Source organism: Campylobacter showae CSUNSWCD (genome assembly GCF_000313615.1).
Lineage (GTDB): Bacteria > Campylobacterota > Campylobacteria > Campylobacterales > Campylobacteraceae > Campylobacter_A > Campylobacter_A showae_A.
On record NZ_AMZQ01000021.1, the window covers coordinates 1 to 41,921 of the forward strand.

At 43.5% G+C, this 41,921-nt stretch carries 67 protein-coding genes and 1 tRNA gene; 38 read left to right on the forward strand and 30 right to left on the reverse strand.

Annotation, left to right across the window (positions count from 1 at the left end; all coding sequences use genetic code 11):
• Window positions 1-193 precede the first annotated feature (193 nt).
• On the forward strand, window positions 194-1,384 hold the full coding sequence (locus CSUNSWCD_RS10460; RefSeq protein WP_009497202.1) for a tyrosine-type recombinase/integrase: 1,191 nt from the start codon (window positions 194-196) through the stop codon (window positions 1,382-1,384).
• Here CSUNSWCD_RS10460 and CSUNSWCD_RS10465 read toward each other — a convergent pair whose 3' ends face one another.
• The 22 genes from CSUNSWCD_RS10465 to CSUNSWCD_RS11355 all read right to left on the reverse strand — a co-directional run bounded on the left by CSUNSWCD_RS10465 (window position 1,385) and on the right by CSUNSWCD_RS11355 (window position 12,137).
• Entirely contained in the window at window positions 1,385-1,594 is a 210-nt protein-coding gene (locus tag CSUNSWCD_RS10465; RefSeq protein ID WP_009497205.1) for a hypothetical protein, read from the reverse strand.
• A 2-nt stretch (window positions 1,595-1,596) separates the two neighbouring features.
• Window positions 1,597-1,797 (reverse strand): hypothetical protein, encoded by a 201-nt coding sequence (locus CSUNSWCD_RS10470; protein WP_244263927.1) that lies wholly within the window; start codon window positions 1,795-1,797, stop codon window positions 1,597-1,599.
• Complete coding sequence (locus CSUNSWCD_RS10475; RefSeq protein WP_009497209.1) at window positions 1,784-2,092, reverse strand: hypothetical protein; 309 nt, start codon at window positions 2,090-2,092, stop codon at window positions 1,784-1,786. Before CSUNSWCD_RS10475 ends, CSUNSWCD_RS10470 begins: the two co-directional genes overlap by 14 nt.
• A complete protein-coding gene (locus tag CSUNSWCD_RS10480; RefSeq protein WP_034964904.1) occupies window positions 2,089-2,268 on the reverse strand; it encodes a hypothetical protein in 180 nt (59 codons plus the stop codon). Before CSUNSWCD_RS10480 ends, CSUNSWCD_RS10475 begins: the two co-directional genes overlap by 4 nt.
• Window positions 2,268-2,717 (reverse strand): hypothetical protein, encoded by a 450-nt coding sequence (locus CSUNSWCD_RS10485; protein WP_009497213.1) that lies wholly within the window; start codon window positions 2,715-2,717, stop codon window positions 2,268-2,270. The genes CSUNSWCD_RS10480 and CSUNSWCD_RS10485 overlap by 1 nt, the downstream gene beginning before the upstream one ends.
• A 98-nt stretch (window positions 2,718-2,815) precedes the next feature.
• Window positions 2,816-3,112, reverse strand: a complete 297-nt coding sequence (locus CSUNSWCD_RS10490; protein WP_009497215.1) for a hypothetical protein — start codon at window positions 3,110-3,112, stop codon at window positions 2,816-2,818.
• The gene (locus tag CSUNSWCD_RS10935) at window positions 3,099-3,824 is read right to left on the reverse strand and encodes a BRO-N domain-containing protein (RefSeq protein ID WP_009497217.1); all 726 of its coding nucleotides are present in this window, start codon (window positions 3,822-3,824) and stop codon (window positions 3,099-3,101) included. Before CSUNSWCD_RS10935 ends, CSUNSWCD_RS10490 begins: the two co-directional genes overlap by 14 nt.
• A complete protein-coding gene (locus CSUNSWCD_RS10500) occupies window positions 3,821-4,024 on the reverse strand; it encodes a hypothetical protein (RefSeq protein WP_009497219.1) in 204 nt (67 codons plus the stop codon). The genes CSUNSWCD_RS10935 and CSUNSWCD_RS10500 overlap by 4 nt, the downstream gene beginning before the upstream one ends.
• A 380-nt stretch (window positions 4,025-4,404) precedes the next feature.
• Window positions 4,405-4,641, reverse strand: coding sequence for a hypothetical protein (locus CSUNSWCD_RS10505; protein WP_009497221.1), 237 nt, complete (start codon window positions 4,639-4,641; stop codon window positions 4,405-4,407).
• Complete coding sequence (locus CSUNSWCD_RS10510; RefSeq protein WP_009497223.1) at window positions 4,638-5,564, reverse strand: P63C domain-containing protein; 927 nt, start codon at window positions 5,562-5,564, stop codon at window positions 4,638-4,640. The genes CSUNSWCD_RS10505 and CSUNSWCD_RS10510 overlap by 4 nt, the downstream gene beginning before the upstream one ends.
• Before the next feature lie 165 nt (window positions 5,565-5,729).
• Window positions 5,730-6,149 (reverse strand): type II toxin-antitoxin system PemK/MazF family toxin, encoded by a 420-nt coding sequence (locus tag CSUNSWCD_RS10515; protein WP_009497225.1) that lies wholly within the window; start codon window positions 6,147-6,149, stop codon window positions 5,730-5,732.
• Window positions 6,150-6,200: 51 nt separating this feature from the next.
• Entirely contained in the window at window positions 6,201-6,689 is a 489-nt protein-coding gene (ssb, locus tag CSUNSWCD_RS10520; protein ID WP_009497227.1) for a single-stranded DNA-binding protein, read from the reverse strand.
• Window positions 6,682-6,999, reverse strand: coding sequence for a hypothetical protein (locus tag CSUNSWCD_RS10525; RefSeq protein WP_009497229.1), 318 nt, complete (start codon window positions 6,997-6,999; stop codon window positions 6,682-6,684). The genes ssb and CSUNSWCD_RS10525 overlap by 8 nt, the downstream gene beginning before the upstream one ends.
• Complete coding sequence (locus CSUNSWCD_RS10530; protein WP_009497231.1) at window positions 6,996-7,826, reverse strand: lambda-exonuclease family protein; 831 nt, start codon at window positions 7,824-7,826, stop codon at window positions 6,996-6,998. Before CSUNSWCD_RS10530 ends, CSUNSWCD_RS10525 begins: the two co-directional genes overlap by 4 nt.
• Window positions 7,827-7,836: 10 nt before the next feature.
• On the reverse strand, window positions 7,837-8,457 hold the full coding sequence (locus tag CSUNSWCD_RS10535) for an ERF family protein (protein WP_009497233.1): 621 nt from the start codon (window positions 8,455-8,457) through the stop codon (window positions 7,837-7,839).
• 126 nt (window positions 8,458-8,583) lie between these two features.
• The gene (locus CSUNSWCD_RS10540) at window positions 8,584-8,805 is read right to left on the reverse strand and encodes a hypothetical protein (RefSeq protein ID WP_009497236.1); all 222 of its coding nucleotides are present in this window, start codon (window positions 8,803-8,805) and stop codon (window positions 8,584-8,586) included.
• 3 nt (window positions 8,806-8,808) lie between these two features.
• Window positions 8,809-9,573: a hypothetical protein gene (locus CSUNSWCD_RS10940; RefSeq protein WP_009497238.1), complete on the reverse strand. Its 765-nt coding sequence runs from the start codon at window positions 9,571-9,573 to the stop codon at window positions 8,809-8,811.
• A 148-nt stretch (window positions 9,574-9,721) separates the two neighbouring features.
• Window positions 9,722-9,958, reverse strand: coding sequence for a helix-turn-helix domain-containing protein (locus CSUNSWCD_RS10550; RefSeq protein ID WP_009497240.1), 237 nt, complete (start codon window positions 9,956-9,958; stop codon window positions 9,722-9,724).
• Window positions 9,955-10,863 carry a hypothetical protein gene (locus CSUNSWCD_RS10555; RefSeq protein WP_009497242.1) on the reverse strand — a complete coding sequence of 303 codons (909 nt, stop codon included), beginning with the start codon at window positions 10,861-10,863 and terminating at the stop codon, window positions 9,955-9,957. Before CSUNSWCD_RS10555 ends, CSUNSWCD_RS10550 begins: the two co-directional genes overlap by 4 nt.
• Window positions 10,864-10,908: 45 nt before the next feature.
• Window positions 10,909-11,151, reverse strand: coding sequence for a hypothetical protein (locus tag CSUNSWCD_RS10560; RefSeq protein WP_009497244.1), 243 nt, complete (start codon window positions 11,149-11,151; stop codon window positions 10,909-10,911).
• 155 nt (window positions 11,152-11,306) lie between these two features.
• On the reverse strand, window positions 11,307-11,936 hold the full coding sequence (locus tag CSUNSWCD_RS10565) for a DUF3560 domain-containing protein (protein ID WP_009497248.1): 630 nt from the start codon (window positions 11,934-11,936) through the stop codon (window positions 11,307-11,309).
• A 120-nt stretch (window positions 11,937-12,056) separates the two neighbouring features.
• A tRNA-OTHER gene (locus CSUNSWCD_RS11355) sits at window positions 12,057-12,137 on the reverse strand.
• Window positions 12,138-12,406: 269 nt separating this feature from the next.
• On the opposite strand from CSUNSWCD_RS11355, the gene CSUNSWCD_RS10570 reads away from it, so the two are divergent.
• Both CSUNSWCD_RS10570 and CSUNSWCD_RS10575 read left to right on the forward strand, forming a co-directional pair.
• Window positions 12,407-12,631 carry a hypothetical protein gene (locus tag CSUNSWCD_RS10570; RefSeq protein ID WP_009497250.1) on the forward strand — a complete coding sequence of 75 codons (225 nt, stop codon included), beginning with the start codon at window positions 12,407-12,409 and terminating at the stop codon, window positions 12,629-12,631.
• Between the two features lie 9 nt (window positions 12,632-12,640).
• Window positions 12,641-13,156 (forward strand): SHOCT domain-containing protein, encoded by a 516-nt coding sequence (locus tag CSUNSWCD_RS10575; RefSeq protein ID WP_100223858.1) that lies wholly within the window; start codon window positions 12,641-12,643, stop codon window positions 13,154-13,156.
• On the opposite strand, the gene CSUNSWCD_RS10580 is transcribed toward CSUNSWCD_RS10575, so the two are convergent.
• Entirely contained in the window at window positions 13,153-13,590 is a 438-nt protein-coding gene (locus CSUNSWCD_RS10580; protein ID WP_034964907.1) for a thermonuclease family protein, read from the reverse strand. The two genes, CSUNSWCD_RS10575 and CSUNSWCD_RS10580, sit on opposite strands and share 4 nt — an antisense overlap.
• 73 nt (window positions 13,591-13,663) lie before the next feature.
• Between CSUNSWCD_RS10580 and CSUNSWCD_RS10585 the strand changes: the two genes are divergently transcribed.
• Complete coding sequence (locus CSUNSWCD_RS10585) at window positions 13,664-14,350, forward strand: sce7726 family protein (RefSeq protein WP_009497256.1); 687 nt, start codon at window positions 13,664-13,666, stop codon at window positions 14,348-14,350.
• Here the strand turns inward: CSUNSWCD_RS10585 and CSUNSWCD_RS10590 are convergent.
• From CSUNSWCD_RS10590 to CSUNSWCD_RS10600, 3 genes are all read right to left on the reverse strand, one after another.
• On the reverse strand, window positions 14,342-15,364 hold the full coding sequence (locus CSUNSWCD_RS10590) for a beta family protein (RefSeq protein ID WP_009497258.1): 1,023 nt from the start codon (window positions 15,362-15,364) through the stop codon (window positions 14,342-14,344). The two genes, CSUNSWCD_RS10585 and CSUNSWCD_RS10590, sit on opposite strands and share 9 nt — an antisense overlap.
• Window positions 15,361-15,732: a hypothetical protein gene (locus CSUNSWCD_RS10595; protein WP_009497260.1), complete on the reverse strand. Its 372-nt coding sequence runs from the start codon at window positions 15,730-15,732 to the stop codon at window positions 15,361-15,363. The genes CSUNSWCD_RS10590 and CSUNSWCD_RS10595 overlap by 4 nt, the downstream gene beginning before the upstream one ends.
• Window positions 15,733-15,946: 214 nt before the next feature.
• Window positions 15,947-16,723: a LexA family transcriptional regulator gene (locus tag CSUNSWCD_RS10600; RefSeq protein ID WP_009497262.1), complete on the reverse strand. Its 777-nt coding sequence runs from the start codon at window positions 16,721-16,723 to the stop codon at window positions 15,947-15,949.
• A 96-nt stretch (window positions 16,724-16,819) separates the two neighbouring features.
• On the opposite strand from CSUNSWCD_RS10600, the gene CSUNSWCD_RS10605 reads away from it, so the two are divergent.
• Window positions 16,820-17,068 carry a helix-turn-helix transcriptional regulator gene (locus CSUNSWCD_RS10605; RefSeq protein WP_034964908.1) on the forward strand — a complete coding sequence of 83 codons (249 nt, stop codon included), beginning with the start codon at window positions 16,820-16,822 and terminating at the stop codon, window positions 17,066-17,068.
• Window positions 17,055-17,273 (forward strand): hypothetical protein, encoded by a 219-nt coding sequence (locus CSUNSWCD_RS10610; protein WP_009497264.1) that lies wholly within the window; start codon window positions 17,055-17,057, stop codon window positions 17,271-17,273. The genes CSUNSWCD_RS10605 and CSUNSWCD_RS10610 overlap by 14 nt, the downstream gene beginning before the upstream one ends.
• A 14-nt stretch (window positions 17,274-17,287) precedes the next feature.
• On the opposite strand, the gene CSUNSWCD_RS10615 is transcribed toward CSUNSWCD_RS10610, so the two are convergent.
• Entirely contained in the window at window positions 17,288-17,608 is a 321-nt protein-coding gene (locus CSUNSWCD_RS10615; protein ID WP_009497266.1) for a hypothetical protein, read from the reverse strand.
• A gap of 48 nt (window positions 17,609-17,656) precedes the next feature.
• Here CSUNSWCD_RS10615 and CSUNSWCD_RS10620 point away from each other — a divergent pair, with 48 nt between their 5' ends.
• Window positions 17,657-18,220, forward strand: a complete 564-nt coding sequence (locus tag CSUNSWCD_RS10620; protein ID WP_009497268.1) for a hypothetical protein — start codon at window positions 17,657-17,659, stop codon at window positions 18,218-18,220.
• On the opposite strand, the gene CSUNSWCD_RS10625 is transcribed toward CSUNSWCD_RS10620, so the two are convergent.
• Window positions 18,186-18,386, reverse strand: coding sequence for a hypothetical protein (locus CSUNSWCD_RS10625; protein ID WP_009497270.1), 201 nt, complete (start codon window positions 18,384-18,386; stop codon window positions 18,186-18,188). The genes CSUNSWCD_RS10620 and CSUNSWCD_RS10625 overlap by 35 nt on opposite strands.
• A gap of 87 nt (window positions 18,387-18,473) precedes the next feature.
• Between CSUNSWCD_RS10625 and CSUNSWCD_RS10630 the strand changes: the two genes are divergently transcribed.
• The 11 genes from CSUNSWCD_RS10630 to CSUNSWCD_RS10680 all read left to right on the forward strand — a co-directional run bounded on the left by CSUNSWCD_RS10630 (window position 18,474) and on the right by CSUNSWCD_RS10680 (window position 24,756).
• Window positions 18,474-18,743 (forward strand): hypothetical protein, encoded by a 270-nt coding sequence (locus CSUNSWCD_RS10630; protein ID WP_009497272.1) that lies wholly within the window; start codon window positions 18,474-18,476, stop codon window positions 18,741-18,743.
• A 200-nt stretch (window positions 18,744-18,943) separates the two neighbouring features.
• A complete protein-coding gene (locus CSUNSWCD_RS10635; RefSeq protein WP_009497276.1) occupies window positions 18,944-19,174 on the forward strand; it encodes a hypothetical protein in 231 nt (76 codons plus the stop codon).
• Window positions 19,167-19,415 carry a MarR family transcriptional regulator gene (locus CSUNSWCD_RS10640; protein WP_009497278.1) on the forward strand — a complete coding sequence of 83 codons (249 nt, stop codon included), beginning with the start codon at window positions 19,167-19,169 and terminating at the stop codon, window positions 19,413-19,415. Before CSUNSWCD_RS10635 ends, CSUNSWCD_RS10640 begins: the two co-directional genes overlap by 8 nt.
• Window positions 19,412-20,272: a phage replisome organizer N-terminal domain-containing protein gene (locus CSUNSWCD_RS10945; protein ID WP_009497281.1), complete on the forward strand. Its 861-nt coding sequence runs from the start codon at window positions 19,412-19,414 to the stop codon at window positions 20,270-20,272. The genes CSUNSWCD_RS10640 and CSUNSWCD_RS10945 overlap by 4 nt, the downstream gene beginning before the upstream one ends.
• On the forward strand, window positions 20,259-20,897 hold the full coding sequence (locus CSUNSWCD_RS10650; protein ID WP_009497283.1) for a hypothetical protein: 639 nt from the start codon (window positions 20,259-20,261) through the stop codon (window positions 20,895-20,897). Before CSUNSWCD_RS10945 ends, CSUNSWCD_RS10650 begins: the two co-directional genes overlap by 14 nt.
• Window positions 20,894-21,061, forward strand: a complete 168-nt coding sequence (locus CSUNSWCD_RS11360; RefSeq protein WP_009497285.1) for a hypothetical protein — start codon at window positions 20,894-20,896, stop codon at window positions 21,059-21,061. The genes CSUNSWCD_RS10650 and CSUNSWCD_RS11360 overlap by 4 nt, the downstream gene beginning before the upstream one ends.
• Complete coding sequence (locus CSUNSWCD_RS10655) at window positions 21,058-21,321, forward strand: hypothetical protein (RefSeq protein ID WP_009497287.1); 264 nt, start codon at window positions 21,058-21,060, stop codon at window positions 21,319-21,321. The genes CSUNSWCD_RS11360 and CSUNSWCD_RS10655 overlap by 4 nt, the downstream gene beginning before the upstream one ends.
• Window positions 21,305-21,703 (forward strand): RusA family crossover junction endodeoxyribonuclease, encoded by a 399-nt coding sequence (locus tag CSUNSWCD_RS10660; protein WP_100223859.1) that lies wholly within the window; start codon window positions 21,305-21,307, stop codon window positions 21,701-21,703. Before CSUNSWCD_RS10655 ends, CSUNSWCD_RS10660 begins: the two co-directional genes overlap by 17 nt.
• A 279-nt stretch (window positions 21,704-21,982) precedes the next feature.
• The gene (locus CSUNSWCD_RS10670) at window positions 21,983-22,336 is read left to right on the forward strand and encodes an HNH endonuclease (protein ID WP_009497293.1); all 354 of its coding nucleotides are present in this window, start codon (window positions 21,983-21,985) and stop codon (window positions 22,334-22,336) included.
• Window positions 22,337-22,502: 166 nt separating this feature from the next.
• Window positions 22,503-23,117, forward strand: coding sequence for a P27 family phage terminase small subunit (locus tag CSUNSWCD_RS10675; protein ID WP_034964912.1), 615 nt, complete (start codon window positions 22,503-22,505; stop codon window positions 23,115-23,117).
• On the forward strand, window positions 23,110-24,756 hold the full coding sequence (locus CSUNSWCD_RS10680; RefSeq protein ID WP_009497297.1) for a terminase large subunit: 1,647 nt from the start codon (window positions 23,110-23,112) through the stop codon (window positions 24,754-24,756). The genes CSUNSWCD_RS10675 and CSUNSWCD_RS10680 overlap by 8 nt, the downstream gene beginning before the upstream one ends.
• Here the strand turns inward: CSUNSWCD_RS10680 and CSUNSWCD_RS10685 are convergent.
• Window positions 24,753-24,956: a hypothetical protein gene (locus CSUNSWCD_RS10685; RefSeq protein ID WP_009497299.1), complete on the reverse strand. Its 204-nt coding sequence runs from the start codon at window positions 24,954-24,956 to the stop codon at window positions 24,753-24,755. The genes CSUNSWCD_RS10680 and CSUNSWCD_RS10685 overlap by 4 nt on opposite strands.
• A gap of 417 nt (window positions 24,957-25,373) precedes the next feature.
• On the opposite strand from CSUNSWCD_RS10685, the gene CSUNSWCD_RS10690 reads away from it, so the two are divergent.
• The 10 genes from CSUNSWCD_RS10690 to CSUNSWCD_RS10735 all read left to right on the forward strand — a co-directional run bounded on the left by CSUNSWCD_RS10690 (window position 25,374) and on the right by CSUNSWCD_RS10735 (window position 31,029).
• Window positions 25,374-26,585 carry a phage portal protein gene (locus CSUNSWCD_RS10690; RefSeq protein WP_009497303.1) on the forward strand — a complete coding sequence of 404 codons (1,212 nt, stop codon included), beginning with the start codon at window positions 25,374-25,376 and terminating at the stop codon, window positions 26,583-26,585.
• Window positions 26,578-27,132, forward strand: a complete 555-nt coding sequence (locus CSUNSWCD_RS10695; RefSeq protein WP_009497305.1) for an HK97 family phage prohead protease — start codon at window positions 26,578-26,580, stop codon at window positions 27,130-27,132. The genes CSUNSWCD_RS10690 and CSUNSWCD_RS10695 overlap by 8 nt, the downstream gene beginning before the upstream one ends.
• Window positions 27,129-28,268, forward strand: a complete 1,140-nt coding sequence (locus tag CSUNSWCD_RS10700) for a phage major capsid protein (RefSeq protein WP_009497307.1) — start codon at window positions 27,129-27,131, stop codon at window positions 28,266-28,268. Before CSUNSWCD_RS10695 ends, CSUNSWCD_RS10700 begins: the two co-directional genes overlap by 4 nt.
• Window positions 28,269-28,748 (forward strand): head-tail connector protein, encoded by a 480-nt coding sequence (locus tag CSUNSWCD_RS10705; RefSeq protein ID WP_009497309.1) that lies wholly within the window; start codon window positions 28,269-28,271, stop codon window positions 28,746-28,748.
• Complete coding sequence (locus CSUNSWCD_RS10710) at window positions 28,748-29,068, forward strand: phage head closure protein (protein WP_034964914.1); 321 nt, start codon at window positions 28,748-28,750, stop codon at window positions 29,066-29,068. Before CSUNSWCD_RS10705 ends, CSUNSWCD_RS10710 begins: the two co-directional genes overlap by 1 nt.
• Complete coding sequence (locus CSUNSWCD_RS10715) at window positions 29,058-29,534, forward strand: HK97-gp10 family putative phage morphogenesis protein (protein WP_009497313.1); 477 nt, start codon at window positions 29,058-29,060, stop codon at window positions 29,532-29,534. Before CSUNSWCD_RS10710 ends, CSUNSWCD_RS10715 begins: the two co-directional genes overlap by 11 nt.
• On the forward strand, window positions 29,525-29,857 hold the full coding sequence (locus CSUNSWCD_RS10720; protein WP_009497315.1) for a hypothetical protein: 333 nt from the start codon (window positions 29,525-29,527) through the stop codon (window positions 29,855-29,857). The genes CSUNSWCD_RS10715 and CSUNSWCD_RS10720 overlap by 10 nt, the downstream gene beginning before the upstream one ends.
• A 70-nt stretch (window positions 29,858-29,927) precedes the next feature.
• Window positions 29,928-30,404: a hypothetical protein gene (locus tag CSUNSWCD_RS10725; RefSeq protein ID WP_100223860.1), complete on the forward strand. Its 477-nt coding sequence runs from the start codon at window positions 29,928-29,930 to the stop codon at window positions 30,402-30,404.
• Complete coding sequence (locus CSUNSWCD_RS10730; RefSeq protein WP_009497319.1) at window positions 30,404-30,721, forward strand: hypothetical protein; 318 nt, start codon at window positions 30,404-30,406, stop codon at window positions 30,719-30,721. Before CSUNSWCD_RS10725 ends, CSUNSWCD_RS10730 begins: the two co-directional genes overlap by 1 nt.
• A gap of 2 nt (window positions 30,722-30,723) precedes the next feature.
• Window positions 30,724-31,029: a phage tail assembly protein T gene (locus CSUNSWCD_RS10735; protein WP_009497320.1), complete on the forward strand. Its 306-nt coding sequence runs from the start codon at window positions 30,724-30,726 to the stop codon at window positions 31,027-31,029.
• Here the strand turns inward: CSUNSWCD_RS10735 and CSUNSWCD_RS10740 are convergent.
• Window positions 31,019-31,243, reverse strand: a complete 225-nt coding sequence (locus tag CSUNSWCD_RS10740; protein WP_009497322.1) for a hypothetical protein — start codon at window positions 31,241-31,243, stop codon at window positions 31,019-31,021. The genes CSUNSWCD_RS10735 and CSUNSWCD_RS10740 overlap by 11 nt on opposite strands.
• A gap of 43 nt (window positions 31,244-31,286) precedes the next feature.
• On the opposite strand from CSUNSWCD_RS10740, the gene CSUNSWCD_RS10745 reads away from it, so the two are divergent.
• The 10 genes from CSUNSWCD_RS10745 (at window position 31,287) to CSUNSWCD_RS10790 (ending at window position 41,822) form a co-directional block, all read left to right on the forward strand.
• Window positions 31,287-36,821: a hypothetical protein gene (locus CSUNSWCD_RS10745; protein WP_009497324.1), complete on the forward strand. Its 5,535-nt coding sequence runs from the start codon at window positions 31,287-31,289 to the stop codon at window positions 36,819-36,821.
• Window positions 36,818-37,696 (forward strand): hypothetical protein, encoded by an 879-nt coding sequence (locus tag CSUNSWCD_RS10750; RefSeq protein WP_009497326.1) that lies wholly within the window; start codon window positions 36,818-36,820, stop codon window positions 37,694-37,696. The genes CSUNSWCD_RS10745 and CSUNSWCD_RS10750 overlap by 4 nt, the downstream gene beginning before the upstream one ends.
• Window positions 37,696-38,613 carry a hypothetical protein gene (locus CSUNSWCD_RS10755; protein ID WP_009497328.1) on the forward strand — a complete coding sequence of 306 codons (918 nt, stop codon included), beginning with the start codon at window positions 37,696-37,698 and terminating at the stop codon, window positions 38,611-38,613. The genes CSUNSWCD_RS10750 and CSUNSWCD_RS10755 overlap by 1 nt, the downstream gene beginning before the upstream one ends.
• A complete protein-coding gene (locus tag CSUNSWCD_RS10760; RefSeq protein ID WP_009497330.1) occupies window positions 38,613-39,290 on the forward strand; it encodes a leucine-rich repeat protein in 678 nt (225 codons plus the stop codon). Before CSUNSWCD_RS10755 ends, CSUNSWCD_RS10760 begins: the two co-directional genes overlap by 1 nt.
• 2 nt (window positions 39,291-39,292) lie before the next feature.
• Window positions 39,293-39,895 carry a DUF7338 family protein gene (locus tag CSUNSWCD_RS10765; protein WP_009497332.1) on the forward strand — a complete coding sequence of 201 codons (603 nt, stop codon included), beginning with the start codon at window positions 39,293-39,295 and terminating at the stop codon, window positions 39,893-39,895.
• Between the two features lie 79 nt (window positions 39,896-39,974).
• On the forward strand, window positions 39,975-40,355 hold the full coding sequence (locus CSUNSWCD_RS10770; RefSeq protein ID WP_009497334.1) for a hypothetical protein: 381 nt from the start codon (window positions 39,975-39,977) through the stop codon (window positions 40,353-40,355).
• Window positions 40,339-40,611 (forward strand): hypothetical protein, encoded by a 273-nt coding sequence (locus CSUNSWCD_RS10775; RefSeq protein ID WP_009497336.1) that lies wholly within the window; start codon window positions 40,339-40,341, stop codon window positions 40,609-40,611. Before CSUNSWCD_RS10770 ends, CSUNSWCD_RS10775 begins: the two co-directional genes overlap by 17 nt.
• Window positions 40,612-40,702: 91 nt before the next feature.
• Complete coding sequence (locus CSUNSWCD_RS10780) at window positions 40,703-41,068, forward strand: phage holin family protein (protein WP_009497338.1); 366 nt, start codon at window positions 40,703-40,705, stop codon at window positions 41,066-41,068.
• A complete protein-coding gene (gene nrdD / locus CSUNSWCD_RS10785; RefSeq protein WP_009497339.1) occupies window positions 41,058-41,252 on the forward strand; it encodes an anaerobic ribonucleoside-triphosphate reductase in 195 nt (64 codons plus the stop codon). The genes CSUNSWCD_RS10780 and nrdD overlap by 11 nt, the downstream gene beginning before the upstream one ends.
• Window positions 41,253-41,267: 15 nt before the next feature.
• Window positions 41,268-41,822: a glycoside hydrolase family 108 protein gene (locus CSUNSWCD_RS10790; RefSeq protein WP_009497341.1), complete on the forward strand. Its 555-nt coding sequence runs from the start codon at window positions 41,268-41,270 to the stop codon at window positions 41,820-41,822.
• Window positions 41,823-41,921: the final 99 nt, after the last annotated feature.

The window sequence follows — 41,921 nt, forward strand, 5'->3', positions numbered from 1 at the left end:
TGGTTACCCTGAAATAATCTACCGCAAGTTTTCTTTTTAATTCTTTGGCGTGTATTTACTCACCGATAAGCCCTAAAAATAGGGCTTATTTTTACTTTTTTAATTCTTTTTAATTCTTTTGTATTTATAATAATTCCGTTTCAAAGTGTACAACAAACTGTACAACAACATACAAATTCCAAAAAGGAAACCGATGGCAAAGGTATTAAATGCGGCGCAGGTTAAGGCTCTAAAATATGCAGGCAAAGGCAGATCAAGCGTTTACGGCATAGATAGCACGTGTAGTCTTTATCTAGTATGCTTTGACAACGGGACTAAATTTTACAAATTTCGGGATAAAAAACTAATTACGATCGCAAATTTTGCGGATATAACATTGTCTGAGGCTAGACAAAAAGCAATAGAGCTAAAAACCGCCAAAACGGCCAACGTTTGCGTCAAGAAAGTAAAACTAGCCGAAGCTTTTGACGAGTGGCTAGATATTAAGATAGAGGGCGACGGCAGCGAGGCGGCCTACCAGAAGCGTAGGAAGCTAAAAAATAGGGTCAATAAGTGGATATTAGCGCCGTTGGGTGAGAAATTCTTAAACGAGCTAAATAAAGATGCCGTGATAAAAGCCACAAAGAAAGCACATCTAACGAGCGCAAAAAAAGCCTTGCCGGTGCTAAGGGATGTTTTAAAATATGCGCGCAGCCAAAACGCCGTTTCAGACATCGCTTTTATTTACGAGATTTTAGAGGATATGGACGAAATTTACGTAAAAAAGCCCGTAATCAGGCGCAAAGCGGTAACCAATAAAGCTAGGCTAAGCGAGATAATAGGCATAGTAAAGCACGCCTACATTAACGAAACGATAAAAAACTTGTTCTTTTTTAATCTTATTATGGCGCAGCGGCCGCATCAAATACGCGAGCTTACTTGGGATAGGGTGGATTTAAAAGAGGGGTTTGTATATTTTGGGGAGAGCGACAATAAAACCAAAATAAATGCTCGTTTGCCCTTACCCAAGGCGGCGGTTAAAATCCTGGAGGAGCAGGCGAAAATCAGCGGGGGAGAGGGGATAGTTTTTAAATCTAGTATTTGTTCGGCTCGCGGCGGGTGGAAAATAAGCGAAAATACGTTATTAAAATCCATTAAAAGTTTGGGGATAGACGACCTGCACGCGCACGGCTTCCGCTCGATGCTAGCGACCTTTGCTATACGCGCGGTTGAGATTGTGGACGGGGTAGAGCGGGGGAAATTTGAAAAACGGATAATAGACGAAGTGTTGCTACATACTAGAGGTAGCGAAGTAGATAAAGCATATTTTAGAGATTTTAACTCGCGAGAACATAAAAGGCTTTTAGAGTGGTGGAGCGAGTTTTTAGAGGGGCTAGGGGCATAATTACGCCCCTTTGAGCTTATGCTCTCGCCAAGCTTTTAGGTCGGCTTCGAGCCAATCAAGCGGGTATCTTATGGTACCGTTAAATTCAATGTAGCGCGGAGTAAATTCCCACTTGCCCTTGTATTTTTCCATTCGCATTTTTGCCAAAATGCCGCTTTTAGGGCTATACCCTAGCATTACGGACGCTTCTTTTTGAGTTAATAGTTTCATTTCTAATCCTTTATCTGCTTTACCAAAATCACAATGCGGTTAAGCCGGCCATCGTCAAACTTCTCAATTTCTCGCGCTATCCACGCGATTTTGGCGCGTCGTTTCGCCTGCTCGCTTGCTATCTCGTTTTGTTTTTTGCAGTGCTCGCAAAAGCTATCAATCGCCGCCTGCATTTTTTCTTTTTCGGGACTACTCATTTTCATCCTTTATCCTAAATCCAAGCGCATAAAGCGGAGCGATTTCTACGCTCTGGCCGACAAATGCCTGCGCCTGCGCTCTCGTCATTCTCGTTTGGCTTATGTGCCAACCGTCGGACATTTTGAACTCCCAATACCAAAGAGCTTCAACGGCTTTTGGCTTCACGCGGTATTCAAAACTATTCCAATCCCAAAGCGGGTATTTAATCTCGCTCCAATTGCCCGCGCCTTTGTCGCTTACTTCTATCGCCTCGCCCTGCGTGTAGGCTTGCATTACTTCGATCATTTCGTCCGTATTCATCGTCTTATCCTTTCAATTATTTCTTTTATTTCTTTTACGTCCTCTATCCAGGACTTGTACGGCTCTCTATTTGCCCCGTGTGCCAAATCTATCTTTAGCTTTAGCGCGTCGAGCCGTTTTTCAAGTGCCATCAGCTCGTCGATTATCGCGCGCAAATCGTCTGCTATTTCTTTCATCATATGTTCTCAATGTAGAAATACGCTAGGCGTTGGCTATCCTCCGCCTCTTTGCGATACTTCGTGTCGTAGCTCTTATTTGCGATATACATTATTTTGTCCTTGTTGAGCGCGTAAAACTCGGCTAGTATCGGTGCTAGCTTTTGCCCCTTACGCTCGTTCGGTGCGAAACGCAAATAAAGCAGATCGCAGGCTAGCTGGGGCGCTGTCGTGCCGAAATTTTCTTTTCTAACGGCGGCTTTGTTATCAAGTGCGCTAATTTGGGTATCAATCCGTTTTCTAAATTCGTGGTAGTATTGGACGATAGGAAACATCGCCGCTAAAAGCTCATCAATAAATTTGCTCGCCTTTTTGTTTATGAATAGCCCTAGCTCCTGCGTGCTATCCATTTTTAAAAAACTATACGCCATAACGAAAATAGCGGCGTCCTTTAGTTCGTTGGTAGTCATATTTTGCCTCGTAGTAAGCGGGGATTAATCCCGCTATTTGTATAATTTGGAGTTGTTTTTCTTGTAGCCTTTTTGTAGGAGATTAGGCTACGTCATTTTTAATCATTGATAAAATCTTTCCACAATTCATCAATCCTGTCGCGAGCTTTTTGGCTCATTTTTAAAAGCTTCTTTACCCCTTTGTCAGTAAAGCGCAATTCATGTTTTGCTATGCGCAGCCCATTCTCGTTTCGAATAATATACGGCGATACTTCATAATCGCGTCCCAATTTAAATTTTTTAAAAGATAGCGCAACCTCGTAATCCCTCGTAACATATTCAGGATGAAAAATATCTGCGCCCGTTTCCCTGCCGTAAAGCTCTTTTAGTATCTTGTAGTTTTTATAGTGCAACATTTTGCGCTCCTTTGTTTGTTAGTCCGGCATCTTTAAAGACTTGCTCCAATACGCTAATATCATATAACCCCACCTCGCCCCAATGCGGATCGCGCCAGCGCCCTATCGTTAGGTTTCGCTCTCTGCTTAGTTTCGACGCTTTTCTCCCTAATGACGAGGCTTTGTTTTTATCCAATCTCACTTTATTTAAAATTCCGTAAGCGATAACCGTCAAATTTTCATTACTATTGGTCAAGCGGTTTACGCAATTAGCGATTTTTAGTTGATTTTTGCGGATAGCTTCCGTTTCAGCCTCTAACGCCGCCGTCCGCCTCTCTTGTTCAACTAGCAACGCCGCGCTCTGCGCTAAAATTTCGGCTTGGGTTAGCGGTTTTTGCGTATAGCTTCCCGTTTTTCTAATGCTAGGCAATACCTCTTTATTGACGAACATCCTAAACGGTTTTGCGTTCGGTTTATCGCTTCGCATAAGTACGAAGTAAAGCTGTGGCTCGCTGATAAAAGTCGCGTTTTGCTCCCTGCCTAGACTGTCAAAGATGGGGTAAGTTAAACTTAGGTCATCGTCAAACTCTGACGCGATCGCATTTTTAACGACGCTTGCGTTAGTGAGTTCTAAAACCTTACAAACATCACTTAAGCAAAAAAGCGGTTCGTTATTTTCATCGACCGCAACTCTAACCTCAAAATTTTCGTTCTTGAAAATTTCTAAATTCATTTCGTTTCTCCTTTAGGTTGAAGTATATTTAAAATTTTGGCTCTCATCGCATTATGATTTTTCGATAGCGCGTCTAAAGCGCAGAATAGATCATAAGCGCAGTCAAGCACCTTGTAGCTCACTTCCTCGTCGGTATCGGTCGGCTCTATTTTGTAGTGCTCCAGATACTGGACGAATTTTTGTTTGTTAGGGGCGTTCATTTGCGCCCCCTCGTTAACATTAATGCAATGTATGCCAGAAGTACCACTTGCAAAACTTCTAAAATTTCGCTCATCTTAAGCTCCTTTTGCTAAAATAGGAGTATGCACAATGTTTTGGGTTAGGGGCTTTCGCCCCCTTGCTAAATCCAGATTTTAAGGATTTTGCAGATTAGATAAATCAACATTGCGAGTCGAATTAAAAAATCTAACCTTTGCATTGTGCTACTCCTTTCTATCAAACAAGTATCATTTTGTTGCTTGATAAAAGAATTATAGCATTATTTTGAGACTAAGTCAAGAGTTTTTAGTATTAGAATGAGATTTTTTATAAAAAATTGAGTAATATTTTGAGACTTTTAACCAACGCAAAAGCGCGTCGGTTAATCTAAGAGCGTTTTTAGCGCGGTTTTTAGCGTCTCGGTGTTTGATAGGCGTTCTTTTAGGCTTTTGATTTCAAGCAACATTTCACACGATTTAATAGCTTGCGTGTTTATCTCGTCGCTAGTCGCTAGTCGCTTAATGCTTCCTTCGCTTAGCCCTATCGCCTCGCCTAGCTGTTTATACGTTAGCCCTAGCTCTTTACATACGCGCTTAACGATGTTTTCCTCTGCGGTCATTTGCTCTCCTTGTCAAAATCAAATCGTAGCTGATAGTTTTTAGAATACGATTTGTTAAAAAGATAGATAAAATCGTCCCAATCGTCAGCTACTTTCATAAGCGTAATAACGGATATTAGGTGCTTATCAAGGTGCGGTATGCCCGTGTCTAGCGTTAAGCTCTGATGAAATTTATATAAGTTGTTTCCGCTTTCGCTTTTGGGCGTTTTATTTCTAAGCTCCTCAAGCACGCCCTCGGGGAGCTGCTTGTACACTATTTCGTTTGTTATCTTGCCTACGATTTGCGGCATTTTGTGGTGAGTTTGAAACTCGCCCCACTCTTTGAGCCTAAAAATTTGCTCGTAAAACTCGTCGGGGAAACGCTTCGTCCATTCTAAAAACTCGGCGGAGATGTATTTAGAAAGTATCTTTTGAAGTTCGTCTTCTTCGCGCTCTTTTTGATAGCCCGTTATTTCATCAACGAGGGCGACGATACCGACTTTGGCAAATGCAGACATAATATGGAGCAGTCTTTTTGCTATCGCGCTTTGATTTTCGTTTAAAATACCCCTATTGTCCGCCATAACGTAAGCTTTGCAAACATCAACGAATAGCTCGGCTTCAAACGGGATAAACGCCGGTCCGACGACCCCCGAAATTTTACCCAAACTTTGCGTATCAGCCCCTAAAATCCATATTTTTAGATGGTCCGATAAAAAAGGCTGTATCCAAGCGGCTTTTAAATTTCTAAGCAATGCACCGCTACCTCCGCCTCTTAAATCCATAGCCCGAGCCGTCCCGCGCAGAGATAAAAGACGACGCTTATCGTCGGTGACGTAGCACTCTATCGTGATGTCGTCCGCGATTTTCCAGTCGCCCTTGTGAGTTACTTTGGCGTTTTTCGGCTCTTTACACGTGGCTTTGATTAGATTTTCATCGGTCATATTGTTTCCTTTCAATTCAGTTTAATTAAACTGCGCTATAATTACGTTACTTCTTTAAGGAAGTCGTTAAGTCTTACAAGCTAAGGTTTAGCGACTTCTTTTAAGGAGATTTGTCCCCCGCTCTTTTTGGGCGTGGCTTGGATACCCGTCCTTAGTGGCGGGGTATTACCCTATGATATTACTTTTTAGCTTTTCCTTTATCGCTTCAAAATCAGCATTTAAAATCTTGCCTTTGTAATAATCGCTCACACGCCTAGCGTCAAATATGCGTATTTGCGCCAAAAGCGCGACATTAGCCTTGCCTTTTGTTGTGGTAAATTTATGATACAAGTAGCCTGATTTGTCTTTCGTTTTCGAGCTTAGCGGGATACCGATAAAGGCGTTAATAAACTCGGATATGTAAATTTTATTTACCACCAGCACAGGACGGATAAACTCGTCTCCTTTGCCATAAGTCTCACTGCCCACGTTTTGTCCTACCCTTACCCAGTAGATAGAGCCTACTTTTATTTTGATTTTCTTTGGGCTTTGGGAATTTGTAGTTTTCTTTACTTCGTTCCACTCGTCAAATTTACTCTCGCTCATAAACAACCTTTTTAAAATTTAAAAGGTATTTTACTATCTTGTTGCTAAATTTTAAAATGGTATCGTTTCGTCGCCGTCATCGTATTTGTCGGCGTCCACGTCTATTTCTGGCGCGTCGTAGCTTTCAGGCGGTTTTTGCTGTTGCGGTTTCTTAGACGCGCTTTGTTGTGGGCGCTGATTTGAATACCCGCCTTGCTGATAGCCCTGATTGCTTTGTTGCCCTCCGCCTAGCATTTCCATATTCTCGACGACTACCGTGTGTTTGCTTCTGTTTTGTCCGTTGTTGTCCGTCCATTGGTCAAATTTCAATCGACCTTCTACTAAAAGCTTTGAGCCTTTGGAGAGATACTGATTTGCTATTTCTGCTTGTTTTCCAAAAAACGTTATGTCGATAAAACACGTTTCCTCGCGCTTCTCCCCGTTTAGCGTGTATTTTCGGGTGACGGCTATGCCTGAGCTGCCTATCGCCGCGCCGCTTTGGGTGTAGCGCAACTCAATATCTCGCGTCAAATTTCCGACTAAAACTACTCTGTTAAACATTTTTAATTTCCTCTTTGAATTCTTGTAAATATTTTGGCTCAAAGCCGTTTTCAGCCATTACCAGCTCAATAAAAGCAATATGGGCTAGCATATCGTGGGTGGTTAGCTTTTTGTAGCTAAAAGGCTTGCCGCCTTTTTCTCGTGGGTAGTCGAAGTCTAGCACTTTTAAAAGCTGTTTTAGCGTGTCGTGTGTAAGGTAAAAAGGGCGCAGGGCTAGCTTATGCTCGCGTATTTGCAAATACCTAAGCGCGCCCAGCTCCCGCAAAACTACACCGTGCATAAAGCGGTTAAACTGCGAGCTGATGATCACGACACTAACACTCTCCAGCTAACTGACCCCGCTTTTAGATACTCGCTAGGTATTACCGCGCCCGTATGCTCGCAAAACGCTTTGTAGTTGTAGCTTTCTTTGTATTCGGTCTTGCTAATGGTTAGCCCGTATACCTTCATTTCCACGCCCGCAGCTTTTGCTATCGCTCTATCTTTTAGAGCTTGTAGCTCGCCCTCGATTTGCTTTTTGCGCTCGGTTAGCTCGGCGATATTCTCGCTTAGGCTTAGCCACTCCTCGTCGGGGGCGGCGTCTTTATACGTTTTTTCAAACTCGTTCCACGCCTTGGTTAGCTTTTTAATAGCTTTTTCGTCGCGCTCAACTTCTACGTATTCGCATTGCACTTCAAAATTTTCATCTATGTAACCGACGGCAAAAATACACTTTTTAGCTTCGCTCACGTAGAATTGGTGCTGTATCTGCCAAAAGTATTTTTCGCTAGGCTTGCCGTTTTTGCGTAGATACTCCAGCTCGGTATCGCTAAATTTTATCTCGCAAAACGTGTCCGTAACTATGTCATACCCGTCAAGACTAGCCGAAAATCTAGGGTCGGTGTCGCTTTGCATTACGACGGGCGAGAGGTCTAAATTTAGCTTTTCGTTCAGTATATCTCTGATTTTTGGCTCGTATTCTTGCCCGCGCCTCATAGCGTCATTTTGAAAAACTTGCTTGCCTTGATACTTGATTTGCGCTAGTTGGTAGGGCTTGTTAAAGCCCACGCCCATAACGTCGCCCGCCTCGCTAGCGTTGAATTTGCCTTTGCGGTATTCTAGCCACTCGGGGGTATTTTGAGTTAGTGTTATTGTCATCGCCTATCCTTTACGCGCTTTGTTGAGCTTGTATTTGCTCAAGCTTTTTAAGTAGTTGCCCGCGCACTTTTTCATACGGTAGATTTGCGAAGGCTTTAACCTTATACGCCGCTACTATTGCGTCAGGGTTGGTGTTTGTTATTTCGCACAAATGCACTAGGTCGTTTAGCTGATCGGCGTTTAAAAACGTCGGCTGTTTTTGCGGCTGCTTGTTCTGCCTTGGCTCGTCGTCGTGAGTATTTGTAGCGTCTGCGTCTTTTGTGTCGTCGATAGCAAAAAGCCCGTTTAAGGCGTATTTGCGCGCATAGCTCGACGTGCTACCCGTGATCTGCGCCCTATCCAATATTTCTCCGCCATATTTGTTTAGTTTTACCTCAGTTTCCCTAGCGTATGCGCTCGCGTTTATTTCGCCCTCTTTGCCTCGTAGCGTCGCCGTAGCCTTGACGTAAAAGCGATCCCCCACTAGCATTATCTCGTCGCTTATCGTAAGGGCGACGCCATATTTTTCTAGTAGAGGCTTAACGGCTTCTAAAATATCCTCGCAGGAGCGATAAGAGTATCCACCCGCCTTATTTGTCTGCGTCTTTGGGGCTTTTAGCTCACATTGTATTTTACTTAGCGTTTCTATCATCTCTGCCCCCTAAACGATTTTACAAAGGCGACAAAATCGCCGGCCGTTAAATGCTTGTCTGTTTCGTTGCCCCTCTTAAATAGAAAGGCATAAAATTTAAATTCTTTGATACTCATTTGCTATCCTTTAAAATTTCAATTCCGCTTCGATTTGGTCGTTTATCTCGTACGCCAGATCGTCAAAGCTGATTAACTCCTCGTATTCGCTTGCCAGCTTATCAAGATGATCTCTAGCTATGGCGATTATGTCCGCCGCCTTATCGCGAAACTCGTTAAATCTCGCGTCCCTTACCGCTTGCGCCTGCTCGTATTTCATAAGGTCGTAATCGACCGAGTCCATCGCGCTCATTTTTTATCCTTTCAAAATCTGATTTTGTTCTATAAAAAAGCGGTCGTTGTCGTTTGCATACGCCATAACCGCGCCTATCTCGCTATACACGCCGTCCATTTGATACTGGATTTTGTTTAGTAGCCTTACTATCTCGCTATCTTTGATGTTTTGCTTTTGCTTAAGTTCTTGCGTGCGTTTAAAGTAAAAATCCCGCTCGGCTTTGGCATTGTGTAGCTGGGCCCGCAAGTTTTCCTCTCTATCCTCGTAGCGCTCTATAACCTCCGCGTCGTAAATCTTGCCGCGTTTGGCTAGTTCGGTTTTTAAACTAGCGATAAGTGCGTTATGCTTTGCTAGCTGCCCTAAATAGCCGTTGATTTGATCGCCGTGGCGTTTAGCTTCAAATTTAGCGTAGGCTTCAAGGTCTGCATATTTATGAGATAGCTCGACGTTGCGGGCTTTTGTTTCTTTTGCTTGCGCCAATTCGCTAAGTATGGTTTTTTCTAGCTCTTGCTCCGCCCAAAGCCTGAAGTTTTTGGCCTCTTTTGAGCGGATAAACATACCTAGCTTGATGATGCCGCGAAGCGTCCATTTGATGACGGGGCGATTGCGGTCGTTTTTGACTACGACGAAGTGAATACCCTCGATTATCTCGTCGGCGTGTTCGCGCTTATGGACTTTGATGTTGGTTGTAGAAACGCCGTAACGCTCTGCAACATATTCAGTAGTAAAGGTTTGGAAATTTAGAATTTCAACTTGCGTTGGCTCTGTTTGAAATAATGACTGCATTTAATCCCCTTTGTTTGGATTTAAAATATTTATGCGGGAATTATATCAGGTTATAAAACAGAAGTCAAGAGTTTTTATTGTGAATTAAAACAAGAAATGCAAAAAAATGTTTTGAATTAAAATTTTTAATGGTAAGGATTTCTTACCATTAAACAATCATCGATTTTAGAGCATTTTGTAGGATTTTGTAATTTTCAAGCTCTTTTTCAAGCTCGTAAATTTTTAAGACCATTTCACACGCCCTTTCGACTTGTGGAGTTATTTTGCCAAGCGATAGCGCAGATCGCAGTCCGCCCTCACTCATCCCTATCCTCTCCGCCAACTCCCTTTGCGTGATGTTTAGTTCTTTGCATACACGCTTTACGATATTATCATCTGCGGTCATTGTTCACTCCCTATCAGATCCAAAATAATCACTTCTTTTATTTTGTTATATTCCTTGACGGTTCTTATTTTGAGTTTTATACTTTCTCCGTTTTCGATAGCAGTGGCTAATCTAATGCGAGCTTCAGCGCTTATTAGATTTGCGCTTACCCATTTGATACCGTTTATATCAATCTTAAATTTCCTATCGCCGTTACTAGTCTTTTCATATCCCAAAATAGAAAAATCATCTATTTTATCAAAAGTAGCCGTGGTATCTATGAGTTCTTTGAATTCATAATTTTTAACTTTTTGATAAGTTATAGGCTCGCTTTCGTTGTTAAACGTCGCTGTTTCGTTTTCTTGTAGGGCAGAGGCTATTTTTGCCTTTGGTTCATTTATGGCTTTTTGTAAATCTTTATCAGCTTTTAAACTTGCGATAATGCGTCTATTTTCACTTTCTGCGCTTATTTTTGCTAAATTTTCATTATGTGTAAGATACTCGCTATAAGAATAGCCGCCCAATATCATCAATGCTACCGATACTATTATAATAACTTTTGCAATATCGCTCATGCCTTTTATGCCCTCCAATAATACCTTAATCATATTTTCAAGGTCTATTTTTAAACAACCTCGTTCTAATTTAAAAGTTAGAAGTTGTGTTTTATCAATACCCGTAATTCCGTAGTTTTTCTCTAAAATAGAAACTATCTTATAAAAGTTGTCTTGATAAGATAAGACCATTTTTGCAATATCTGCATCTATGTAGCCATCGTCATAATCATTAAACCTGCCACCTTCAAGCTTGATACTATGTGTTATTTGCCCGATCTGGCTTATGATTACATTTTCTCCGTTAGCTAGTTTTTCCTGTAATAAACGTAAATCATTCAACGTATTGATTGAAAAATGCCCATCATTCATTATTATCCTTTTTGCTTACGAATTTTGTCTTGATTATACAAAAACCTAGCTAACTTTGCCGTAAAATTTAACGGCTTCGACTATCTTTTTCGCCGTCTGCTCGTCTGTGCCGTAGATCACGTCTCGCAGTTCGTTTCCGTTTAGCGTATTTAAAAATAGCCCCAGCCCTACGAGGTCGGCGGTATCGAGCCTAACGTCTCGCAGCTCTTTTAATATCTGCCCTAAGTTGCAGCGCTCTAATAAATCCGCCAATTCCACATCGGCTACGGCGTCTATGCTTATTCTCATTCTTTATCCTTTCAAATTTAAAAACCTGATATTTTTGATTAGCCGTTTTGAGTTGTTTCCTTTTTGGAAATAACTCGCTAGCCGCCTAAATAACCTAAATAGCCGCACGGCTTTATCCTTTCTAGGGCTAGAGATGACTAGCCCGCCACTGAAGTTTAAGCCCATAAGACGCGGGCAATTTCTAATTTTTGCGTTAGGTCTTTAACCGCCTTTGTCGCGTAAGTCAAACTGTAACTATGCTCGCGTCTTATAGTGCCGTCCTTTAGCCCTTTTTGGTGCGCTTTGGCTTTTTCTAGCTGTGCCGCGAAATATTCTAGGCTTTGCGGCATTGATAGGTTAATCTCCTCCGCCTTAGCCTCCCAATACTCGGCTTTACGCGCTTTTTCGTCGGCGATTTCTCGCTCTTTTACACTGTTTCCCATCCTATTCCAGTTGCGCTCGATTAGCGCCCTGTGTCTGTGCTCGCTGTGGTGTCCGACCTTTATCGGCTCGGCGAGTTTTAGAAATTCCGCACCCTCTTTGCTTTTTTGATACCACTCAAAGCTCTTTTTTGCGTGCAACGCCTGCGAATTTCTGTATTTATCGGCTTTTTTCGCCGCGTAGTTCCCCTCTAGCCTTACAATGGAATAATAAAACTTACCATTTCCTTCTGCTATTAGGTTATAGACCTCGCACTCAACCTCTTTACCGTATTGTGTTTCAAGGGTGATAACTTCGCCTTTGTCGTGCTTTTCGTCGCACTCGGCGACCCATACGTTAGGGCAGTATTTTTTAAATTTGTTCATCTTTTCTCCTTTTGGTTTTTGTATCCTAAAGCAAGCCCCGCGAGTTGTGTTAAACCAAATTTTTACCTTAAGGAGATTAAATGCTTGCGTGAGTTTGCGGGACTTGCGTTAAGATACGGTGGCGGACGGCAGGAGTCGAACCTGCATTCCAAAAGCTCGTTTTCCGGACGTCCAAGAGTTTTCCGATTAGCATACGTCCGCCATATAAAATTGCGTGGATTTTTCAAGCTCTGAATATGCCGTAAAGGCAAAACACGCGCGATCAGGGCTGGTCTGGCTAGGGCAATATCGCTTCCCTAGTGCGCTAACCCGTAGCTTTAGGTTACGTAACCTCGGCGTGGGTCGCCTTGTCCATTTGGATAAGTGAATATTACCAAAGATAATATAAGAGTAAGCTTAAAATTTATTATCAATAGTAATATTTTCTGAGATATAATTCTTTAGAAACTTTTTATTAAAAAGGAGTAACGATGGCGAGGAAAATACTGTTTGCTATACTAGCAGTTTGTTTGCTGGGGCCTATGGGCTCTTTTGCTTACGGCAAGAGCGTGAGCGGCTACCATAAAAGAAACGGCGCTTACGTAAAATCCTATCACAGGACGAGCAAAGATCGCACGCAGAGAAATAATTGGTCGTCGAAAGGCAATGTAAACCCATATACGGGTAAAAAAGGCACAAAAAGGCCTAAGTGGTAAAGGCAAAAAATGGCTAAAAATAAAGTTATTGCGGGAGCTTATGAGGGTTGGGACGTAGTTAGGAGTTTTGGGATAGTAACTTTTCATACAATGAAAGAGGGCGGGATGTTCCTCGGGAAAACAGTATATTTAGACGGAAACATAACGCACTACGAAATACTTGACGAAAATAGTACCAAATCTGCATCAAGCGCCATAATCAGGGGCGGGCTGGGTGCTGTTTTATTAGGACCAATAGGGCTACTTGCTGGATTTAGTGCAAAGAATAATAAGGTTAAATTAATAGCCTTAAAATTCAAAGACGGACAAGAATGCGTGGTAGATGTTGACGACAAGATTTTTCAAATCATCTTAAAATATTGCCACAATGCAAAATCAAGCTTTGACGATATGCCCGTATCACAGCAAATTGAGCAAAAAACATCTGAAGCTGATGAAATAATGAAGTTTAAAGATTTGCTAGATAAGGGCATTATAACGCAAGAGGAATTTAACGCAAAGAAAAAGGAAATCTTTAAAATTTAGCGTTTCCTCCACTCCCACGGCGGGATAGGCTCTTTATCTCGCCAAAGCCCGAGCTTTTGAGATTTCGCATTGCTTTCTTGCGCGGTATATTTCTTTGAAAATTTGCGATACGCCCACGCATAGCCATTTTCTACCATTTGGGCGTTGATGTCCGCTCCGTTTAGATAGATCGTGCCGATCGTGCGCTTGTATCTATCTTTGCCGTTTTCATCGACTTCTACAACTTCGCCCGCTATCAAATTTGCCAAAAACTGCTTTGACTTCTTGCCGTAGGGCTGCTTGAGTTCGGGCGCGTCAATGCCGAATAGCCTTACTTTGATTTGTTGTTTATCTTGCAATATCGTGATCGTGTCACCGTCTGAAATTTTAACGACTTTGGCAGGGTGGGCGAGAAGTGAGAGGGCTGCTAGGACAAGGAATAACATTTGCTTCATATTTAAGATTTCCACTCATTTTAAGCATTATTATAGCAAAAAGCGTATATTATAACACTCGATTGAGGCAAAAATGAACGAAAAAGACATAAAAATACAAGTGATCGACTGGCTACATAAAAACGAAAAGCACGCAGTTATTGTCCCAGAAGTTACTTTGGGAGACAGCTTTTATGATAGGGTAAGGGCTGATGTTCTTGCGCTCAATGGCTCAATTTCTATTTATGAAATAAAATCCGAAAAAGATACTCTAGACAGACTTGATAACCAAATAGAAAAATATACAAGATATGCAAACAAAGTATCGGTAGTTGTTGATAGTAAATTTTTAGGCAAAATGGTTTTACCAGATAGTGTCGGTATATACACGATTAACAACAAAAAGATTGAGGAAATCAAAGAGCCAAAAGTCCGAGAATTGAGTGTAGATATTTATTTAAAATACTGGTGGGGTATAGAATTTAAAAAAGCATTAAGAGGTATCCCGTATGCCTCAAACCTACATTTAGAAGCTGCTATGTCTAAATTTAAAGAGCTTTTTACTGATGAAGAGATAAAGAATTTAACTCTTATTAGGTTAAAAGAAAGATATTGCAAAGAAAGCAATATCATAAAAGAGCTTATCAAAAACAAAGAATATGATAAGCTTATGCCTAAGAGAGTTTTTGAAAAAGAAACGAAGAATATCAAGGTAACCCCTATTGTTGATATGCCAAAAGGCGTTCTAATGGGGTTACCGCATAAAGACTTTTTATTTTAGTAAATTTGCCATAACTGACATATGGTGTGTCATCATATTTGTTTTCCAGCTAGCGGGACTTCCTGTATTCTTGCCGCCGATATTTTCATCGATAGTATCTTTTATGTATTGGCATCCGCAGCAATGGTCTTCACTCAAATATTTATTTGAGTTAAATATCTCATTTGCTATTTCTGGATACTTTTTGAATTCTCTTATGCAATTTGACTTATACACCATAATGTCCCCATTGTTTAAAGTGTATTTCACCATAGGGTAAAATCCATATACTGGTGTATTTTCATCTGTAAATTTATTTTTCTCGTCTATTGTATAATCTGAGTAATATAAGTCTAAATTTGTATATTTTTCCCTTAGCAACAGATATGTTTGTAAGAGGTTGTTCTCAACAATACATCCTGCGTTAAAATCTTCATCTTCATAGCTAGGAAAGCAATTAGATGTAACTGGGAGCAACGACCCGCATATTACTATCTTTTTGATACTTTCGTCTATCATTGCCAACATATGGTCTATGGTGTTGGAAAAATACTCAAGCATAAGATCGGTGCTTGTTATTTTATAGGCGTAATCTATGTCTATAAAAAATGTAATGTTATCAAACGTATTTAGCATTAGCAAGATGGTTTCAAGATTATCTGGGATTTTTAAGCTAGCAATACTATTTAGTTTAACTGCATATTCCCTGAACCCAATGCTTATTAGTTTTTTCATAGATAGTATTATGTCTCGCTTTGACAGAACGTCAAAATGAGAAGAGTTAATAACTGGGATCATATCAGGGAACAATAGATGTAATTTCTCAAATGTATCAACACTCTCTTTAAAGTTATGCAAGAACTCTAAATTCAAAAAGAATTTCCTGTTGGTAAAAGATAATTTTGATAACTCTACCTTATCTTGTTGAAAAACCTCTATAAGCGGCACAATACTTTCTTTGGTTGAATATTCAAGTTTGTTATAAGCTGAAACATCGACTTTTTCATTGTATTTTAGTATTGGTATGTATTTCATATTTTATCCTTTTTGATTTGAACTTCTAGTATTTTTTCTATCCCCCTCTCTATGTTTCGAGTTTTTATTTTTGCCGCCATACTTTTATCTACATTTGTCGTATATACTCCGTCTTCTTTTTCTGCTCCTTTAAGTGCTATGTCAAGCTCGATATTTACAATATTTCTTTTTTCTTCCAATGTTAGACACTTGTTGTTTTTTGCTACACTATGATCCCAGTCTTTATTTCTACCAAGCTCAAGAGCCGACAGTAGCTCCGCATATTCTTGTTTTGGTAAATTATTAATGTAATCATTAGCCTTTTCTTCATTGAGTGCTTTTATTGCATTTGCATTTTCTCTTATCTTTTTTGTATTAATATTTTCCATAGTTGTAAAATCTCCTTTTTAACTTATTGGGTTTAATGGCTTAAAGCTTTTTCAAGCAACTTATGTTTTATTTTATTTAGTCTTAAAAATAGTCTTTCTACATCTCGCACCTCCTACCTTATCTCCTGACCCGAGCATAACCCCTTGTAAAATTTTGTAGTAGGGATTATTTAAAACCTCTTTGAATTTATGGAGTAGCTACCGACTAGGCGCCCTATTTTATGCCCTGGTCGTCAAATACTAACCCTTTGTAAAACTCGTAATGTACCTTTCCACAAACTTTGCCTAAAATCTCGAAATTTTCGTCGGGAGCTATGGTTATGTCGCCGTAGCTTCTGTTTATGCTCATCATCCTTATGCCGCCCCTGGGCATAAATTCTACTTTTTTGATATACACGGCCTCATCAGACCTCACGACATAGACGCCGGCTATCTTAACAAAGTCGTAGCGGTGGTTTACCATATCGATTATCGCCACGTCGCCTTCGTAAAATTCCGGTTCCATACTATCGCCTACGATCTCGATAGCCCTTAAATTTTCAGGATTAAGTTTGCCTATGACGTGTCGCTCGACGGGAACGTAACCCTTCGTATTTAGCATAGCGACGTCAAAGAAGCCCTCGCTGCCTGCGCCCGCTACTATCTGAAGCTTCGGGATAAGAACCGCATCTTTTAATTGGCGATCCTCCGGGACAAGGTGGGCGTACCTTTCGAAATTGTCTTTTAGCTCTTTTTTTACGATGTCGCTTTTACTTTGAGTTTCGTCATCAAATAAATCTACGACGTTTTTACCTAGAATCTCTGCTATTAGTGGCAACTTTTCGAGCTCTGGCTTTGATGATTTTTTCTCTTTGCCATTTTTGCCTATTTCCCCGGGCTGTGTTTCGTAATGCGCTACAAGCCCTTGTGTTATCCCTAGCTTCTCTGCAAACTGTGCCTGCGTGAGCCCCGCCTCTAGTCTAAAAGCCTTAATTTTTTGATGAATATTCATTGTTAAAATCCTTTCTTAAATTTTATCAATTTTAAAATTATCAAAGATAATATTAATTAAGCCAGTTTTCAAATTATCAATGATAATATTACGCCTATGAAAACTTTAAACTTAACTCAAAAACAAGTGGCGCAAGAAATCGGAGTTACTCAAGGAGCGGTTTCTCTATGGTTTCACTTCAAGAATACGCCGACGACGCAAAACGCTAATGCTATGAAAAGGCTTTACGGCTGGGATACCGAAATATGGGATAGCCCTGAAAAACTCTATGCCTTTTGGAAGAATAATACCCACTTATTCGGCGGTCTGAAAATACTACGAAAGGCAAACAATGGTAACGCCTAAGTATGATATTAACAAGACCTTTAAGCTATCCAACCAAAACATAGCAAACATCCTAAAAATCCAAGACAAAAAAGGTTTTAGAAACGATAGCGAAGTCGTGAGATTTGCGCTTGATTTCGTGGCCGTTTTGATTGATAGAGAACTAGAGACGGCAACGATAGCCAAGGTTATTGAAACTATGGCTAACGACAGCCAAAAAGGCTAAAAAATGAGATCAGTTTATACGCGCTTTTCAAGTATCAGACATTTATGCTCGCCTTTGCATTTGCCGTTTTTAAACAAAGGGCAATTTACGCGGGCTATTTTTGAGTTTTTAAAAAGGACGTTGGCGTCTACTTTAAATTCCTTGCCGTTCTCGTCCTCTAGGAAGCAGATAAATTCTTTTTCAAACCAAAACGGCTTGGCGCCGAAATATCTATTCGTCAAAAATCCGCAAGCAAACCCAAAAGAGAATATAAGCAAAACCGTAAGAAAGATAGCAAAGGACGTAAAGCCGTTGAGGATAAGGGTTTTAAACGAGGCGTCTAAAACTTCAAACATAAATAATCCTTTAGAATCGATAAAGGATTATACCAAAAAGGCTAAAAGATGAGTTATAAGCTAGCTGCCGCAAACCCCGCAAAAACGAATGATACAGCAAATAATATCGCGCCCGTAAGATTTAATTTAGTCCGCGTGGATTGCTTTAAAAAATATGAATTTTCCATCGGCTCGGCAAACGGGACTTGCATAGCCATCAGCGCTACGCCCGCAAAAAACAGCGACAATGAGCCAAAAAATATAACCTCGTTGTTTAGAACCTTGACGCTAAACGATAAAGAATACATAACGCCGATAAATCCGAGTGCAATTAGCATTTTATACCACCTATCCAGTATCAAACTTTTTAAAAAAGTTTCCATAAAAAAGCCCTTTGAGTTAAATTTTTCTAGCAAATCGATTATAGCGCAAAAGGGCTTTTTTATGGATATTTCTAAAAAAGGAGAGCAGATGAACGAAGATAAAAAAATAGTAGCGAAAGCCAAAAATAAAGCTTTTCGCAAGTCGCTAAAAAAGATGATTAAGGGGCTTGACAAGCTAGAGTGGAGCGACCAAGCTAAGATAGTAAAAATGCTAGCTAGTTATTGCGGGCTTGTTGCTCGTTATGAGTAGCGAGTTTATCCAAAGTAGGTTTTATGCCGCTAGCGATCGTGTTAAAAAGGGTTGCAATATTATCGCCGACTAGCGAGGCGTATTCTTTTTGATTAATAGTCTGTAAAGCCGTCTGTTTTTCTATGACGGCTTTCGTCAGCTCTAGAACGATTTCTTTGTCTGTCATTTAAGTCCTTTGTTTTGAATTTCTTAGCTTGGTCGCTTGGAATTCTACTAAGGGCTTAAATGAAAGTCAAATTTAAAAGGCTAAAAAATGATCGCTGAAACATCGTTAAAAGCATATCGCGCCATAAAGCCGTTTCTAAACGGCAAACGGGCGCAAGTATATGAATGCTTTAAATTGCATCCAAACGGCGCGACGCGGCAAGAAATAGCGCGCTGGTACAAGTTCAAAGAGTGCGGCGTATGCGGTCGCGCAAACGAGCTGATAGAGCGAGGCTATCTGGTAGTAGTCGGCACGAAAAAAGACGCCGTTACGGGGCATAGCGCGGAGATTTTAAAAGCCGTTGAGAGGGTGGCGTAATGCCTAGCATTGATTTTGTGATTGTCTCTTTTGCGATCGGCATTATTTTGTTTGAGCTTATTAATTACTTCAAATTTAGGCTGTGAAATGAAACTTTTAGCACTCTTGATTTGGATAATTTTAAGCTTTTTGGCGATTTGCCTTTTTGCGTCGGCTGCGTTTGCGTGGCTGACGGTAGAGAAATTTAAGGGGGATGAGGAATGAACGAAAGCGAAAAAGCGGTATTTGAATTTATTAAAGCCGAAATAAAAAAGGCGGAGACGGACGAGTTTGTTTATATTCGGTCTCAAAAGATTATAGAAGCTGCAGAAATTAGCCGTAATACTTTTCATAAGGTCGTCAAGAGTCTTAAGCGAAACGGCGCATTGATCATAGACGATTATACCTTAAGTTTCGGCTACAAGTTGCCTAAGGAGAAAAACAATGAATGAAAATTTAAACAACGGCTACGCAATATGCCCTAATAGCTGGATATTCGATAAAAAATTGAGTGTTGAGGACTTGCGACTGCTTTTGTATCTAGCGAGTAATCCGAGCGGCGATATATTAGAGCTATCAAAGCTTTTTAGCCTTGCTAATTCTACTACCAGCAAGCGGCTAACTAAGCTTAAAAAGCTCGGCTACATTGAAAAGATTAAGGGCGTATTTCAAATTTCGGGGGGTGAGCTGTGAGTAAAAAACTATTTTGGATAAAACTTAAAAAGGATTTTTTCGATGACCCTAAAATTTTAAAAATAAGAAGTGTGGCCGGCGGAGATACCTACACCTGCATCTATCTTAAGCTTCTATTAAAAAGCTTAGACGATGACGGCGTTATATTTTTTGACGGCATAGAGCCGACGATAGAAGCCGAGATCGCGCTAAAAATAAGGGAGCAAGAAATCAACGTCAAGGCTGCTATGGCTATTTTTGAGAGCTTGGGGCTATTACAAAAGGGCGAGGATGACGACGTGAGACTGCCCGAAGCTGTAAGCCTAAGCGGCGGAGAATGCGACAGCGCAAAGAGAGTTAGGGAATTTAGAGCCAAACAAAAAGAGGCTAAAGCGTTACATTGTAACAGCGCGGTAACAAGCGGTAACAAAAACGTAACCCTAGAGAAAGAGATAGAGAAAGAGATAGAGTTAGAGAAAGAAGAGGCTAACGCCTCTACGCACGTGCGCACGCGTGAGAGCGAGAAGCCCGACCCCGAACCTAAGCGATTTAAAAAACCGACCCTAAAAGAACTTGAAACCTACAAGCAAGAGACAAATTTAAATCTCGTCGATTGCTCCGCGTTTTACGACTTCTACGAAAGCAAGGGCTGGGCGGTAGGCAAAGCCCCTATGAAAGATTGGCGAGCGTCTATGCGCAACTGGCAAAGAACCGAGGCGGAGCGAATAGCTAAAAGAGGATCGCCGCCTATTGCAAAAGACAAAAGGCAGGATGCGACGACGGTAGATTATGACGATTTAGCGCGTTTCGGGTTTAGGAGCAACGACGCGATAGAGTGCGAAATACTAGAACTAGGGGCAGATTATGGCGATAGATAGGGTCGAGCTGATAATGCAAGCGGTGGAGTGCAACAAAGTCCAAGCGATGATTTACGAGGACGAAATTAGAGACATCCCCGATAGCAGGCTTATGGATTTTTTCAAATTTAGGCTGCAATTTTTGGAGCGCTACGTAAGCAAAGAGCTAGCGATGAAAAAAGCTATCACCGCGTATAAGACTATCCTAGCCAAAGAGGCGATAAAGCAAGGCAAATACGCCTTTGATAGCCTTGAGGCGATGATCGATTTTATCAGGCAAGCGTACAAAGGGCAGGAGTTTTGCTACGGAGTGCCGCCGTTTTACGACGTGGTGCGGCTAGCTATCGACGAGGATGGCGACATAATAAATAAATTCTCCGTGAATAGCTACGGTAAATACCCTAAGCTAAGCGGCGAGGATACGCAGGCGGTGTTTGAGTGGCTATTTAATCATCAATACCGAATAGGCGAGGTTAAATTTATCAGCGTAGAAAATTCGGCCAGATACCAAGCTAAAAAGCAAGAAATAGAGCTACGCGAAAAAGGGCAAGATCAAATCATCGACAAAATAAACAAAGACCCGGACGCGCCGCTGCCTATCAGCCCTAAAGTCGGCGCAATGCTAGCCATAAGGACGGCAGTATGAAACTAGAGTTTAGACCAAAAGGTGCAACACTATTTTACGAGGTATGGATGGTTGATTTTGTGCGAAATATCGTGAGAATAAAAATTGCGGGCGGAGAAGCACAAGAGGAAATATTGAGCGAGGGCGAGCTAAGAGTAAAAGGCGAGCAAGGGATGTTGTTTTGAAACTATCCAAAACCGAAAATCTAAAATTTAGGCAATTCCTAGCATACGAATACCCCGTTTGCCAAATATGCGGCAAAGCTCCGAGCGACGACGCGCATCACGTGAGATACGGCTGTTATGGGGCGGACAAAGACGACCGCAAACAAATAGCTGTATGTAGAGCTTGCCACGATTGGTGTCACGATCACAAACACGAGAGTATAGAAAAATACGAGGAGCTAGCCGATGAGAATTGGGCGGAATATGAAGCTAGTTTATAAGTTTGAGATAACGGGGCTAGAGTATAACCCGGTGCCGTATAAAAGGACGACGCAGAGGGCTAAATTCGTAAGTAAGGATTATAAAAAATATCTCGAATGGAAAACTTTGTTGGGAGATACCTTTTGCGCATCTAATCCGGACGCGCCCAAAAGAATAATCAGGCGCGGCAAAGACTGGCACGCCGTGCCGGAGCTAAGCGGGGCGTACTTCGTGGAGACCGTAGCGATATACAAAGACAAAACGCACGGCGACACGGACAACGTAGCCAAAGGAGTACTGGACGCGTTATTTAAAAACGACAAATACGTAAGCGGGAGCTGCCGCTACGAATACGGCGCAAGCGGCGGGATAAGAGTTATGATTTATGAGGCGGGCGAGTGATGAACCACATTGAGGGGTTTTATCACAATGCGGATTTGATAAGATTTTTTTCATTGGGTAAAAATTTCTTTAAGAATACAAACGAGAAGAAGCTAAAGGCCGAAATAAGGCTATTGGGATCGTCGTTATTCGTAAAGCCACCGAAATATGTGAGAAAACTAATCAATAGCGGTAATTACGTAGCTATGCCGGTGCGTACCGCAGATAAAGCGGAGTTTGATGAATTTTATCAATTGACCGATAAGACTACGATCGGATTTTACAAAGTGAGAGGATAAGATGCCGACGCTATTTAAACGCTGTAAATGCGGGGCAAAGATAAAGATAAACGAGAGAGCGTGCGAGCGGTGCAGAGCGAGCGCTAGCGCGGGAGCAAACAAGATGTATAACGTTTTTGGTAGAAACAAGGAAGCGGACAAATTCTACCAAAGCAAAGAGTGGAAAGCGGTGCGAGCCATAGTCAAAGCTAGGCAGCCCTTTTGTGTAGCGTGCGGCAAGCCTACGCAGATAATAGACCATATTGTGCCGATAGAACACGGCGGCGCTACGCTAAACCTTGATAACCTGCAAGGGCTTTGCAGGAGTTGTCACAACAAAAAGACTGCGCAGGATGAGGAGAAATTTAAAAAATGATGGGTAGGGGCAGGTCAAATCTCTACGACCGAGACGGCGAAACATCGGACGGGTGCATTTCATTTTTTGCGCGCCGTATTTTTGAGAAATTAATAAAGTCAAGTGAGAACAAAGTCAAGTGATAAACGGTAAGTCAAGCGACGATTTATTGTCAAAAGCTGAGGCTATGGATATTTTAGGCATAAAATCAGCCGAAACTATGAGCCGAATAGCAAAGCGGCACGGGGTAAGTACGATAAAGGAATGGAAAAACGTATTTTACCCAAAGGATGAAATTTTAGAACTAAAAGATAGGCGAGAAAAAGATCGGGCTAGCAAAAAACCCAACGCAAATTTTAGAGCCAAAAAAAGCGAAAAACGCACCGAGCTGATAGTCAAAAACGAAGCCAAAAAAGCAGACAAACCGCAAACGGCAAATTTGCCCGTCACAGCTAGCGACGCGATGGCAAATGAATCAAGCCTAAAAGAGCGTATGAGCGCAGTCGTCAAAGAGCTAAAAGAAATAGGACTTTATGAAATTTGCGACAAGTCGCTTATTTACTCATACTGTCTAACCGAGATCAAGCTTGACGAGGTAGCCGCGCAGATGCGAGAAAATTTTACGACCTACGACGACAAGGGGAACGAAAAGCCGCACCCGCTCACAAAAATTTACGCCGATTTTTTGGCCGCAAAACTAAATTTGGCTAAAGCTTTAGGGTTAGGAGCAGGCAACCGCAAGGGGCTAAAAATAAGCGAAATAATCGAAATAGACGAAATGGAAAAATTATTAAATGGCTAAAATCTTAAACCTCATACCGCGCGACAAGATCATCGTGGATGCAAAACGCGTTATTGCAAAAAAACAAGCCGAATTAAAAGGCACGCCTTATTTTATCGATGAAGAGATCGCACTAAAAGCGATAAATTTTATCTCGCTATTAAAACATACCGCCGGCAAATTTGCCGATCAGCCTTTCCAGCTCTTGCCTTTTCAGATAGAGTTTATCATCGACGTAGTAGCGACTTATTCAAGAGAGGGCGGAACGCGTCGGTATAAGACGGCGCTATTATTTTTGCCGCGCAAAAACGGCAAAACCGAGCTGATTGCGGCTATTTTGCTATTTTTTCTTTTTATCGACGCCGAAAAAGGCAAAGAAATTTATTGCGCCGCCAACGAAACCGAGCAGGCAAAAATCATTTTTAACGCTACCGACTCGATGCTAAGGCGAAACCGTAGCCTAAAGGCGATGTCTACGACATACAAAAGCACGAAGACTATCGAGAAAAATGGCGATTTTTTGGATTTCGTAAAGGTCCTGACGGCAAATGCCGACACCAAAGACGGGCTAAAGCCTTACGTGTTCGTTTATGACGAGCTTCACGCCGCAAAGGACGGCGAGCTTTGGCGAGTGCTTGAAGAGGGGCAGATAAACAGAGACAACCCGCTAGCTTTTATCATCTCGACCGCGGGCTATAACCTACAAGGCGAGATGAAGCGCAAATACGACTATGCCAAACAAGTAAAAGCGGGCATCATCAAAGACGATAGCTTTTATAGTATGATCTTTGAGGCAGACCCCGAAAAATGGCAAGACGAAAGCGAATGGATAAAGGCAAATCCCGCGCTAGGGTATGGCGTTAGGCTTGAAAATTTACGAGATAGGTTCTTAAAAGCCGCTTCAAATGCCGAGGATGAAAATAGCTTTAAGACTAAGCACTTAAACATTTGGTGCAACAGCTCCGCATCCTGGATAAGAGACGACGTATGGCAGAAAAATTTTATCCCAAATTTTGACGCAAAAAGGCTAAATACCGCCGTTTCCTACGCGGGGCTTGATTTAAGCTCTACTACCGACATTACCGCCTACGTCATAATGTCGCACCTGGACGGCATTTTCCACATAACGCCGTTTTTTTGGGTACCGTTTGAAAACGCAAGCGCGCGAGCCAAAAAAGACCGCGTGCCGTATATTGACTGGATAAACAAAGGCTTTATCCGCGCCACGCAAGGGAACGTTATCGACTATGACGAGGTTCAGAGGGATATTTTAGAGATAAACGAGAGATTTAACATAAAATGTACTGCCTACGATAGGTGGAATTCTGCAAAAATCATAACAAATTTAACCAATGAGGGGCTAGAGCTTACGCCGTTTGGGCAGGGCTTTGGCTCGATGTCGGCTCCGACAAAAGATATTTTCGCGCTTGCGCTATCCAAAAAGCTAAACCACTTCGATAACCCCGTGCTTAGGTGGATGGTTTCGAACGTCGATCTGCAAATAGACTCCGCCGAAAACGTAAAGCCGGACAAGAAAAAGGCGCGTGAGCGTATAGACGGGGTCGTCGCTTTGGTAATGGCAAACGGCATCAGGCTAGTTTGCGAGGCGCAAACGTCCGAGACCAGTCCATACCTGACGGGCGACATTAGAAGCTTTTAGTCGCCTAGCGCCTCTTTGAGCGCCTTATATTTTTGCGCCATTTCATAGTTTTCAAACCAGCTTCTAATCCACGACGGGAATGGTTTATTTTCGCCATTCCAGTTGTTTATCGAATTATAACTAAGCCCCGTCATTGCTGACAGCCCTTTTTTGTCTAAATTTAGCTTTTTTAGCCAAGCCGTAAACTCCGCTCTAGTCATTTTTTAGCTTCTTTTCGATACGTTCGAGTCGCCACTCGTTTACTCCGACCCAAGCGCTCAAAATCAAAATCAAGATAAATTCTAAGCTCATTTTAGCTCCTTTGTGATATAATAACGAAAGTAAAAGATGAAAATCCCGCAACCTGCGGGCTAGTTTGAGCTTTATGATAGCAGCTTGATAAAGGCCGCTATGTAAAAAGCTATCTGTAAGATTGTTGCTACCAACCTTAAGACGTCAAACGTTTTCATCTTTTTTCCTTTCGTTTTTTATTTCAAAGGCTTTAACCCCTTTGATAATCAAATTATATCAAATAATTACTTAAAAATATCTTTTAATTACTATTGTATTATTAAATTCTGCGTTATCAGAAAGATATTACCTTGACTTCTCCCGATTCCCCCTAAAAAACCGCTAGTATGAGCAAAAAAATAAAAAGTAGGCTGATGTTTGGATTTTTAAAAAAGAAAAATTTACCGAAACTAACGCGTAGCGAAACGGGCGAGATGTTTGCGCCGACGGCAAACGGCGGGGTGTCTATAACCGCCGATAGCGCGATGAGAATATCGGCCGTTTATGCTTGCGTTAGAGCCATCAGCGAGACTATCGCCACATTGCCTTTTGAAATCTACGAGAAAAGAGGCAAAGGCAAAGAGCCGGCCGTAAACCACCCCATAAGAAATTTAATCAAGATCGCGCCAAACGAGAAAATGAATATTGCGCAGTTCTTAGAGGCAGTTTTAACCTCTATGCTGCTTCGCGGTAACGCATTTTTGCGCCCTGTAAGAGCTAGAAACGGTGCGGTGGCGAGCATAGAGTTTTTAGACCCTAGCAGAGTAACCATTAACGACGACGACGAAATTTATTATACCTATACGAGCAAAAAAGGTACTTTTAAATTTTCGCTCGAAGATGTGGTAAATATCCCTTATTTCACGATTGACGGGCTAAACGGGTTAAGCCCCGTCGCAAAATGCAGAGCGTCGCTAGAGCTTACGCAAGTAGCCGAAAATCACGGCAGAAATTTCTTTAAAAACGCTGCGCTACCAAACGGCGTGATTGAAATTCCGCAGGAGCTAAATAACGAGGCCTACGAAAGAATGAAAACTTCTTGGCACAAGGCCTACTCAAACGAAAACGCTTACAAAACGGCTATTTTAGAAGCTGGGGCGACATATAAAGGCATAAGTATTCCAAACAAAGACGCGCAATTTTTGGAGCTTAGGGATTTTCAGGTAACCGACATCGCAAGGATGTTTAGGGTGCCGCCGCATATGATAGCCGATTTAAGCAAAGCCACGTTTTCAAATATCGAGCAGCAAAGTAAGGAATTTGCCGAGTTTACCATCTTGCCGCTCGTGGTAAAGATAGAAAAAGCGCTAAATCATAGACTTTTAACGCCTGACGAGTGGGACAAATATTATTTTAAATTTAATATCAACGCGATCACGCGCGGCGATATGAAAAGCCGCTTTGAGGCTTACAATTTAGGGCGCAATATGGGCGTTTATAGCGCAAACGAGATAAGAGAATTGGAGGATTTAAACCCTATCGAAAACGGCGATATTTATCTTCAGCCGCTAAATATGGACGAAGCGGGCAAAGCCCAAGAAAAGGATAGTAATGAGTGAAATTTTGCAACGAAAAGCGAGTCTAAAAAGCTCAAACGACGAAACGAAAACTTTAAATTTCGTGATCGTAAGCTCGGATAACGCCTGCACGCGCTTTGACTGGGCGAGCGGCAGATACTACACGGAGACGCTAGACGTCAAAGGCGCGCAGTTTGGCGAACTAAAGACGATGTTTAAAGACCACAACCCAAGCGTCGATAACGCCATAGCTAGAGTAGAAAACGTCAGAGAGGAAAACGGCGAGCTAGTATGCGAGTGCGTTTTTGCAAGCGATGAAGACAGCCAAAAGATTTATCGCAAATACGCGGACGGCGTCTTAAGCGACGTAAGCATAGGCTACAGCGTTAAAGATTTTAAAAAGACAAAAGGGGACAAGATAGATGACGTACTCGTGACTAAATTTAATATCTTGGAGCTAAGCGCAGTTTGGAAAGGCGCGGACAAGGGTGCTAAAAAGCGAGAGGACGAAAGAGTTGCCGAAATATCGGCTTATCAAAAGGCGAAAGCAAGAAGCCTAAATCTAAAACTAAAGGAGCTTCAGTTATGAAGAAAAGACTACAAGAACTAAAAGATAAGGCAGGCGCGCTGCTTGCTAATATGCGCGGCATTTTAGACGGCGCGGCTAAAGAAAACAGAGCTACGACCGAAGAGGAAAACGCTAAATACGACGCGATGGAGGCCGATTTTGAGAGAATGAGCGGCGAGATTAAGAGACTTGAATCGCTAATTAGAAATGACGAGTTTATGTCTGCCGTACCCGAGACCGTGCAGCAAAAAAGCGCCGATGATCCGGATGCTAACTTTTGGCGCTACGTTAGGGGCGTGCCTTATGAGAGAGACGCGCTATCGACTGTCGACGCAAACGGCGGCTACACCGTGCCAAAAACGTTTCAAACCTCCGTAATAGAGCTTTTAAACAAAGAGTGCTTGCTGCGCCGCCTTTGTTCGGTAATGACGACCGAGAACACAAATTTAATCCCTATCGAGGCAACGCGACCGCAGTTTAGATGGCTAGGCGAGGCTGAGGCATACTCTGAAACTGGGATAAACTTTGCGCAGATCCAAATCGGCGCGCATAAAGGTGGCGGCATCATCAAAATCAGCGAGGAGCTACTAAACGATAGCGCAATTAACGTTGAAAGCTATGTTAGGCGCAAAATGGCGGACGGCATTGCCGTGCTTGAAGAAGAGGCGTTTATTGGCGGTAACGGAACGCAAAAGCCAAAAGGGTTGCTTGACGGCATAACTACGGGCATAACTACTGCGGCGGCGGGCAAATTTACGTCTGATGAGCTAATAGATATGCTTTACAGCGTAGCGGTAGGCTACAGACAAAACGGCGTCTGGTTGGTTTCCGACGTATTCGAGCGAGAAGTAAGAAAACTTAAGGATAAAAACGAGCAGTATATTTGGCAACAGGGCTTTACGTCCGATGCGCCTAATACGCTACTGGGGCATCCTGTCTACGTGAGCGAGTTTATGGGTAACGAGCTAACTACCGGCAAAACTCCCGCGATTTTCGGCGACTTGAAGTATTATCAAATCGCAGACCGTGGCTCAATGGGCTTACAGCGCCTAAACGAGCTATACGCAGGTAACGGGCAGGTCGGCTTTAGAATTCACAAGCGCGTAGACGGCAAGCTAACTATGGCAGATGCCGTTAAAAGCTTTAAGATGAAATAAATGAAGCTCGAAATCTTAGAGGGCGGCGACGCTCTCTTTTTAACCCTAGACGAGGTCAAGAGCTGGCTAAGAGTAATCGGCGACGAAGAAGACGGGCTTTTAAAGTCGCTTATTTTGGCAGCCGAGCAGTTCTTTGAAAACCATACGGATCGCGTTTTAATGCCGAAAAAATTCAGGGCGACCTTTCTAAACGAAGCGGCAATCCTTCCTAAAAGCCCGGTAATACAAATATCTAAACCGCAAAATGCAAGCGTATTATGGGATAGGCAAACGGCGCAAATTTTAGGCATGACGTCGGGCGAGGTGGAATTTAGAGCCGGGTACGAAACGATACCGCAGATTATTAAAATTTGGGCGCTAAACAAAATCGCTTCGTGGTACGAGAATAGAGAAAACGTAGCCGTCGGTACTATAGTTTCAAAATTTGACAAATCTCACATAGACGTCGTTTTAGACCAATTCAAGGTAAGGCGGTTTTAATGAGAATCGGCAGGCTTAGGCACTTAATTACTTTACAAACGCTTCAATCCGTGCGAAACGAATACGGCGAGGTTGAAAAAGGCTATGCGGATTTAGCCAAGGTTTGGGCTAGTATAGAGCCTATTAGCGCAAATGAGAAATACTTACGAAATCAAGAGAATATGCAGATCACGCATAAGATAGAAATTCGCTTTTTAAAGAGTATCGGCGTAACAACGCAAATACTTTTTAATGAGCGAAAATTCGAAGTAAAGAGCGTAATAAATCCGCTCGAAAAAAACGAAAAATTGATTTTGCTGGCGACTGAAAATGAGCACTGAGATAGCGGGCTTTGACAAGCTTCTTAATCTAATAGACAAAGTAAAAGAACTGCCGGAGAGAGTACAGAAAAAGGTTTTAAAGGGGGCGGCAATGGACGTAGCAAGGCAGGTGCGAAAGATCGCGCGCAAAAATGCTCCCGAAAAAAGCGGCATCTTAAAGGCTCATATCGTGGCCGTGCCTAGCCGAAGCAAAGACAAGGGCGTTATTAGGGTTGCAGTTTTGGTAAGGCGAAGTAAAAACATAACTAAGAAATTTAAAGACGCGCTAAAAGCGGGTAAAAAAATCCGCACGAACAAAGCCCAAACCAAAACCGACGGCTACTATGCTTATTTCGTCGAACGCGGCACTAAGTACCAAGAAGCGCAAAACTTTTTACAAAATGCGCTAAACGCGGTTGAGCCAAAAATGCACGAGATAGCCGAGAAGCACATAGACGAGTTTTTAAGGAAAAACGGATGGCTATAATTAAATTAGCAAGGCATTTAGAAACAAAGACGGGCGTTAAAGTGTTTGCCTATGAGGCCGACGCCAAAGCCGACGTCCCGTATATCGTCTATCAGATAAACGACCAAAGCGAAAAACTAGCCGTTAACGGCGGAGTGATACAGACTGATTATTTAATAGAGCTTGACGTATACACGAAAACCTTTAAAGAGAGCGAAGCGCTAAAAGAAAAGATCATAAATGCGCTTTTAGACTTTGAACGCCCCGTAACTTCTATCAAATGCGACACGGACAAAGAGGACGGGTTTATATTTTTAACTATTGAGCTTGAATTTTTCGTTTGACTTCTCCCGATTCCCCCTAAAAACAAAATAGAATAGATTAAAAATTTAAATTTACTACAAGGAGCATAAAATGCCATCAGTATCAACAAGTCCCGATTATACCGGCATATCTGTCAAGGTTGCCGATTTGGCTACAAACACAAGTTTTCCTACGACCGTAACATCGTCCGTAGCGGTAGGTCATCTCGATGATTTTCCGACGGTTTATGAGGCCACTAGAGAGGTTAAAAAATATAAGCCGATTAACGACAAGGATTTTTCGCAAATGGTGTCTACGGGATCAGTCGAGTACGGAGCTATGAGTGCGACCGTGCTTTACGACCCAAGCGCAAGCGACGGTATAAATAAGCTTGAAGAAGCGTTTAAAGCAAATAAAAATATCGGACTTATCCTCGAGCTAAACAATTCAAGAGGCGCGAACGGCACGACCTATCTGTTTACCGTAAGGCTATCTAAATTTAGCGTTAAGGGCGAAAAAGACGGCAAAACCCAGGCGGAATTCGCAGCTGAAGTGATCGGCGAACCTACCATTAAGGCGGCGGCATAATGTTAAAACTTCAGAATATAAAAGAGAATTTTAGCGCAGAGGAAAAGGTCGTAAACGTCAAGGCGTGGGGCGGCGAGGTAAAAATCCGCCCGCTCACGATAGCCGAGAGAAACGAAGTTATCGCTACTATGCAAAAAGACGGGGAGCAAGAAAAAGTAGGGCTAGCCGACTTTATCGCCGCGCAGATAAAAACCGCGCATTTTGCGCTAGTCGATCCAAAAATTAGCGAGGATGAGCTAAAGGCGCTACCCGAACGAGCGTTTGAGGGCGTAAAAGAAATTTGCGACGAGGTTGAAAAACTAAACGCAAAAAAGTAGATATGGACGACGACGAGGTTAGGTTTAGATTTAAGCTAGCCTCCCACTTGGGCGTCGTCAACCCGTTTTGGCTTGACTATCTACTGAGCGATAGCGAGCTAAGGGCGTGGGCTGAGTATATGCGCCTTGAACCGGTTATGTCTGACAGGATAGAGGTGCAGCTCGCCGTCATTGCTTCAATGATACATAGTTATCTATCCAAGAACCCGCTGGGGTATGAAGCGTTTAAAATTTCAAGTACGGTTAGTAGAAAGACGGATAAAAAAGCGGAATTTGAAAAGAGATTAAAAGATGTGTTTAAAAAATAAACTTTATGTGAAGCGAGTTGAGCTCTTCCGCCGTAACGTGTTTAAGATCGCTAAGGCGTATTTCGTAGCCTCTTTGATACATCTCTTTTACGCTTTTAAGCTCGGCATCGTGCAAAGCGCTATTTCTAGCCATATTTTTGTAAATTCTATAAGCTACAAACATAACGAACAAAAAAACAAATACGCTAGCGTTTTGCGGAATGCCAAAATACATTTTAACTCCTTTTTTTCTTATTTTACCGTAAAGGTCGTAAAGTATGTCTAAAACCGCCAAAGTAACAGCAGAATTTGACGTAAACACGGGCAAATTTGAAACAGGAGTACAGCGCGCAGCTAATGTCGTTAAAAAGTATAAAACCGAAATAGACTTGGCCGCCCATGCGACCCAAATTCTAGGCGGCGTCCTTAGCGCGGCAAGCTGGGGCAAAGAAAAATTCGATCTGCTAAGCGGCAGTATTATAAAAATAAACTCCGATTTCGAGACTCTCAAAACTTCTTTAACCGGGCTAATCAGCGCGAGCCACTCAAACGTAAATTCGCTCGGTCGTTTAATGGGCGTGCAGGAAAAATGGGCGCTATCTACCAAGAAAGCCGACGATACGCTGCAAAGCCTAAATAAAATCGCGTCAAAAACGAGCTTTAACCTAGATCAAACCGCGCAGATGTTTAAAAGTTTTTATTCGACGGCCAACTCGAATATGAGCCTAAAACAAAGTATTGAAGCGTTTGAGGGATTAGCCAATATGGCGTCCGTAGTCGGTATAAACGTCGATCAGATGATACGAACTCTCGACGGCGTGGGTTCTGGCAAATGGACTTCAAGCGAGCTAACGCGCTTTTTAGAGGGTAGCTTGGGGCTAACCAAAGAAGCTGCGCAAGAGGCTATAAAGGCCGGCAAATACTACGACCTTTTGATGGAAAAAACGGCCGAATTCGCCAAAATGGCGGACGCTACGGGCAATACGTTCGAGGCCGTAACCGAAGCTTTTAAGAGTGAGGTTGAAAATTTAACCAGAAGCCTAACGGGCGGGATGTTTAATAGCTTCAAAGACGGCATAAAAGAGGCGACGACTTTTCTCAAAGAGAATAAAGACGCTATCGTAGGCGCGGCAAATACGGCCGTCGAGCTGGCTAAGCATTTAGGGGCGCTGGGGGCGGCTTATTATGGCGCGAGGATAGCTAATAATCTATACGATAAAGCCGTAAAAGCTATGACGGCATCTGCGTTACTCAGCAATCAAGCGCTTAGCGCAAAAACAAAAGCGCTAGGGCTTTTAAGCATAAGCATAGATAAGGCCAAGACCGCTACGCTTGCACTAAAGGCGGCGTTTAGGACATTTATCCCGGTTGCCGTCATATTCGGCGCGGTTGAGGCGTTTATGGCGCTAAAAGGCAGTATGGACGACGCTAAGATTAGCGGCGATGAGTTAAATAAAATACTAAGCCGCACAAATGAGGAGCTGAAAAAACTAACTAGAAACGAGATCGAATACGAAAAAATAAAACTATCCAAGAAATTTGACGAACAGCAGGTGCAACTACGAGAGTACGAGAAAGAATTAAAAGAATTTGCGGATAAACGAGAATTTTATATCGGTAAATTTAGAAATAACCCTAACTCTAGCTCCCTCGCGCACTTCTTGGGCGTAACGGACGACGGCGTAGCAAAAACGAAATCCGACATAGACGGATTAAAGCGAGAGATAGAGGCTACGCAAAGCGGGCTAAATAGGTACTCGCAAGAACTACAACGCAGAAACGAGAGTGTAAGCCAGACTGCAGAGCTAGTCCGAGGCAAAACGGACGAACTAAACGACGCGCTAGATAAGGCAAGCGAAAAAGCAAAAAACGTAACCACGCTAGGACGCCTAAAAACAGAGCTTGTCGAGATCGACGGGCTTATTAAAAATTTGCAAAAACCGTTAAATGACCCCGAGAAAGAAAAACAGAGGCTCGATACGCTCGAGGCCTTGACGGTCATGCGCGAAAAGACGGCAAAGCAGATAGCTGAGTTTAACAAGCAAGATATAAAAAGCCTGGGCGATATAAACTCTTCATACCGCGAGATAGCGCGCGTGGGGATGAGCGAATACGAGAAAAAACTCGACGACATCAATCAAAAATATAAAAAATGGCTTGAAGACGGCGTTAATAAAGACATCGCCAAAAAAGCGCGCGCTAGCTTAATAAGCGCCCTAGATAAAGAAGAAGCCAATAAAGCCATAAAAGAACATTCAAAATTCCTAAAAGAGAAAGAGGAACTAGAAAAAAAATACTTTGAAACGATCGGCGAATATGAAAAAGCGTGGGCGATCGAAAGCAAAAAATATAAAGAGGAAATCAAAAAATTAGGGCTTACGGAAGAGGACGCTAAAAAATACCTCGAAATTCAAAAGAAAAAATACCTCGAGCCGTACGTCAAACACACAAAAGCCGCCTTTAAAGACATCAAAAACAGCTGGGCTGATACAGTCTCGTCTATGCAAAAAACCGTCGATGACGGCTTTTTTAATTTTTTCATAGGTAAAACAAAAAGCCTAAAAACAGCCCTCAAAGACATCGGCACGAATTTGATGCGCGATCTGATTAGCCCGTATGCGCGTGTCTTGTCGCAGGGCATTTCGGGCGGCTTTGGCGCATTGCTTGGCGGCGGCTCAAATTTGGCCTCTATCGCTTCAAATTTGGGTCTAGCCAAAAACGATAGCGGCGGCTGGATAGGATCGGTCGGCGGCACGACGGTAGAGCTATCAAGTACAGGGCAGATACTTCGGGGTGCGGACGCTCTGGACAAAAGCACGACGAGCTTGCTTAGCTCCGTTTCAAATTTGCAAAGCGCATACTCTTTGCTTACCAGCGGCTATACGGGCTTTATCTCAAGCTTTACCAGTACGCCTGCGCTAAATGCTGCTAGCTGGCTATCTATGCACGGATACGCGGGGCTAGGTCAAGGCGTATACGGCTTTGGCACGGGGGTCAAAGGCGCGCTAACGGCTACGCAGTTTAGCTCTGCAGGCACTGCTCCGTATATGGCGGGGTCGGCGTTTGGCGGAGCGGCTCTTGGATACGGCATAGGCTATCTCGGGGACAAGCTTTTCAAAGCCAACACTTACGCTAGCACGGGCGGAGCGCTTGGAGGAGCCGCGGGCGGTCTGATAGCCGGTATGAAAGCGGGATCGTCTATGGGTCCTTGGGGCGCGGTTATCGGCGCGGTAGCCGGCGCGCTCATCGGCGGAGCGTTTGGTAAGAAAAAAACGACCGGTAGCGGAATATCCGTGCTTCAAGACATAACCGCCGGCGATGCGCTAAGCAACCAAAACATCCGTTCCTACATCGATATGCAAAAGAAAGGCTGGTTCTCAAAGAAAAGCTGGACCGAGATGAGCGACCTAGACGATACCTCTATGAGAGAGATCGGCGCGCAGCTTCGCTCTATGGATAGGATGGCTAGCCGCGCCGGAGCTCTTGCAAGCCTAACCCTAAAAATGGGCAAGTATAGCGGCGAAAGCCTAGCAAACGAGGGCTTTGCAAAAGCAATACTTCGCTCAATGACCGGGCAAGCCGAGCAGATGTGGGCGGAGGTAACAGAGAGCGGCGGCAAGAAGCGAAAAGGCTTGCTAGGAAAAATAGGCGGGGTATTTGAAAAGGCTATGAAATTTAGCCCCTCAAGCATCATCAACCGCATAACTAAACCGCTTGACGACGCCGTAAGCAAGGCGATGAGCAAGGCGGGGTTGGGCGCGATAGATAATATGGCGCGCGGTATGAGGGACGAGTTTGGCAAGGCTAGCGACGGAAATATATTCGGCCTAAAAAGCTCCCGCAAAATAGACGACCTGCTAAATCTCTCTCGCGACGAGACCAACAAAAATCAAAAACTCGTCGACAACCCCGAGTTTTCCAGAATGTGGAAAGACTGGGAAGAGCAAGCGAAAAAGACCAACAAAAAGGTCATCGAGCTAATGAGCGAGAGTTTAGGAGCGATCGCAGATAGCTACAAGAGCCTTGAGCTTTTGACCGTGAGAAATCCTATCAAGCAGGTTGAAATCTCAATGCGTCAAGCCTTTGAAAGCTTCACGGACGCAGCCGAAGCTTTGAAGCTTGATATACCAAAAGAGATGGGAAGTATCGCCGATCTTTCGGTAGAGCGTATGGCGCAGGCATACCGCAAAGCTATCGCGTCAGACTTCACAAAAAGCAACATAGACAGCCTAAACGGCCTAGTCAAGGCCTACGAGGCGGCGAAAAAAGCCCAAGACGAGTACACCAAAGCGGTGGTAAATTTCACCCAAAGCATAGCAAGTACGCAAGGCGGATTTTACCAAGCGCTGGGCTTTGATACGAATTTTCTATCTTTGCAAAACGTCTACACCCGTCTAAGAAACGTTGCGGGCGCCCTAGAGAGCGATTTGGGCGAAAAAGAAAAGAAAGATATAAATAAAATCGGCAGCACGAACGACCCGCGCGCGTGGGCTACGTATTTTCACAATATGAGCGCGGCGCAGATGCAGGAGTTTTTGGCGCGCGGTAACGTAGAAATGCGGGCGGAGTTGGTAAAGTTAATCAGCGAATACAAAAATTTCACTAATCAAAACGGCGGTCGCGAGGTGTGGCTAAAGAGCTTTAGCGACATCGAGGCGATAAGCAAGCAAATAGCCGCCCTAAAGCTAGCCGAAGCCGCGCAAAATACCCTAAATTTGCAGCGCGAACAGCTAAATTTGCTAAACAAGCAAAAAAGCGTCCTTGAAAAAGTAGCCCAAACCGCGCAGAAGCTAAGAGACAGCGTCATAGACGAAAACACGAGCGGGTTAAACTATCGTTTCGCCCTAGAGCGCGCAAGAATCGCCTACAATGCCAAAGACTACGACAGCAAGGCGTATGAAAATCTAAATACTGCGGTAGCAAAACAAGAGCAATATCTAAAACAAACCGCGGGAAGTTATGCCGAATATAAGCTATCTATCCTAAAAATGGCGAGCGAAATAGAGGGCATAACGGGCGCGGCTAGCCTTGATGACATCAACCGCCAGATAAAACGGCTAGAGGGCTTGCTAAATAGTAGCTCAAATTCACAACTAAGCGCGCTTGAAGCGCAAAAAGAAGCCTTGATAAAAGGCGCGAGCGACCAAATCAACGCTATGGAGCTACTGCTTGGCAGCGATAGCCCGGTAGTAAGATACCTAAAAGAGGCGTTAGCCGCGCTAAAAGACGGCAAGGCGGTACCAAACTATAACGGGGCGATAGCAAACGTAAATAACGGCGCGGTAACCGCAAACGGCGCGGTGCTAAGCTCGCAACTAGACCGCGACATAAACGCTATCTACAAAGATGTACTGGGTCGTAGCGTAGAGCAAAGCGGGCTAGACGCGTGGAAACGCAAGGCTCTAATGGAAAATTTGAGCTTACAGCAAATCCGCGAGCAAATCATAAAAACCGCAACCGCGATCACCGGGTCAAGCAATAAAAACGACTGGATAGAGTGGAGCAAACGTCAAGGGTTAAAACCTTATGCAGAGGGCGGCATAGTGACCCGCCCGACAAGAGCGCTAATAGGCGAAGCGGGAGCCGAGGCAGTAATTCCGCTCAAAAACGGCGCGGTAAGAGCGCAGATAGTAGGGGCGAGCGACAACGGCGAACAAACCAGGCTGATGCGCGAATTCGTTAGCGTAGGAAAGGAACTGCTCAAATACGCCAAAGATAGCGCGACGATACAAAAAGATACTACCAACGGGCAAGCCGTAGTGGTAACGATAGATAATTTAGAGCAAATTTTAAGAAAGGCGGCAAATCAATGACATTAGTCGAAAAAACGAGCTATACGGTGGCGAGCAATAACGCTCCGCCCGAAAACACTCCCGCGTGGCAAGAAAACAAAGCATACGCGGCGGACGACAGGGTTTTGTTTCTTAACAAAATCTACATTTGCGCAAAGCCCAACAGCGGCAAAAATGCGCCCAATATGACCGTGGACGAGTGGGTGGAGGCGGGCAGCCCAAATCCTACTAGGTTTCAAGACGAGTACGTAAATACCCAAACAAAAAGCGATACTAGGTTAGAGATAGTTATCAACGTCCCCGAGGCTAGCGTAAATTCGTTTGGGCTTTTTAACGCGGACGGAGCAAAAATCCTGATCTACGATAAAAACGACGCTTTGATTTTCGAGCGGGCGTTGGCGACTAGAAACGATAGCGCCAGCTGGTGGCAATACTTTTTTGGTGCATCTTTCACTTACCGCAACGACGTATGGCACCTAGGCGACGTAGACTACGGCGGGCAAATAAAAATCAAGATAGAGCCCAACGAAAAAGGCGCAAATCTCGGGCATTTAGTCGTAGGTCGCAAGATATTTTTAGGCGATACGCTTTACGAGCCTAGCGTCTCGATGATCGATTATTCAAAAGAATTTACCGACGACTGGGGATTTACGAGACTTCGCAAAGGCGCTACGGCTAAATACTGCGCCGTCAAAGTCATAGTGCCTAGCCCGCAAGTGGATTTCGTAGAAAAAACGCTGGCAAGAACGGCGGGCGAGCTAAACCTTTTTATCGCCGACGAGCGCGAGGACGGGTTTGAGTGTTTGGCGGTATTCGGATATTTCAAGGACAAAGAGGTGGTGATAAGCAACGCCCAAACAAGCGAATTAAGCATAAATTTAAAAGGAGTGATCTAATGGCAAAAACTATAACTAAACTACCCGACGCCCCGAGCGTAGAAAGACCGGGCAGCTTTAATCAGGACGCGGACAAATTCGTGCGCGCGTTAGGCAAATTTACGGACGAGGCTAACGCGTTGGCTTTGGCGGTCGAAACGGCGGCAAAGACCGTGCAGGACGCCGCGTTTTCGGCGCAACCCATACTCGACGCCAAAGACGAGGCGTTGCGGGCTATTAGCGCGGCAACTACCCAACTAGCCGCTGCGCAAAACATAAAAGCCGATGCGGAAAAATCCGCGCAAAAGGCTCAGAGCGCAGCCCAAGCCATAGAGGCGGCGAAAAACTCTTTAGCAAGCGCAAGCTCTACGCTAGAAGAGATGAAAAAGATAGTATCAAACGGCTTCATAGACGACGCGGCTATAAGCGAGAGCAGGACGTATTCAAGTAAAAAAATCGAAGATACCTTCCAGAAAAAGGGCGCGCAGACGGATACATACGCCAAGAGTGAAATAAACTCGCTTCTAGGCGGCAAAGTGGATCTAACGGCATACGCCGCCGACAAACCGACGTTTGCGCTCAAATCGCAACTAGGCGCGTATGTTACGTCTAGCTCGCTAGGAAACTATCTCACGCGCGGGCAACTGGATAACGCGCTAAGTAAATACACAAAAGCGCAAAACATCGCTAGCAATACGATAGATTTTATGCAGGGCGTAAATTTCACGGGTAGCGCAAGCGGGCAAATAACGGCAGGAGATAGAGAGGCGGGTCAAAGCGGGCTAGTGTATATTAGCGGAGGCGTATCCGGCTTTTCAAGCGACTTTGTAATCCTAAACCCAAGCGAAGCGACGTACGGGCAAGGATACGTATTTTTTAGCTACTTCGTGCGCCCGGGCGACAACAAAGTATTAATTTCTTTCATAAAGGCCGCGTAATGTTAAAAGGAGCGTTTTTTTTCGGGGGCAAGGGTGAAGAACCCTATCCCGAAGTAACAAAGATAGTGGTAGAAAACGGACTGAACTATGTTTTGTGGGGGAATGAGGTTCCGAATAGTTTTACGAGAACATACCAAAACATTTGCGAGGCTCCTAACTACCACAAAAACAAACTAGACTTTAGCAAATTTACGAAAATCGGGGCAAACAATTTTAATAATTTTTCTCTAGTTTTGGTCGCTCCTGGTATGACGGAGCTAAATTTAAAATCGTTACAGACGCTTGGGGCTAGCTGCTTTAATAATCTAAGCGGGGATATAAAAACCTTGAAAGCTCCTCTGCTAAGAGAAGTGGATGACAGTTTTTCTACAACTACATTAACAAATATAGATGTACCTTCGCTAGAAACCATTAAGAATACCTGCTTTTCAAACAACTCTAGCGTAGTTAATGATTTTACGTTTCCAAGTTTGCATACTATAACCGGGCAAGGTAATTTTTGCAACCTGTCTAACGTATTTTATTTGACGATGAGGAAATTAGTAAAAATTAGTGGGGCAAACAATTTTAAAGGCTTAACGTCTCTAAGTCAAATAGTAGTAAGCGCGGGGATAGATTCTGCCAGTGAATTCCGTCTCAAATCAGGCGTAGGCGCAAGCAAAATCAGAAAGGTATGACGATGAAACTCACGGCGAAACAAAAACTTCAAATAGCAAAAAACGTAGCGGTAGAGATACCGCTTGAGATTTTGCAGTTTCTCGTCGTGCCTATCGCTTTGCTTTTTTGCGGTAAAGAGAGCGAAAAACTGCCAAGATGGGCGGCGTGGTTTGATGACCCAGACTACGGCATCAATGGCGATGATGGGTGGAAAAACGAGCATTTCCCAAACGGCAAAAATCGCACGTTTTTTGCGCGCCTTTGCTGGCTATACCGCAACCGCATAGGCGTATTTAGCGCGAAATATCTGGGCGTCAAGGTCGAGGACATCGACGCGGGCACAGTGCGCACTCAAGGCGACGCGCTAGCAACATACAACAAAGGGCAAAAATCAACCGAGTGCCTCGTAACGTGCAAGATGAAAGACGGGACGGAGCGTTTTGGCTACTACCGCGAGATACGCTACGGCAAATCAAAATGGTACTGCCGTATCTATCTAGGCTGGAAGCTAATGGACATAGTCGGAATGCGTGAGGACAACAAAGCCGAGTATATGGAAGAGAACGACAAGAAAGTGCTTCAGACGGTTTGGGCGATAAACCCGTTTAAAAGGATAAAACAATGAGCTCGGCGGTCAAGTTTGTAGTCATTGCGGCAATAATTTTGGCCGTCTTGCTTACCATAAATTTGCTAAAGGGGGCGTGATGAATTTTCTAATCGCAAACAAGCTTTGGCTAATCGTAATCGGCGCTCTTGCGGGCGTAATGCTAGGGCTTGGAGTTGAAATTTGGAAGCTAAAAGACGACATCAAAGAAGCAAAAGCGGGGCTAGATCAGGCACAAAAAGAGCTAGCGATAAAAGAGGCGGCTATCCAAGTATCGGCGGCAAATTTAAGCGAGTGCAATACGCGTATAGATTTTCAAAACGAGAAAATCAAGGCGCTAACCGTAAAGCCGCCCGATGTAGTGGCGACGCAGGAGCGCGTAGTGACGAAATTCAAAAAAATAGAAGTGCCGGTTAAGGACGCGCAGTGCGAAAAGAAACTCAAATTTTACGAGGAGTTAATCAATGAAGCAGGCAAATAGAACTGTTCGGCATTTCCGAACAGTTGCACCGATAGCTATTTGCGCGCTATTTTTCGGCGGGTGCGCCAAAGAGCCGCAAATCATCACGAAAACGGTCTATCAAGAAGTGAGAACGCCCGTTGCGTGCCTTGCGAAAATGCCACAAAAGCCGAAATTCGAGGCAAACGATCCGCAAAGCGCGCAGGGTCTTATGGAGTATTTCAAAACCTGCGAGGAACTCTTAAAGGGGTGCGTAGATGATAGAGTTGGCGACTAGAGCTAGAAAATTTTGGCTAAGCAAAAAGGCTATTATCGAGATCGTTTTATCAATCTTGCTAATGTGGCTAGTCACTAAGTGAGGGAGAAAAATGGATGACGTAATAGAGGAGATAGGGCTTTATTTTTGGGTGATTTTAGTGGGGCTAGTGGGCGGACTGCTAAATATGGCAAATAGCGGTAAAAAGGGCGCGCAAAGGCTCGTAAATTTAGTCGTAGGCACGGCTAGCTCGATGTTTGTATGTTGGCTAGCGTATGAAACGACATTTTACTTCACGCAGGCGCCAAAGTTTTCGCTAGCAGTCGGCGGGTTTTTCGCGTGGAGAGGCGCGGAGTGGGCTACCGCGATGATAGATAAAGCCGTAGAAAAAAAGATAGAGGGGCTAAACGGCAACAGCTACGACTACGGGGACTACGGCGGAAGCTTTAGACACGAGGAGCGGGAAGATGACAAATAGCGAGATATTAGAGAGCTTGCAAGAAAAGCGCACGAAATGCACCATATGGAGCCGAGTAATGGGCTACCACCGCCCCGTCGAGGGCTTTAACATAGGCAAAAAAGGCGAGCATAAGGAGAGAATATTTTTTGAGGAAAATTTTAACGCGTCAGAGAAAAGCGTTAAAAATTTGAAAAATAATTAACACAAGGAGCGAAAAATGGCAAATTTTAACGAAGCTTTTTTAATTTTAATGAGACTTGAATTCTCTAAACCCGAGAACGCGCTAGATAAAAACCCAACAGAAAAGAGTTGGACGTTTATGGGAATATACCAAGATGCCCACCCGCACTGGGCTGGCTGGGACGAGATACTAGGCGCAGTGGCTCTTGGCGGGGATACCAGGAAAATATCGCGCGCGTTATACGCTAGCGAGAATTTGCGTGCACAGGTGCGAGCATTCTACAAAGAGGCGTATTGGGATAGGATGAGGCTTGACGAAATTTCAAGCCAAATCAAAGCCAATGAGATGTTTATTTTTGGCGTCAATGTCGGCGTTAAACCTGCCGTGAGAGTTGCGCAGCAGTTGGTAGGCGTAGTAAATGACGGCATAGTAGGCGACCAGACGTTAGCGGCGATAAACCGATACGACGAGGAGCGATTTGACAAGCAATTCGATCGCGCCGAGCTTGAATATTACAATCGTCTGATCGAGAAAAATCCGAAATTTAGGATTTACGCCAACGGCTGGAGAAATAGAGCTTTGGCGGTGTAGGCCTAACAAAATCAACAAGTGTATAACAAACTGTATAACAAATCTGCTTAAAGTGCCGTATTTTGGGGGTTTAAAGGGGGTTTAATGGTTACCCTGAAA

Bases quoted from the DNA above. Each gene is read 5' to 3' on its own strand.
- CSUNSWCD_RS10590 (WP_009497258.1), bottom strand. From the start codon at position 15,364: ATGAAATACATACCAATACTAAAATACAATGAAAAAGTCGATGTTTCA.
- CSUNSWCD_RS10780 (WP_009497338.1), top strand. From the start codon at position 40,703: ATGGATGACGTAATAGAGGAGATAGGGCTTTATTTTTGGGTGATTTTA.
- CSUNSWCD_RS10615 (WP_009497266.1), bottom strand. From the start codon at position 17,608: ATGTTTGAAGTTTTAGACGCCTCGTTTAAAACCCTTATCCTCAACGGC.
- CSUNSWCD_RS10460 (WP_009497202.1), top strand. From the start codon at position 194: ATGGCAAAGGTATTAAATGCGGCGCAGGTTAAGGCTCTAAAATATGCA.
- CSUNSWCD_RS10680 (WP_009497297.1), top strand. From the start codon at position 23,110: ATGGCTAAAATCTTAAACCTCATACCGCGCGACAAGATCATCGTGGAT.
- CSUNSWCD_RS10725 (WP_100223860.1), top strand. From the start codon at position 29,928: ATGCCATCAGTATCAACAAGTCCCGATTATACCGGCATATCTGTCAAG.
- CSUNSWCD_RS10720 (WP_009497315.1), top strand. From the start codon at position 29,525: ATGGCTATAATTAAATTAGCAAGGCATTTAGAAACAAAGACGGGCGTT.
- CSUNSWCD_RS10605 (WP_034964908.1), top strand. From the start codon at position 16,820: ATGAAAACTTTAAACTTAACTCAAAAACAAGTGGCGCAAGAAATCGGA.
- CSUNSWCD_RS10640 (WP_009497278.1), top strand. From the start codon at position 19,167: ATGAATGAAAATTTAAACAACGGCTACGCAATATGCCCTAATAGCTGG.
- CSUNSWCD_RS10540 (WP_009497236.1), bottom strand. From the start codon at position 8,805: ATGAGCGCGATGGACTCGGTCGATTACGACCTTATGAAATACGAGCAG.
- CSUNSWCD_RS10940 (WP_009497238.1), bottom strand. From the start codon at position 9,573: ATGCAGTCATTATTTCAAACAGAGCCAACGCAAGTTGAAATTCTAAAT.
- CSUNSWCD_RS10610 (WP_009497264.1), top strand. From the start codon at position 17,055: ATGGTAACGCCTAAGTATGATATTAACAAGACCTTTAAGCTATCCAAC.
- CSUNSWCD_RS10620 (WP_009497268.1), top strand. From the start codon at position 17,657: ATGAGTTATAAGCTAGCTGCCGCAAACCCCGCAAAAACGAATGATACA.
- CSUNSWCD_RS10565 (WP_009497248.1), bottom strand. From the start codon at position 11,936: ATGAACAAATTTAAAAAATACTGCCCTAACGTATGGGTCGCCGAGTGC.
- CSUNSWCD_RS10740 (WP_009497322.1), bottom strand. From the start codon at position 31,243: ATGTATTTTGGCATTCCGCAAAACGCTAGCGTATTTGTTTTTTTGTTC.
- CSUNSWCD_RS10705 (WP_009497309.1), top strand. From the start codon at position 28,269: ATGAAGCTCGAAATCTTAGAGGGCGGCGACGCTCTCTTTTTAACCCTA.
- CSUNSWCD_RS10635 (WP_009497276.1), top strand. From the start codon at position 18,944: ATGAACGAAAGCGAAAAAGCGGTATTTGAATTTATTAAAGCCGAAATA.
- CSUNSWCD_RS10480 (WP_034964904.1), bottom strand. From the start codon at position 2,268: ATGAAAGAAATAGCAGACGATTTGCGCGCGATAATCGACGAGCTGATG.
- CSUNSWCD_RS10580 (WP_034964907.1), bottom strand. From the start codon at position 13,590: ATGAAGCAAATGTTATTCCTTGTCCTAGCAGCCCTCTCACTTCTCGCC.
- CSUNSWCD_RS10660 (WP_100223859.1), top strand. From the start codon at position 21,305: ATGAAGCTAGTTTATAAGTTTGAGATAACGGGGCTAGAGTATAACCCG.
- CSUNSWCD_RS10505 (WP_009497221.1), bottom strand. From the start codon at position 4,641: ATGACCGCAGAGGAAAACATCGTTAAGCGCGTATGTAAAGAGCTAGGG.
- CSUNSWCD_RS10935 (WP_009497217.1), bottom strand. From the start codon at position 3,824: ATGAATTTAGAAATTTTCAAGAACGAAAATTTTGAGGTTAGAGTTGCG.
- CSUNSWCD_RS10690 (WP_009497303.1), top strand. From the start codon at position 25,374: ATGAGCAAAAAAATAAAAAGTAGGCTGATGTTTGGATTTTTAAAAAAG.
- CSUNSWCD_RS10775 (WP_009497336.1), top strand. From the start codon at position 40,339: ATGAAGCAGGCAAATAGAACTGTTCGGCATTTCCGAACAGTTGCACCG.
- CSUNSWCD_RS10700 (WP_009497307.1), top strand. From the start codon at position 27,129: ATGAAGAAAAGACTACAAGAACTAAAAGATAAGGCAGGCGCGCTGCTT.
- CSUNSWCD_RS10675 (WP_034964912.1), top strand. From the start codon at position 22,503: ATGGATATTTTAGGCATAAAATCAGCCGAAACTATGAGCCGAATAGCA.
- CSUNSWCD_RS10560 (WP_009497244.1), bottom strand. From the start codon at position 11,151: ATGAGAATAAGCATAGACGCCGTAGCCGATGTGGAATTGGCGGATTTA.
- CSUNSWCD_RS10510 (WP_009497223.1), bottom strand. From the start codon at position 5,564: ATGACCGATGAAAATCTAATCAAAGCCACGTGTAAAGAGCCGAAAAAC.
- CSUNSWCD_RS10550 (WP_009497240.1), bottom strand. From the start codon at position 9,958: ATGACCGCAGATGATAATATCGTAAAGCGTGTATGCAAAGAACTAAAC.
- CSUNSWCD_RS10570 (WP_009497250.1), top strand. From the start codon at position 12,407: ATGGCGAGGAAAATACTGTTTGCTATACTAGCAGTTTGTTTGCTGGGG.
- CSUNSWCD_RS10715 (WP_009497313.1), top strand. From the start codon at position 29,058: ATGAGCACTGAGATAGCGGGCTTTGACAAGCTTCTTAATCTAATAGAC.
- CSUNSWCD_RS10595 (WP_009497260.1), bottom strand. From the start codon at position 15,732: ATGGAAAATATTAATACAAAAAAGATAAGAGAAAATGCAAATGCAATA.
- CSUNSWCD_RS10575 (WP_100223858.1), top strand. From the start codon at position 12,641: ATGGCTAAAAATAAAGTTATTGCGGGAGCTTATGAGGGTTGGGACGTA.
- CSUNSWCD_RS10765 (WP_009497332.1), top strand. From the start codon at position 39,293: ATGAAACTCACGGCGAAACAAAAACTTCAAATAGCAAAAAACGTAGCG.
- ssb (WP_009497227.1), bottom strand. From the start codon at position 6,689: ATGTTTAACAGAGTAGTTTTAGTCGGAAATTTGACGCGAGATATTGAG.
- CSUNSWCD_RS10750 (WP_009497326.1), top strand. From the start codon at position 36,818: ATGACATTAGTCGAAAAAACGAGCTATACGGTGGCGAGCAATAACGCT.
- CSUNSWCD_RS10630 (WP_009497272.1), top strand. From the start codon at position 18,474: ATGATCGCTGAAACATCGTTAAAAGCATATCGCGCCATAAAGCCGTTT.
- CSUNSWCD_RS10500 (WP_009497219.1), bottom strand. From the start codon at position 4,024: ATGAACGCCCCTAACAAACAAAAATTCGTCCAGTATCTGGAGCACTAC.
- CSUNSWCD_RS10625 (WP_009497270.1), bottom strand. From the start codon at position 18,386: ATGACAGACAAAGAAATCGTTCTAGAGCTGACGAAAGCCGTCATAGAA.
- CSUNSWCD_RS10585 (WP_009497256.1), top strand. From the start codon at position 13,664: ATGAACGAAAAAGACATAAAAATACAAGTGATCGACTGGCTACATAAA.
- CSUNSWCD_RS10470 (WP_244263927.1), bottom strand. From the start codon at position 1,797: ATGAAAATGAGTAGTCCCGAAAAAGAAAAAATGCAGGCGGCGATTGAT.
- CSUNSWCD_RS10530 (WP_009497231.1), bottom strand. From the start codon at position 7,826: ATGACAATAACACTAACTCAAAATACCCCCGAGTGGCTAGAATACCGC.
- CSUNSWCD_RS10685 (WP_009497299.1), bottom strand. From the start codon at position 24,956: ATGACTAGAGCGGAGTTTACGGCTTGGCTAAAAAAGCTAAATTTAGAC.
- CSUNSWCD_RS10735 (WP_009497320.1), top strand. From the start codon at position 30,724: ATGGACGACGACGAGGTTAGGTTTAGATTTAAGCTAGCCTCCCACTTG.
- CSUNSWCD_RS10465 (WP_009497205.1), bottom strand. From the start codon at position 1,594: ATGAAACTATTAACTCAAAAAGAAGCGTCCGTAATGCTAGGGTATAGC.
- CSUNSWCD_RS10755 (WP_009497328.1), top strand. From the start codon at position 37,696: ATGGCAAAAACTATAACTAAACTACCCGACGCCCCGAGCGTAGAAAGA.
- CSUNSWCD_RS10555 (WP_009497242.1), bottom strand. From the start codon at position 10,863: ATGAATGATGGGCATTTTTCAATCAATACGTTGAATGATTTACGTTTA.
- CSUNSWCD_RS10670 (WP_009497293.1), top strand. From the start codon at position 21,983: ATGCCGACGCTATTTAAACGCTGTAAATGCGGGGCAAAGATAAAGATA.
- CSUNSWCD_RS10745 (WP_009497324.1), top strand. From the start codon at position 31,287: ATGTCTAAAACCGCCAAAGTAACAGCAGAATTTGACGTAAACACGGGC.
- CSUNSWCD_RS10790 (WP_009497341.1), top strand. From the start codon at position 41,268: ATGGCAAATTTTAACGAAGCTTTTTTAATTTTAATGAGACTTGAATTC.
- CSUNSWCD_RS10730 (WP_009497319.1), top strand. From the start codon at position 30,404: ATGTTAAAACTTCAGAATATAAAAGAGAATTTTAGCGCAGAGGAAAAG.
- CSUNSWCD_RS10490 (WP_009497215.1), bottom strand. From the start codon at position 3,112: ATGTTGCACTATAAAAACTACAAGATACTAAAAGAGCTTTACGGCAGG.
- CSUNSWCD_RS10535 (WP_009497233.1), bottom strand. From the start codon at position 8,457: ATGATAGAAACGCTAAGTAAAATACAATGTGAGCTAAAAGCCCCAAAG.
- CSUNSWCD_RS11360 (WP_009497285.1), top strand. From the start codon at position 20,894: ATGAAACTAGAGTTTAGACCAAAAGGTGCAACACTATTTTACGAGGTA.
- CSUNSWCD_RS10600 (WP_009497262.1), bottom strand. From the start codon at position 16,723: ATGAATATTCATCAAAAAATTAAGGCTTTTAGACTAGAGGCGGGGCTC.
- CSUNSWCD_RS10770 (WP_009497334.1), top strand. From the start codon at position 39,975: ATGAATTTTCTAATCGCAAACAAGCTTTGGCTAATCGTAATCGGCGCT.
- CSUNSWCD_RS10710 (WP_034964914.1), top strand. From the start codon at position 28,748: ATGAGAATCGGCAGGCTTAGGCACTTAATTACTTTACAAACGCTTCAA.
- CSUNSWCD_RS10515 (WP_009497225.1), bottom strand. From the start codon at position 6,149: ATGAGCGAGAGTAAATTTGACGAGTGGAACGAAGTAAAGAAAACTACA.
- CSUNSWCD_RS10475 (WP_009497209.1), bottom strand. From the start codon at position 2,092: ATGAATACGGACGAAATGATCGAAGTAATGCAAGCCTACACGCAGGGC.
- CSUNSWCD_RS10695 (WP_009497305.1), top strand. From the start codon at position 26,578: ATGAGTGAAATTTTGCAACGAAAAGCGAGTCTAAAAAGCTCAAACGAC.
- CSUNSWCD_RS10760 (WP_009497330.1), top strand. From the start codon at position 38,613: ATGTTAAAAGGAGCGTTTTTTTTCGGGGGCAAGGGTGAAGAACCCTAT.
- nrdD (WP_009497339.1), top strand. From the start codon at position 41,058: ATGACAAATAGCGAGATATTAGAGAGCTTGCAAGAAAAGCGCACGAAA.
- CSUNSWCD_RS10650 (WP_009497283.1), top strand. From the start codon at position 20,259: ATGGCGATAGATAGGGTCGAGCTGATAATGCAAGCGGTGGAGTGCAAC.
- CSUNSWCD_RS10485 (WP_009497213.1), bottom strand. From the start codon at position 2,717: ATGACTACCAACGAACTAAAGGACGCCGCTATTTTCGTTATGGCGTAT.